Here is a 55904-nt window from a genome sequence, read left to right as displayed (position 1 = left end):
CTCCGGCGGGGGGTACGCGGTCGAGACGGTCGGCACCGGGCGGGTGCTGCGCCGGAAGAAGCGCACCTTCACCGCCGAGCAGGTGATCTTCTCCGCGGCGGCGCTCGGCACCCAGCGGCTGCTGCACAAGCTGCGCGACAGCGGGTCGCTGCCGGACATCTCGCCGCGGCTCGGGTTCCTGGCGCGCACCAACTCCGAGGAGTTGCTCGTCGTGCGCACCCGCAAGGACGACACCGACTTCACCAAGGGCGTCGCGATCACCTCCTCCATCCACCCCGACGCCGACACGCACATCGAACCGGTGCGCTACGGCAAGGGAAGCAACTCCATGGCGCTGATCGGCACCGCCATGGTGGACGAGGTGGACGGCGTCTCCAAGGGCAGGCTGTGGTGGCGGCAGATGGTGCGCAACCGGCGCGACTTCGCGCGCATGCACAGCCCGCGGCGCTGGTCCGAGCAGATGATCGGGCTGCTGGTGATGCAGTCGCTGGACAACTCGATCACCACCTACACCAAGCGCGGGCTGCTCGGCCGCCGGAAGATGCGCACCAAGCAGGGTGAGGGCGCGCCCAACCCGACCTGGATCCCCGCCGGGCACGAGGTGGCGAACCGGATCGGCGAGAAGATCGACGGCTTCCCCTCCGGCGCCATCAGCAGCCTGTTCAACATCCCGATGACCGGGCACTTCATCGGCGGCTGCGTGATCGGCGACTCGCCGGAGAGCGGCGTGGTCGACCCGTACCACCGGCTGTACGGGTACCGGGGGCTGCACGTGATCGACGGCTCGACGATCACCGCGAACCTCGGGGTGAACCCGTCGCTGACCATTACCGCGCAGTCCGAGCGGGCGGTCGCGCTCTGGCCGAACAAGGGCGAGGCCGATCCGCGGCCCGCGCTCGGCTCGGCGTACCGGCGGATCCAGCCGGTGGCGCCGCGCAAGCCGGTGGTGCCGGAGACCGCGCCGGGGGCGCTGCGGCTGCCGCTGGTGGAGATCACCAGCAAGGGCAAGCCGGTTCCCGCGGGGGAGTAGGTCGTAACCGAAGGGGCGTCCGGGTCGGCGGGCGCCCCTTCGGCGTGTCGCGCGGGCCGTGCTCCCGGACAGCAAGTGACCCGTGATTCTGCCCGGATTCGCCCGCGCCCAGGAGATCGATGCTGTTCAGGGGGGCTGTCGATCAGTTCTACCGAAACCGTTCGACGCCGCGCGCGCCGTTGATAGTCTGAATGCGTTCCGACTATCACATTGCGGTGTTCGAGGAGGTCGTGGTGGTCGCATCGATCGCATCGAGCACCCGAACCCTCGGGCGCGGGGTCCGGCTCGGGGTGCGGGCCACCGCGCTCATGGGGTACGACCTGGCGCGCGGGCGTTTTCCGCTGCGCGAGGCGCTGGTCCAGGCCTGGTTCTTCACCTCGGTCTCGATGTTGCCCGCGATTCTGATCTCACTGCCCATGGGCGTCGTCATCGCGGTGCAGGTCGGCAGCATCACCGAGAACATCGGCGCGGGCTCGATGGCGGGGGCGGTCGGCGGCATGGGGGTCATGCAGCAGATCGCGCCGCTGGCGGCGGCGCTGCTGGTCGGCGGGGCCGGTGCCTCGGCCATCGCCTCCGACCTCGGCGCCCGTACGGTGCGCGAGGAGATCGACGCGCTGCGCACCATGGGCATCGACCCGCACCGCAGGCTCGTGGCTCCGCGCATCCTGGCCATGACGGTGGTCGCGCCCATGCTGGCCGTGCTCGTGATTCTGATGAGCATCCTGGCCGGTTTCTTCGTCGCCTCGGTCGGCCAGGGCGTCGCGCCCGGCTCGTACTGGCTCTCCTTCGGCAGCTTCGCCACCGTGACCGACCTGATGATCTGCCTGGGCAAGTCGGCGGTCTTCGGCTACCTGGTCGCGGTGATCGCCGGGCAGCGCGGGCTGGAGGCGGGCGGCGGGCCGAAGGGCGTCGCCGACTGCGTGAACGCCGCGGTGGTGCTCGGCATGCTGGCCTGCCTGGTGGTGAATCTGGTGATCACCCAGCTGGTGCTGCTCTTCCTGCCCATGGGGTTCCTGTGACCGCCGCGGCGCCCGGCGGCGGGCGGGTCAGCAGGCCGTCGGCCTACCGGCCGACCGGGCTGCGCTGGACCAGGCGGCTGCGGCGCGGCTGGGAGCCACTGGAGGAGCTGGGTTTCCAGCTGCGCTTCGGGGTGGCGGCGGTGCTCGGGATCGGGCACGCGCTGCGCAACTACCGGAGGCAGACGGTCGCCGTCTTCACCGACCTGGCCTGGGGTAACGGCCGCTCGGTGATCGTCGGCGGCGGGGTGGCGCCGGTGCTGGTGATCATGGGCGTCGTCGCCGGGGCGATGATCGGCATCCTCGGCTTCACCGCGCTGGACATGCTCGGCATGGGGCCGCTGGCCGGGGCCATGTCGGCGCTGGCCAACCCGCGCGAGCTGGCGCCGCTGGTGGCCGCGGTCGGGTTCGCCGCGCAGGCCGGGTGCCGGATGACCGCCGAGATCGGCGCCATGCGCATCTCCGAGGAGATCGACGCGCTGGAGGCGCAGGCCATCGACCCGATCCCGTACGTCGTCTCCACCCGGCTGATCGCGGCGGTGATCACCGTGGTCCCGGTCTACCTGATCGCGCTCGCGCTCGGCTTCTTCACCACCGACCTGGTGGTGACGGTGGTGCAGGGGCAGGGCTCGGGGGCGTTCGGGCACTACTTCCGGATGTTCGTGAGCGGCCCGGACCTGGCCTTCTCGCTGCTCAAGGTGGTGGTGTTCGTGCTGCTGGTCACCGCGGTCCACGCCTACCAGGGGTTCTACGCCACCGGCGGGCCGGAGGGGGTCGGCATCGCCTCCGGGCGGGCCATCCGGGCCAGCCTGGTGCTGATCGCGATGAGCGACATGGCGCTCACCATCGCGATCTGGGGGTTCGACACCGATATCGGATTCACGGGGTGAGCGGGCGATGAGCCGGGCGAGAAGTTTCGCGGTGCGCGGGCCGGGCCGGGCCGGGCTGCGGCTGCGCGGGCTGGTGCTGCTGGTCGCGCTGGTGCTGCTGACCGGGGCGGTCTGGCGCACGCTGGAGCCGAGCCGGGACGGGCAGGTCGAGTTCGACCTGGTGGTCTCCGGGCTCGGTGACGGCGCCGGGCCCGGCACCCCGATCCGGCTGCGCGGCATGGCGATCGGCGAGGTGGTCGAGGTGCGGCCGGTCGGTGTGCAGCGGCACCGGCTGACCGTCGGGGTGGACGCGGAGCGGCTGCCCGAGCTGAGCACGACCACCCGGCCGCGATTCGTCTCGGCGACGGTCTTCGGCTCCACCGCACTGGAGCTCACGCCCATGCCGGGCGGGGCGCCGCTCGCCGCGGGCGCGGTGCTGGAGCCGGCGGAGCGGGTCGACAACTTCACCGTCACCCGGATCCTGCGCGAGTCGAACCGGGCCGTCGGCGACATCCTCACCGAGCGGCTCGCGGTCTCGCTGGAGAACGCGGCCGGGCTCACCGAGGCGGGCGCGCCGCTGCTCACCTCGGCGCTGCTGCTGGCCCGCAGTTGGCAGCGCGCCCAGCAGGTGCCGCTCGGGCAGGTGCTGAGCACCACCGCCGACGTCACCGAGGGCGTCGCCGCGTTCGGGCCGTCGGCGCTCGGCATCCTCACCGCGCTCGCCTCGGTCGAGGAGCTGGACGACGACGCCGCCACCAAGCAGGCGTCGGCCACCATCTCCGAGGTCTCCAACCTGGTCTTCGCCTTCGCGGGCGAGCTGGTCGGCGCGCTCGGGCCGATGGCGAACGCGGTGGACATGCTGCTGGACATGGTGATCCCGCTGAACCAGGCCATGCGCGGCGTCACCCCCGGCCACGTCGAGGCGCTGCTGGCCGGGTTGGACGGCGCGCTGCAGAACCGGGACGGGCAGATCACGCTGAACACCGAGATCGTGCTCGGGGGGCCGCGATGAGGACGCCGCGCGGCGCCGCCGTGCGCCTGACCCTGCTGCTGCTCGTGGTGATCGGCATCGTCACCCTGGTCGTGCAGGCCATCGAGCGCCCGGTCGGCGGCGAGACCCGCGGCTACGAGGCGGTCTTCGGCGACGTCTTCGGGCTGCGCGCGAACGCCGACGTGCGGCTGCGCGGCGTCCAGGTCGGCAAGATCACCGACGTCGAGCTGACGCCGGAGCACACCGCGCTGGTGCGCTTCACGCTGCTCACCGAGTACCCGCTGCGCAGCACCGACCAGGTTGCCATCCGCTTCCAGAACCTCACCGGCCAGCGCTACCTCGCGATCACCAGGGAGGGCGACGGCGCGGAGCTCGCACCCGGCGAACCGGTCCGCAACACCGTCGACTCCTTCGACATCACCACCGTCTTCAACGGGCTGCGCCCGCTGCTGAACGAGGCCGACCCCGAGGTCTACAACCGCTTCCTCACCAATGTGGTCGCCATGATCGACGGCACCGGCGGCGACCCGGCCCCGCTGCTCCGCGACGTCGCCGCGCTGGCCTCCTACGCCGAGGACCGCACCGCCGTGATCAGCACCATCGTCGCCAACCTCGACCAGCTGTCGCAGCGGCTGCGCGGGCGCTCGGCGAACCTGGAGAACATCCTGCGGGTCTTCCACTCCATCTTCATGCCGGTCGCCGGCCGGATGGAGGAGTTCCTCTCGCTGATGGACAAGGGCTCGGTGGAGATGAGCGAGGTGGTGCGCACCGCCGACGCGCTCGCGCTGCTGCTGCTCGGCGCCCGCGACTCCTCGGACGCGCTCACCGAGCGGATCCGGCTCGCCATCCCGGACACCACCGAGGCGGTGCGCTCGCTCTCCCAGCTGCCCGGGCTGCTGGAGTCGCTGAACGCGCTCATCCCGTCCGAGGAGCCGGACCGGCAGTGCGCGCACGGCGCCTTCCCGATGCCGGTCGACGCCACGGTGCTGCTGCACGGCCGCGCCCTGACCGTCTGTGCGGGTGCGCCGTGATGACCGGCCGCGGCTCGCGGTCCGCGATGGCCGCTCGGGAGGGAGGAGCGCCGTGACCGTCCGTGTGCGGAGGAGCGCCATGACCTTCGGCGCGGAGGAGGCGACGCCGCGCTCCCAGCTGATCTGGGCGCTGCTCAGCGTCGTCGTGCTGACCGTCGGCTTCGCCACCGTCGGGGTGCTGTACCTGCGCCCGCCCGGCTCGGTCACGCACCACCTGTCGCTGCCGGAGAGCGGCGGGCTGAAACCGGGCGACGGGGTGCGGATCGCCGGGGTCGCGGTCGGCCGGGTGCTCTCCGTCGAGCTGGCCGACGCGCACGTCGACGTCGCCTTCGAGGTCGACGCGGCGCACCGGCTCGGCGACGCCACCGCCGTCGACGTCCGCATGCTCACCCCCGTCGGCGGGCTCTACCTGGCCCTGCTGCCCGCGGGCGACGGGGTGCTGCACGGTGCCATCCCGGCCGAGCGGGCCCGGCTCCCGTTCGTGGTGAACGACCTGCTGCCGGAGACGGTCCGGGTGACCGACCGCGCCGACACCGCCGCGCTGCGCGCCACCCTGGAGGGCTCGGCGGCCGCGCTCACCGGCGCGCCCGGCGCGGTGCGGGAGTCGGTCACCGCGCTGAGCACGGTGATCGGGGCGCTGGCCGAGCAGCGCACCCAGGTGCAGGACCTGCTGTCGCTCTCCAACGAGTACCTGGCCACCGTGCACGACAACGAGCAGCTCGCCACCGAGGTGATCCGCGCCTACGCCATCCTCGGCCCGCAGATCGTGGCCGCCCGGTCCAAGGTGGAGATCTTCGCCGACAAGGTGACCGCGGTGGTCGGGCTGCTCTTCGACTTCCTCAGCGGCCCCTACGCCGAGAAGCTGGAGCCGCTGTTCTTCCCGCTGGAGGAGAGCCGCGACCTGAGCGTCCGGCTGCTCGCCGACACCGACCGCATGATCGACGCGCTCACCGGCACGCTCGGGCAGCTGGCCGCGGTGGCCGGGCCAGAGGGGACCGCGCTGATCGACCAGAGCGGGCTGACCGTCCAGCGGCCGGACGTGTGCCTGCCGGTCCCGGGAGCGGGGTGCTGAGATGAGCGTTCGGGTCGGGCTCGGGATCGTGCTGGTCGCCGCGGTGGCCGCGACCGGCGCCGCGGTCGGGGTGGACTGGGGGGCGGGGGAGACCCGTGCGGTCTGCGCCGAGTTCGACACCACCTACGGGCTGTACGAGGACGCCGCGGTGACCATCCGCGGGGTGCCGGTGGGGTCGGTCTCGGCGCTGGAGCCGGAGGGCGATCGGGTCCGGGTGCGGATGCGCATCGGCGCCCGGCCGCTCCCCGCCGACGTGCGCGCGGTGGTGGTGAACTCCTCGCTGCTCACCGACCGGCGGGTCGAGCTGGTGAACGCCGACTACCCGGGCGGGGCGCTGCTGCCGGAGGACCGCTGCATCGCGAAGGAGCGCACCGAGACCCCGCTCAGCGTCTCCACCGCGCTGCGCTCGTTCACCGGGCTGCTCGACGAGATGACCAGGCCGGGGCCGGACGGGGTTCCGCCGCTGCAGGCGGTGCTGGCCGGGGCGGACCGGGAGCTCGGCGGGCTCGGCCCGCAGCTGCGCGAACAGCTGCGCGCGCTGGCCGAGCTCACCTCGTCCCCGGACATCTTCATGGGCGAGCTGGGCGCGGTGCTGGACAACTCCGCCGCGCTTACCACCTTCCTGACCAGGGAGTGGGGCGACATCACCACCACGCTCACCACCTTCGGGCCCGGGCTGGAGCTGCTGGAGAGCAGCCTGGTGATCGTCAAGACCATGGTCGGGAAGCTGGCGGCCGCGGTCGAGCCGATGGATCGGCTGTTCAACCAGCACTTCCCGTACCTGATGGACATGCTGGAGTCGTCGATCCCGGCGGTGACGCTGGCCCGGGTGCGCGCCGAGGAATCGCAGGACGTGCTGAACACGGTGCCGGGGGTCATGGCGATGCTGCGGGCCATGATCGGGCAGGCGGGGGTCGAGGTCGGGTACCGGGGGCCGGAGGTCGTCCTCGCCGGTGATCCGGCCGCGCTCTGCGCCGGGGTCCCGGAGTGCGCGCCGCTCTCCGGGGCGGCGGCGCAGATGCCGTTGCCGCAGGCGGTGTTCGCGATCGCGGGAGGTGCGCGATGAGCGTGCGAGCGGGCGGAGGCGAGGTGCCGCCGCGGCCGGAGGGGATCGCGGCGACCGGGCCCCGCTCCGGTGACAGCGCCTGCGGGTGGCTCCGCTCGATGCGAGTCTCCGCGCACGGGTTCCCGGCCGTGGGGCGGGTGCGGCGGAGGACGGCGAGCCGGATCGGTGCGCGGGTCGTGGTGCTGGTCGCCGTGGTCGCGGCGGTTCTGGCGGGCTGTGGCTTCGACCCCTCCGACCACGCGCTGCCCGGCACCGGCGTCGACGGCCCCACCTACCGGCTGGAGCTGGAGTTCGACTCGCTGCTGAGCCTGCCCGCCGGGGCGGCGGTGCGCAGCGACGGCGCCGAGGTCGGGACGCTGCGCGGGATCGAGCTCGCCCCGCACGCGGCGATCGCGCGCATCGAGGTGCGCGCGGACGCCCGCTTCCCGCGCGGCACCCGCGCCGAGCTGCGGCAGACCACCGTGCTCGGCGACATCTACCTGGCGCTGCTTCCCCCGCTCGACGGCGGCGCCGACCTGCTGCGCGACGGCGACACCATCCCGCTGCGCGACACCGACCCCGGCCCGCAGCTGGAGCAGATCCTGGACCGGATGGCCATGTTCGTCAACGGCGGCAGCCTCACCCGCATGCAGGACGCGATCGAGCAGCTCAATGCCGCGCTCCCCGCCGACCCGGCCGAGACCGCCGAGCTCAGCGGCAGGCTCGCCGCCGACCTCGGCACCACCGCCGACCACATCCCGGACCTGGACCGCATGCTCACCGCCACCGACGCCACCACGGCGCGGCTGCACGAGATGCGCGACGAGGTCGGCTTCCTGTTCTCCGAGACCGCGAAGCGCAGGCTCGGCCGGGTGCCCGAGTTCATGACCGCGGTGCTCAATGTCGTCATCGACGTCAGCACCCTGACTACCGGCCTGGACTGGACGATTCCCCGGCTGCCGCACCTCAACGTCTCCCTGGAGCAGTCCGCCGCGCTGCTCCGCGAGCCCTCCGCCGACCCGCGGGTCTGGGTGGGCAGCGGGGCGCGGATCCCGGAGCTGATGTCGGGCAAGACCATCCCGTTCCTCACCGACCCCGCGATCGACGTGCGCACCGTGCGGGTCGAGGGCCGGCCAGAGGTCGATGCCGCGGTGCTGCTGCGGTTGATCGGAGCTGCGCCGTGACCCGCATTCCTGCTTGGCTCTCCGGACTCGTCCTGACCGTGGTGACCGCGCTCGGCGGCGGTTACCTCGCCGTCGGCGTGCTCGGCAACGACCCGACCGTCGAGCGCCGCAGCGCCGAGGTGCTGATGGCGCACGCCGCCGGGCTGCGGGCCGGGTCCGAGGTGGTGTACCGCGGGGTCGACATCGGGACCGTGCAATTCGTGCGGAGCGTGCGCGACGGGGTCCGGGTGGGGATCGAGTACGACGCCGCCTACCGCATCCCCGCCGACAGCGCGCTCGCCGTCGAGAACCTCTCGGCGCTCGGCGAACCCGTCTTCGCCTTCCTGCCCGGCGCCGACACCGGCAGCCACCTGCCGGACGGCGCGCAGCTCACCGGCACCGTCGAGGCGCCGACCGCGGTGCCGGAGCTGCTCGCGGGCACCTCGACGCTGCTCGACCAGGTCGACTCGGCCGCGGTGAGCAGGCTGGTCGAGACCTTCGCGACCGCGGTGGACGGCGCGGGCGCGGTGACGCCCGCGCTCGCCCGCGCCGCCGACCTGCTCGCGCAGACGCTCGCCAGGCACCAGCCCTCGCTCGACATCGTGCTGCGCGACCTCATGCGGCTGATGCCCGAGCTCGGCTGGGTCAAGCCGGTGCTGACCGCGGCGCCGCCGCAGCTGGACAAGTTCGGCGACACGCTCGGCGTCTCCTACGAGTACCTGTTCGAGGGGTCGGTGCTGCTCCGCGGCGAGGAGGTGCTCGGCTCGTGGCGCGCCGAGGAGGCGCAGCTCGTCGACTTCCTGCGCCGCTTCGCCCCCGAGCTCGGCGCGCTCGGCGTCGCGCTGCGCCCCGTCACCACCGCCACCGGCCCCGTCCTCGGCGCCGTCGACATGGCCACCCTGCTCGACCAGGCCCTCACCTCCCTCCCCGGCGACCGCCTCCGCATCACCCTCGCCCCGCCCGCCCCCGAAGGACCCCGATGAGCCCGCACCCGCCCGCCCCCGACGGCCCCGACCCCGCCCCCACCGCCCCGCACCGTGCGGGTGCGGCCACTGAGTCCTCGGACCCGGAGCCGGCAGAGCGCGGGGATGGCGAGAAGGCCGGTGTGGTCGGCAAGGAGACCGGTGTGGTCGGCACGAAGACCGGTGTGGTCGGCACGAAGACTGACGCGGACAGCAACGAGACCGACGCGGACAGCGCGAATACCGACGCGGGCAGCAAGGACACCGACGCGGTCGGTACCCGCACAGACAAGTCGAGCGGCGCTACAGCGCCAGGCGATATGGGCGGCACGGTGAACGCACCCTTGCTCAGAGCAGCCCTGAACCGCACGTTCCTGACAGCGACCACAGCCATCGCCACCGCAGCAGCCATCGTCTTCGGAACCCTCTGGGCAACAGACAATTCCGCCGAAGAACTCGACACCCTGCGAACAAACCTCGCCACGGACGAAGCAGCCGAAAAAGCCGCCTCGACCTACGCCCTGAACGTCTCCCAGGTCGACCCCACCGACATCGAAGGCTGGCGAAAACAGCTGCAAACCGAGGTCACCCCCGACCTCGCCCCCAAACTCTCGGCAGCGGTGGACGTCGTCGGCCCCTGGCTCACCCAGATGGAGTACACCTCCACCGCCGAGGTCCTGGCGGCAGACGTGAGCGCCCGCGAGGGCGACCTCTACACCGTCCAGGTCTTCGTCGACATGAAGTCCCGCAGCCGCCAGACCCCCGACGGCGTCACCGCGACCGCCGCCTACACCGTCACCCTCGACCGCGCCGCGAACTGGACCATCACCGACGTCGGCGGCGTCACCCCCGACCTCCCCGGCCCAGCACCCCGCTGATCGCGGCCCCCGTCCCGACCCCAGGAGAACCCCATGACCACAGCAAGCCGCAAGCCCCCCGTCGCCTCGGTCACCCCCATCCACGACGACGACGAGATCGAACTGATCTCCCCGGACTCGCTGACCGCGGAGATGGTCGGCCACTGGACCTACCTCATGATGGAGGCCGCCGCCTTCGCCATGCAGGGCCTGCACCCGGTCATCCGCGACGTCACCGACAAGTACTCGGTCGCCCGCACCGACCCGATGGGCCGCGCCATCCGCTCGGTCGACTCGGTGCTGCGCTGGACCTACGGCGGCCCCGAGGCCATCGCCGAGGGCAGGCGGCTGCGCTCCCTGCACGAACCGCTGAAGATGCGCAATGCCGAGGGCAAGCAGATCAGCGCGCTGAACCCGGCCGCCTACCAGTGGGTCATCGCGACCGCCTACATCACCACCGCCAAGGCGGGCCCGCTGCTGCTCGGCCGCGAGTTCACCACGGACGAGCTGGACGGCCTGCTCGCCGACAACATCAAGATCGCGCGCATCCTGCAGGTGCCGATGAAGGGCTACCCGCAGACCCGCGCCGAGTTCGACACCTACTACGAGCACATGGTCACCGAGGTGCTGAACGCCACCGACCTGCAGCGCCGCGAGTACGCCGAGCTCCGCACCGGCGACCTGGAGCAGCTGCGCAAGCTGCCCTTCCCGCTGAACCGGGTGGCCAGGGCCGCGCTCATGCCGATGCTGCGCTTCAACTACCTCTCCCTGGCCGGGCTGCTCGACCCCCGGCTGCGCGACATGATGGGGCTGACCTGGAGCGACGAGGAGCAGCGCACGCTGGAGCGGATCTACGCGGTGATCCGCTTCGCCTACCGGGTGCTGCCGGAGCGGCTCACCTACTTCCCGATCGCCTACCACGCGCGCCAGCACCACCGGGCCATCCAGAAGATGAAGGTGCGCGAGCTGAAGTCCGCCGCCTACAAGGTGCGGCCGAAGCAGGTCTAGCTGTCCGGGAGATTCCCGCACCCGGTGCGGGAATCTCCCGGCGCTACCCGCCCTCGCCGGGGTGCGGGAAGAGCAGCGGCGCGAGGTGCCGTCTCGCGAACTCCCGCGCCGCGTCGGCGTCGGTGAGCGGCAGCGCGCCGTGCGGGTTGGAGATGATCGACATGACGAGCCGGACGAAGAGCTCGGCCACCACGTGCGCGTCGAACCGGCCCAGCTCGCCGCGCGCCTGCCAGTACTCGATGTACTGCGCGAAGAGCAGCCGCCCCTGCTCGATGAACTCGTCGCCGGTGAGGAAGTCGGCGAGCTCGGTCGCCGCCGAGGAGACCCGCAGGCTGCGGGTGAGCAGCCGCGGCGCCGTCGCCTCGGTGACGTAGGCGGCGAAGATCTCGGCCAGCCCGCTCACCGGGCCCGCGGAGTCGCGCAGCGCCTGCACCACGACCACCCCGACCCGCTGCGACTCCGCCATGAGCGCGTACCGCACCAGCGCCGACTTGGTCCCGAAGCGCCGGTAGACGGTGGCGACCCCGACGCCCGCCCCCTCGGCGATCCGCACCATCGTGGTCTCCTCGAAGCCGACCTCGGCGAAGCAGTCGCGCGCCGCGTCCACGATGCGCCGCGACTTCGGCTCCAGCGCGGTGAGCGCGGCCCAGGAGCGGGCCACCGCGGCGAGCGCCGCCATGGCCGCCTCGTCCTCGTCGGCGGTCGGGGCGTCCGGGCTGGCCTTCATCGCCGGAAGCCTACCGGCCCGGCGCGCTCCCGCGGCGCGCCGACGGTGAGAAGGTATGCCCGCCAGCTTCTCAAAGTGATAGTCTGGAGGCGTTGAACTATCACACGGTGCCGCTCGGTGCGGCCCAGGATCGCCGACGGGGGCTTCCCATGACGACGAACGCAACGGTGCCCGTTGTCCCGCACGGCAGCAGCGCCCCACCGGCGGCCGGATCGCGGGTCCGCCCCGAGATGCTGACGGAGTTCCGTAAGCACACCGGCAGCGCGCTCGGCGGTGTCTTCGGCGGCGCCGCCTTCGACCAGGTCGCCCTGGTTCCGGTCGCGGCCGCGGTGGACCGCACCGGCCGCTTCGCCGAGAACTTCGCCGATCGCGGGATGCGCAGCGGCCTCTCGGCGCTGCTCTCCTTCTGGGGCGACCCGGTGGACCGGCAGGCCGAGGCCGACTGGCTCAAGGAGCGGCACCGAGAGGTGCGCGGCCTCGGGCAGGGCGAGTACGCCGACGTCCGGTACAGCGCGCTCAACCCGCAGACCTGGATCTGGGTCGCGATCAGCGGAGTGTTCCTCTCGCTCAACACCTTCACCCCGAGCACCGGGCACGTGCTGCGGGCGGAGGAGAAGGAGGCCGCCTACCAGCTCATCCGGGAGAGCTTCCGCGGGCTCGAGCTGGCTTCGCGCGGCGGCAAGCTCCCGCCCGACCTGGCCTCGGCCGAGCAGTACTACGAGCACATGGTGGAGCACGAGCTGAAGGCGAGCCCGTTCCTGGTCGAGCAGTTCGCCGGGCTGACCAGGCTGCCGCTGCCGACGCTCGGCATCTCGCCCGCCGCCAGGGCCGCCTTCACCCCGCTCTGGCTGCTGGTGCGCCCGCTGGTCGGGCACGTCATCCAGGTCTGCTCGGCGCAGGTCATGCACCCCGCGGTGCGGCGCATGGCCGGGTTCGAGCTGCTGCCACGGCACGACCGCGAGTTCGCGCTCTACCGCTGGGTGCTGCGCACCGCGTGGCGGCTCCTGCCGGACCGCTCGAAGCTGGTGCCGCTGGCGCACAACCGATTGCAGTACGAGAAGCTCGTCGCCGTGCACAAGCGGTACGCCCTCGATTCCTTCGCGCCGCCGGAGCGCTCCGGCGGGTGCCCGATGTAGCGATAGCGGAGCCGATCGTGTCTATCAAGTCTGCCGACGAGCCCGCGGGAGCGCAGCCCGGTATTGCCGTGCCGCCGACCGGGGTCGAGCCCGTGACCACGCCGGACCCGGTCCTCGCCGGGCCGTCCGCCAGTCTCGCGCCGCCCGCGAGCGCGGCGCCGGACGCGAGTTCGGCGCCGGACGCGAGCCGGCGGGTGCAACCGCGCCCCTGGGGCCCGGACTCCATGAGCTGGAAGCGCGGCATCGCCTGGCGCACGGCGCTGGCGAGCCGCGCCACCCTGCTCATGCAGGTCGCGCACCCCGTCGTCGGCGCGGGCGTCGCCGACCACTCCGAGTTCCTGAAGGACCGCTGGGGCCGCATCACCTCCACCGCCGCCGCGGCCCGCCGCTTCAGCGGCCTCGACGGCGAACAGGCCGCGCTCGACGAGGGCGCCCGCCTGCGCCGCCTGCACCGCGACATCGGCGGCACCGACGCCAAGGGCCGCGCCTACCACGCCCTCGACCCCGAGGCCTACCTCTGGGTCGCCGCCACCGGCTACTGGGCGGGCAGCGCCATCCGCCGCCTGCACGGCGCCGAATTCGACGCCGCCACCGAGGACCAGCTCTACCGCGAGTGGACCGACCAGGCCCGCGTCCTGCGCATCCCCGAGCGCGTCATCCCCGCGGGGCGTCCCGAGTTCTGGACCTGGTTCGACCACATCGTGAACGACGTCCTGGAGCGCAACTGGACCACCGACCTCCTCATCGAGCTCGACCGCCAGCCCATGCCCCCGCACCCGAATTTCCGCCTACCGAAACCGATCTGGAACATCCCCGCCCTCCCGATGGCCGCCCTCCTCCGCCTCACCACCGTCGGCTACCTCCCCCCGGTCCTCCGCGAGCGCCTCGGCCTCACCTGGGACTACCCCCGCGCCGCCCGCTTCGCCGCCGTCGTCGCCGTCACCGACGGGCTGGATCGCGTTCTCCCCGAACGCATCCGCTACCCCCTCTCGGCCCGCACGGGGTGATGCGGAGGGTCAGCTGCTCGCCGCCCCGGCGAACGGAGTGCCGCCCGCGACGCGAACCGGCCGATTCGGGTGCCGCCACAACCCCTTCCGCTCGAGCACGGGCAACACCCCCTCGCCGAACCAGTACGCCTCCTCGAGGTGCGGATACCCGGAGAGGATGAAGTGGTCGATGCCGAGCGCGGCGTACTCCGCGAGCCGTTCGGCCACCTCCTCGTGCGACCCGACGAGCGCGGTTCCCGCACCACCGCGGACCAGGCCGACGCCTGCCCAGAGGTTGGGCGCGATCTCCAGCCGGTCGCTGCTGCCGCCGTGCAGTTCGAGCATGCGCCGCTGGCCTTCGGATTCGCTGCGGCGCAGGTTGGCCTGGATGCGTTCGATGTCGGCGGGGTCGATCCCGGCGAGCAGCCGGTCCGCCTCGGCCCAGGCGGCTTCGCTGGTGTCGCGGCTGATGACGTGAATGCGGAGGCCGAAGTCGACGACCCGGTTCTCGGCGGCGGCCAAGCCGCGGATCCAGTCGAGTTTGGCGGCGACGGCGGCCGGCGGCTCGCCCCAGGTCAGGTAGGTGTCGGCGAAGCGGGCGGCGATCGGGCCCGCGGGTTGCGAGGAGCCGCCGAAGAAGACGGGTGGGAGGGGGTCGGGGCGGTTGGCGAGCAGGGCGCCCTCGACGCGGAGGTGTTCGCCGACGAAGGTGAACGGGTCGGTGGCGGTCCACAGCGAGCGCACGATGTGCAGGAACTCGCCGGTGCGGGCGTAGCGCTGCTCCTTGTCCAGGAAGTCGCCGTAGGCGCGCTGCTCGTGCTGCTCGCCGCCGGTGACGACATTGAGCAGCAGCCGCCCCGCGGAGTGCCGCTGGAAGGTGGCAGACATCTGCGCGGCCAGCGTCGGGCTGACCAGGCCGGGGCGGAAGGCGACCAGGAACTTCATCGTGCGCGTGGTCTCCACGAGCATGGCGGTGGTGAGCCAGGCGTCCTCGCACCAGGCGCCGGTGGGGGTGAGCACCGCCTCGAAGCCGTTGTCCTCGGCGGCGGCGCCGATCTGGTTCAGGTAGCGCAGGCTCGCGGGGCGGTCACCGGACATGAAGGTGCCGTGGCCGCCCGCGACCAGGCCGCGGGAGTCGCCGTAGGTCGGCAGGAACCAGTGGAAGGACAGGCTCATGGACGCAGTGTCGCCGGGGGCGCGACCGGGGCGCACGGGTTGCGCTCAGCGGGGTTTTTTCGAGGTAACTAGACGTAACTAGAGATAACACGTACCCTTCGTCACCATGACTCACGTCGATGTCCTGATCGTCGGCGCCGGGCTCTCCGGCATCGGGGTGGCGAGCCACCTGGTGCGCGAGGGCGCGGGCCGCAGCTTCCTGATCCTGGAGCGGCGCGCCGCCATCGGCGGCACCTGGGACCTCTTCCGCTACCCCGGCATCCGCTCGGACTCGGACATGTACACCTTCGGCTACGGCTTCCGGCCCTGGAACGGCACCAAGGTGCTGGCCGACGGGCCGAACATCCGCCGCTACATCTCCGACACCGCGCGCGAGCACGGCATCACCGAGCACATCCGGTTCGGCCGAAAGATGACGGCGGCGCGCTGGTCGAGCGCGGAGGCGCGGTGGACGGTGGAGGCCGTCGACGAGGCGACCGGCGCGGTCGAGACCGTCACCGCGAACTTCCTCGCCGGCGCCACCGGCTATTACGACTACGACCGCGGCTACCGCCCGCAGCTCCCCGGCGAGGAGCGGTTCACCGGCCGCTTCGTGCACCCGCAGCACTGGCCGGAGGACCTGGACGTGCGGGGCAAGCGGGTCGTGGTGCTCGGCAGCGGCGCCACCGCCATCACGCTGGTCCCCGCGCTGGCCGCGCGCGGCGCCGAGGTGACCATGCTGCAGCGCTCGCCCACCTACATCACCGCGCTGCCCGCCGACGACCCGGTCGCGGTGGCGCTGAAGAAGGCGCGCGTCCCGGACCGGGTCGCCTTCAAGGCCGGACGGACCCGCAATATCGCGCTGCAGCGCGCCAGCTACCGGCTCTCCCGGCGCAGCCCGGCGCTGGCGAAGAAGCTGCTGCTCGCCGCGGTGCGCGCACAGGTCGGCGACCTGGACATGCGGCACTTCACGCCCAGCTACGACCCGTGGGACCAGCGGCTCTGCGTGGTCCCGAACGGCGACCTGTTCCGCGTGCTGCGCAGCGGCGCGGCGCGGATCGCCACCGACCGGATCGACACCTTCACCCCGGGCGGCATCCGGCTCGCCTCCGGCGCGGAGCTCGAGGCCGACATCGTGGTCACCGCGACCGGGCTCACGGTCCAGATGCTCGGCGGCGCCGAACTCGAGGTGGACGGCGAGCCGGTGGTCGTGCGCGACCGGGTGGTCTACAAGGGCGCCATGCTGGACGGGGTGCCGAACTTCGTCATGGTGCTCGGCTACACCAATGCCTCCTGGACGCTCAAGGCCGACCTGGCCGCCGAGTACTTCTGCCGGCTCCTCGCGCACCTGGACGAGCACGGCTACCAGACCGTGGTGCCGGTGGCGCGCGACGGCGACCGCTCGCCGCACTCGATCATGGGCGCCGCGCTGACCTCGGGGTACATCGCCCGCGGCGACGCGGTGATGCCCCGGCAGGGGACGCGGGGGCCGTGGAAGGTGATCAACGACTACTTCCGCGACCGGGCATTCCTGCGCACCGGGCCGGTGGACGACGGGGTGCTGGAGTTCAGCCGGGTGCCCGCGGTGCGCCGCGCCACGGCGCCGGTGAGCTGAGCCCGGCCCCGCGCCGGCGAGGGGTCGGTGCGGGCGCCGGAGCGGCGCGGGACACACTGTCCCCATGCGCGTGGTGGTGGCGAACAGGGGCGAGGTGGCGGTCCGGATCCTGCGGACCGCCAGGGACCGGGGGTACGAGACCGCGGTGCTGCACACAGCGGCCGAGCGCGGCGGGCTGCCGGTGCGGCTGGCGGACCGGGCGGTCGAGCTGCCGGGGAGCGGGGCCGCGGGGTACCTGGACATCGCGGCGGTGGTCGCCGCCGCCGGTTCGGGGGCGCTGGTGCACCCCGGGTACGGATTCCTGAGTGAGAACGCCGAGTTCGCGGCCGCCTGCGCGGCGGCGGGGCTGACCTTTGTCGGTCCGTCGCCCGCTTCGCTGCGCACCTTCGGCGCCAAACCCGCCGCGCGCGCGGCGGCCGCCGCGGCGGGGGTTCCGGTGCTGCCCGCCACCGAGGCCGGGGCCGATCCCGACGCGGTGGCGCGGTTCCTGGCCGGGCATCCCGGCGGCGTCATGATCAAGGCAGTCGCGGGCGGCGGCGGGCGCGGGATGCGGGTGGTGCGCACCGCGGACGAGATCCCCGCGGCGTACGCGCGGTGCGCGGCCGAGGCGGCGGCCGGGTTCGGCGACGACACGCTGTACGCGGAGGCGCTGCTGCCCGCGGTGCGGCACATCGAGGTGCAGGTGGTGGCGGATGGGGCGCGGGCCGTCGCGCTGGGCGAGCGGGACTGCTCGGTGCAGCGGCACCGGCAGAAGCTGGTCGAGATGGCGCCCGCGGTGCTGCCCGACGGGCTGCGCGCCCGGCTGCACGCCGACGCGGTGCGGGTGGCGGCGGGGAGTCTCGGGGTGCTCACCGTCGAGTTCCTGGTGGCGGGGGCGGAGCACTACTTCCTCGAGGTGAATCCGCGGTTGCAGGTGGAGCACACGGTGACCGAGGAGGTGTTCGGGGTCGACCTGGTCGGGGTGCAGTTCGACCTGGCGCTCGGGGCGACGCTGACCGAGTTGGCGCTGCCGGAGCGGGGGCGCGGGTTCGCGGTGCAGGCGCGGGTCAATGCCGAGCGGATCACCGCCGAGGGGGCGGTGCTGCCCGGGACCGGCGTGCTCGGCCAGTTCGCGCCGCCGACCGGCGCCGGGGTTCGGGTGGACACCGCCGCCGGGCCGGGGCAGCGGGTGGACGCCGCCTTCGATCCGCTGCTCGCGAAGGTGATCGCGCGCGGCGGTACCCGGGAGGCGGCGCTGCTGCGCTGCGCCGACGCGCTCGGCGAGACGGTGATCGCCGGGCCGGACACGAACCTCGCGCTGCTGCGCGCCGTCCTCGCCCGGCTCGGCGGGGAGGAGCCGGTGGACACCGGGTGGTTCGAGCGGAACCTCGGTGAACTGCTCGCCGAGGCAGGAGAACTCGCGGAGCGCGCGGAATTCGACGCCGCCGAGACGGGGAGTGCCGCAATCGGCGGTGCCGCGCTCGAGGGCGTCGCGACCGGCGGTGCCGCGCTTGAGGGCGCCGCGACCGGCGGTGCCGCGCCGGGTGGTGTCGCGCCCGGCGGTGCCGCGCTCGAGGGCGCCGCGACCAGCCACGGCGCGAGCAGTGGTGCCGCGCCCGGCGATGCCGCGACCGAGCACGGCGCGTTCGGCGGAGCTGCGAGTGGCTCGGGTGGCGCACCCGCCCCGGGGCAGGCGCCCGGCGCCGAGACCCCGACCCTCCGCTCCCCGATGGGCGGCACCGTCGTCTCCCTCCCGACCCCGGGCACCCTCGTCCCGCCCGGCGCCGAACTCGCGGTGCTCGAGGCCATGAAGATGCAGCACGTCCTGACCGCCGAGACCGCGCTCCGCGTCACCGAGGTGCTGACCACACCGGGCACGGTTGTCGACCAGGGCACCCCGCTCCTCACCTGGACCCCCGAGTCCGATCTCGACCGGCACGCCGAGACCACCGACATCGACCTGGACCACATCCGCCCCGACCTCGCCGAGGTGCACGCCAGGCAGCACCGCACCACCGACGCCGCCCGTCCGGAGGCCGTCGCCAAACGCAGGCGGCTGAACCGCCGCACCGCCAGGGAGAACATCGCCGACCTCGTCGACGAGGACAGCTTCGTCGAGTACGGCGCGCTCGCCGTCGCCGCCCAGCGCCTGCGCCGCAGCGCCGAGGAGCTGATCGCCACCACCCCGGCCGACGGCCTGATCGCCGGACTCGCCACCGTCAACGCCGACCGCTACGGCCGGGAGCGCACCGCCGCCGTCGTGCTCTCCTACGACTACACCGTGTTCGCGGGCACCCAGGGCATGCGCAACCACGCCAAGACCGACCGCATGCTGCACCTGGCCGCCGAGCGGAACCTGCCGGTGGTCTTCTTCACCGAGGGCGGGGGAGGCAGGCCGGGCGACACCGACCACGGCGGCATCTCCGGCCTCGACGTCACCACCTTCCACGCCATGGGCGCGCTCGCAGGCAAGGTGCCGCTGATCGGCATCGTCTCCGGCCGCTGCTTCGCGGGCAATGCCGCGCTGCTCGGCATGTGCGACGTGGTGATCGCGACCCCGGACGCCAATATCGGCATGGGCGGCCCGGCCATGATCGAGGGCGGCGGGCTCGGCGTGGTGACGCCGGAGGAGATCGGCCCGGTCGCGGTGCAGCGCCGCAACGGGGTGGTGCACCTGGTCGCCGCGGACGAGGCCGACGCGGTCCGGCTGGCCCGCCGCTACCTGGCCTACTTCCAGGGCGCCGACCCCGAGTGGGAGGCGCCGGACCCGCGGCTGGCCAGGCACGTGGTGCCGGAGAACCGGCTGCGCGCCTTCGACATCCGCGCGGCGCTGACGGCGGTGGCCGATGTCGGCTCGGTGCTGGAGCTGCGCCGGGACTGGGCGCCCGGCGTGCTCACCGCGCTGGCCCGATTCGAGGGCGTCCCGTTCGGCGTGATCGCCAACGACTGCACGCACCTCGGCGGCGCCATCGACGCGCCCGAGGCGGACAAGCTCTCGATGTTCCTGCGGCTCTGCCAGGCGCACCGGCTGCCGATCGTCTCGCTCTGCGACACGCCCGGCTTCATGGTCGGGCCGGAGGCGGAGAAGCAGGCGACGGTCACCCGGTTCAGCAGGCTGTTCGTCGACGCCGCCGCGCTCACCGTCCCGTTCGGCACCGTCATCGTGCGCAAGGGGTACGGGCTGGGGGCGCAGGCCATGGCGGCGGGGTCGTTCCGCGCGCCGCGGTTCGTGATCGCCTGGCCGACCGGCGAGATCGGCGGGATGGGGCTGGAGGGCGCCGTGCGGCTCGGCTTCGCCAAGGAGCTGGCCGCGCTCACCGACCCGGAGCAGCGGCGGCAGGCCTACGAGAACCTGGTCGCCGCGGCCTACGAGCACGGGAAGGCGCTCACCGCCGCCACGGTCCTGGAGCTGGACGACGTCATCGACCCGGCCGACACCCGCCGCTGGATCCGCACGCTGCGCTGACCGGCGGGCGGTCCGGCTCCGCGTCCCGCCGGAGCGCGCCGCCCGTGCTCGTCCGCCCGGCTGATCCGCGGTCGGCGAGCGATCATGGCCCGGACACGGTAGGGGGCCGTCCGCACGCGCCGCGCGGCCGGGCCCGCCGCCGCCTCCCGCCGGGCGACCGCGCCCGCCCGTGTCGGACACCGTGGACGATACCCGCTGGCCCGGGCCGCGCGGCCGGCCGAATCGGGCGAATGGGACCGCGAAGGGCCGGAAATCCGGGACCCCGTACCTATCGGCATCCGCTGCGGTTATGGCCTGTCACAGAGATGGCTCCGACGTCTATCGGGGCCCTTCGAGCCGTTGATACATTGCGCCAACCCATCGACCACACGGCATCATCGAGGACGCAGCTTATGCTCGAACCGGTTAATTTCCGCGGCACCACCAGCGTGCAGGTGCTCATCCGGTTGGCCGAGGAACGCGGTATGCCCGCGACCGAGACCCTGGAAGGCACCGGCCTGCGCCCGCTCGCGGCGCTGGAGGCCGCGACGCCGGTCTCGGTCGCGCACGAACTGCGGATCGTCGCCAACGTCGTCTCCCGCTTCGGCCGCGAGCCGGGGCTCGGCATCGAGGCCGCGCGGCGCCGCCGGGTGCCGCTCTTCGGGCCGTGGGGGCTCGCGCTGCTCGGCAGCCGGTCGCTGCGCGAGATCGTCGCGGTCACCCGGTACCTGGACCGCACGGTCAGCTCCACCGCGCTCAGCCTGGAGACCGACGAGCGCGAGGCGCGGATCGTCTTCGACCCGTCGATCACCTCGCCCGCGGTCCGCGCCTTCCTGGCCGAGCGCTACCTGGCCGGGGTGCCCGCGGTGAGCCGGGCGCTCTTCGACCACGTCATTCCGGTGCGCCGGGTGACCTTCCGACACCCCGGCCCGCGCGACACCGTGCGCTACCGCCGCACCTTCGGCGTCGAGCCGGTCTTCGGGGCGGGCGCCGACTCGCTGGTCTTCGACCGCGCGCACCTGGACATGCCGCTGCCGCGCCCGCACGACTGGGCCCGCGGGCTCTGCGAGCAGCTCTGCCGCGAGCTGCTGAACCGGCGCCGGGTGCGCACCGGCGTCGCGGGCACCGTGCGCGACCTGCTCATCCGCGACCCCGCGCGGCTGCCCGACCAGACCGCCGTCGCCGGTGCGCTCTTCATGAGCCCGCGCACCCTCTCGCGCAGGCTCAACGAGGAGGGCACCTCGTTCCGCGCGCTGCTCGACGAGGTCCGCGAGGTGGTGGCGGATGAACTGCTCGCGCACACCCCGATGACCACCGAGCACCTCGCCACCCGGCTCGGCTACTCCGAGGCCGCCTCCTTCATCCGGGCCTTCCGCCGGTGGAAGGGGTGCCCTCCCCAGGAGTTCCGGGCCCGCCTCGAGCGCCCGTCCCCACGCCTCGCCGCCGCGGGCTGACCCGCGCGCGCGGAACCGGGTTGTCTCTCGCCCTGCGCGGCGCGCGGCATCTACTGCCGTACTATCGCGAGCGACCGGCCGGGGAGACGAAGGAGGACGGTGTGGACCCTCGTCCACTGCCAGTGGAGGCAGCCGCGGATGGCGCGGGCACACCACCCGCCCCGCCCGCCCGCCGCAGGGTCGCGCTGCCCCCGGAGAACGCACCCGTGGGCGAGGTGCACGAGTTCGACGCCGACGGTAACCCGGCGCGCAGCGAATCCGACCGGTTCGCCGCCGATCTCGGCGCCGTCGCGGTGATCACCGACCGCGGCATCACGCACGCCAGGAACGACGACGCCGTCTCCGCCGCGGTGGTGGAGGACCCCGCCACCGGCCGCCCGCTGGCCACCGTGATCGTGGTGAGCGACGGCGTCTCCAGCTCCGACGATCCGCAGGCCGCCTCCGGCGCCGCCGTGCGGGCCGGGCTGGAGGCCACCGTCGCGGTGCTGGAGGCGGGCGGGACCGCCGCCGACGCGGTGCCCGCCGGGCTGGAGGCCGCCGCGGCCGCGGTGCGCGCGGTCGGCGCGGACGTGGAGAACGCGCCGTCCTGCACCTTCGTCTCCGCGGTGGTGCACGCCGACGGGCCGGACGGGGTGCTGATCACCGTCGCGAACGTGGGCGACAGCCGGGCGTACTGGCTGCGGGCGGGGGCCGCGCCGGACAGCGCGTCGGTCGCCACCCAGCCGGAGTTCTCGGTCGTCACCGATGTCGCGGTGCCGTCGCAGCGGCTCACCGTCGACGATTCCTGGGCCCAGGCCCTGGTCGACGCGGGCGCCATGGACGAGCAGGCCGCCATGCGCGACCCGCGCGCGCACACCCTGCTGCGCTGGCTCGGCGCCGACACCTCGGCGAAGCCGTGGTCCGACGACTGCGTGCGCACGCTGCGCACCCGCGGCCCCGGTGTACTGCTGCTCTGCAGCGACGGGCTCTGGAACTACCTCTCCGACCCGGAGGCGCTGGCCGCGCCCGCCACCGGAGCCGCGCCCGCCGACGCGGCCCGCGACCTGGTGGAGTTCGCGCTGCGCTGCGGCGGCAACGACAACATCACCGTCGCCCTCGCACCCGTCGCGGGCTGACGCACCGCCACGCTCCCCACGGCGGGAACGACGACGTCACCGCCGCCCTGGCGCCGGTCGCGGGCTGACGCACCGCCGCGCTGCCCCAGGCGGGATCCGCCGCGTCCGGGGTAGGCGGGCTGCGCGGCGGCGGGAGTGCGCCCCCTCGCTTCCGCTCGACCAGCGGTCAGATGTGCTCTGCCGGTTCGCGGTCGGGGCTGGGGAGCGGGGCCAGGTCGCTGGTGGCGGGGCCCTCGATGAGGGTTCCGTCGGCGGCGAAGCGGGAGCCGTGCAGCGGGCAGTCCCAGGACTTCTCCGCATCGTTCCAGCGCACGATCCCGTACAGGTGCGGGCAGACCGCCGAGACCTCGTGGGTCGCACCGCCGCTGGTGCAGACCGCGGCGGGCCGCACGCCCCGGTGCTCCACCCGCCCCTCGCCCTCGGCGGGCGGCTGCGCCGAGCCGCCGCGCAGCGTGCGCAGCCACCCGGTGGTCATCTGCGCCCCGACCTCGGCGTTCGCCTTGGCCGCCGCGGGCAGCGCCTTGACCTCGTCGCGCCGCCAACTGTCCAGCGCTCCCGCCCATTCCGGCACACCACCGGCGATCCGGCCCGCGAGCGCCAGCGCGGCGGCGACCCCGTTGGTCAGCCCCCACTTGGCGTAGCCGGTGCCGGTCAGGATGCGGTGCTCGCCGGGGAGCAGCGGCCCGGCGTAGGGCAGTTCGCCGATCGGCATGTAGTCCTGCGCCGACCAGGTGTTCAGCGGCACCGCGCCGGGGAACCAGCGCCGGGTCCAGTCGACCAGGTCGTCCACCGCGGCCTGCTCGGACTCGGTCCGCCCGACGGGGTGGCCGTTCCCGCCCACCAGCAGCAGCTCACCGCGTGCGCTCGGGGTGGAGCGCAGTGATCGGCTCGGCTGCCCGGCGCTGAGGAACATGTCCTCGGTGATCGGGCCCGGCACCTGGAAGGCCGCCAGGTAGGAGCGCTGCGCGGTGAGCCGGGCGAAGAAGCCGCCGCGGTCCAGGATCGGAATGCCGGTGGCGAGCACGACGGTGCCCGCCGCCACCGGGCCGTGCTCGGTCTCGACCACCAGCCCGCCGTCGGCCCGGTGCACCCCGCGCACCCTGGTGTTCTCGAAGATCGGCGCGGCGGCCGCCTCCACGTCCACCGCGAGCGCGGCCAGCAGCTCCATCGGGTCGAGCTGCACCTGCCCGGCCAACCGGACGGCGGCGCGCGCCGGGAACGGGACATCCGGGTCGTCCACCAGCTCGGTGGGCAGCCCCGCCGCCCTGGCCACGGCGTGCTCGGCGGTCACCGTGTCCAGCTCGGCGGCGCTCGGGGCGTAGGTGTGCGCGGTGCGGCGCTCGATCCCGACCTCGGCGCCCGCGCAGTACGCGGTGACCCAGTCCAGCGCCGCGGTATTGGCGGCGACGTACTGCCGCACCGTCTCCGGCGGGTGCTTGCGCGCGATCTGCTGCAGCCGGGTGCCCTGCAGCAGGCTCACCTTGCCGGTGGTGCCGCCGGTGGTGCCCGCGCCGACCCGGCCCGCCTCCACCACCGCGACATTCGCCCCGGCGCGGGCCAGCACCAGCGCGGTGACCAGGCCGGTGAGCCCGGCGCCGACCACCACCGTGTCGAAGCGCAGCCCCGGGGTCAGCCGGAGCCGGGCGGGCGTACGGGTTTCCTGCAACCACAAGGACGTCATAGGCGCGAAGTAGCCGATGCGCGCGAATCCAATCTCGGAGATTCGGCGCGCTACCCACGGGTATGTCGTCGGTGTCCGCCGAAGAAATTCGATATGTCGGAGGTTGAGTTCCATGACCGAACACAGGAGTGGACCCCGCGAGGGAATCGAAGGTGCCGTCGAGGGTGCGAAGGGCGCGGTGAAGGAAGCCGCGGGCTCCGTCCTCGGGCACGACAACCTGCGCGACGAGGGCCGGGCCCAGCAGGACAAGGCCGCGTCGCAGCGGGATGCCGCGGAGAAGGAGGCCGCCGCCGAGAAGCAGCGCGCGGAGGCCGATCTCGACGAGCAGCGGCAGAAGGCGTATCAGCGGGGGCAGTAGTTCTCCTGGACGTTTCGACGGGCGCCGGGTGTATCCCGGCGCCCGTTCGCGTCAGCGGGTGAGGGTGGACAGGTGAGCCTCGACCGCCGCGCGGACGTTGCCGACCGTGATGGCGAGGAGGCCGGGGGTGGGGGTCGAGCCGTGCGGGTCGCCGAGCTCGCCGGACCACAGCGCGGTGTGCTGCGGGCGGTCGGCGGGCGGGCCCCACCAGGCCGGGGGGTTGGGGCCGAAGATCAGGACCGAGCGGGTGCCGTAGGCGGTGGCCAGGTGGCCGACGCCGGTGTCGTTGGTGACGACGAGCGCGGCCTCCGCCACGAGTGCGGCGAGTGCCGCGAGGTCGTCGCGGCCCGCGCGGATTGCCGAGGGCGGCAAAGTGGTGCCGACTTTTTCGGCCAGTGCCCGTTCGTCGGCGCTGCCGGTGACCACGACCTCCGCCCCGTGCGCGGACAGGGCGCGGACCACCGCCGCGAAGCGCTCGGGCGGCCAGCGGCGCGCGCCGGAGCTGCCGCCGGGATGCACGACGACGCAGCCCGGTGCGGGGGAGGGGCCCGGCCGTTCCAGGGCGAGCGCTGTCGGGTCGCACGGGATTCCGGCCTGTTCGAGGAGCAGGCACCAGCGGCGCACCTCGTGCTCGCCCGCATCCCACGCCGGGCCTTCGACCGTGGGTCGAGATGGATTGCTGTGCGTGACAAGCCTTTCCGGCTCGAGTGCGAGCAGGTCATCGATGCTCTGCGGCCCACTGCCGTGCAGATTCACCGCCAGCGCCGGTGCGGGCCGTGGCCAGTGCAGCGCGCCGAGCCCCGAGGTCGGGTGCACCGCGTCCACGCACCCGGTGAGCGCGGCGAGCGGTGTCAGCCAGGCGGGCGCGGCGAGCACCAGCCGGTCCTCGGGGTGGGCGGCGCGCAACCCGCGCAGCGCGGGCACGGCGGTGAGCAGATCCCCGAGCCCGAGCGCGCGCAGCGCGAGCACGACGCCCACGTCAGCCCGCTGCCGATTCCGCCGCCGCGCGGACCGTGGTGCCCACGGTGGTCGCTGCTCCGGCCCGGACGAACTCGGCCGCCGCCGCCACCGCGTGACGCACGGCCGCCGCCGGGTCCGCGCCGGAGGCGAGTGCGACGGTGGTCGCCGCGGCGAAGCGGTCACCGGCGCCGCAGGTGTCGGCGCCCGCCGCCGCTCGGTCCGCGGCGGGCAGCGGGACGGGATGCGTTCCCGCCGCGTCACCGAGCAGCGCTCCCTCGGGGCCGAGCGTCACCGCGACGGCTCGCGCCGCCCACAGCCGCAGGAGCTCGGTGGCCATGGCCGTGGGCTGCGCGGCACCGGTGCGTGCGGCCGCCTCGGCCCGGTTCGGCGTCGCCAGGGTGACCCCGGCGACCGGCGCGGGCCCGCGCGGGTGCGGGTCCCAGACGATCGGAATCCGCCCGGTCAGCGAGGCGAGGAGCGACCGGATCTCCGGGTGCGCGGCCACCCCGCGCCCGTAGTCCGCCACCAGCACGGCACCCGCCCCGCGCAGCGCCGCACGGGCCTCGGCGGTGAGCGGCGAGCCGGGCACCCGACCGTCGCCGTGGTCGAGGCGGGTGATGGGGACCGGGGCGGCGCCGCCCCGCCCGCGCCCGTCGGCCCACGGCCCGGTGGCCCGCACCCGCTCCTTGCACGCGGTCCCGCCGCGCAGCGGGAGCGGCAGCACCTGGACCGCACCGCTGAGCAGCGCGAGCAGCCGCGCCCCGCCCTCGTCGGCGCCGATCCCGCCGAGCAGCAGCACCTCCCCGACGTCCCTGGCGGCGAGCAGGGCGGCCAGCCCGGCGCCGCCGGCGCGGTAGCTGCGCGAGACGACGTCGACCACCGGCACCGGCGCGTCCGGGGCCCGCCGGTCGGCGCGGCCGTCCACATCGATGTCGAGCAGGATGTCGCCGACCACCACCACCGGGCCGCTCACCCGAGCGCCGCTTCCAGGGCCCGGCACAGCGAGTGGACGAGTACGAGGTGCATCTCCTGCACCGTGGAGACGGTCTCCGCCTCGACCGTGAGCGCGTCGTCGCAGAGCGCGGCCAGCGGGTTCGGCGGCGGCCCGGTCAGCGCCCAGGTCACCATCCCGACCTCCTTCGCCGCCTTGGCCGCCGCCACCACGTTCGCGCTCGACCCGCTGGTGGAGAGCACCAGCAGGACGTCACCGGCCCGGCCGTGCGCGCGCACCTGCCTGGCGAACATCTCGTCGATGCCGTAGTCGTTGACGATCGCGGTGACGCTGGAGGTCTCGGCGTGCAGCGCCAGCGCGGAGAGCGGCCTGCGCTCGCCCTCGAACCGGCCGACCAGCTCCGCGGTGAGGTGCTGCGCCTCCGCCGCGCTGCCACCGTTGCCGCAGGCCAGCAGCCTGCCGTCCCGGCGGTAGAGCTCGGCGAGCTGCTCGCCCCAGCGCCGCAGCCGCTCCGCGGCCTGCCCGCCGTTGCGGTGCAGCGCCGCGCCGAGCGCGTCGAAGTGCCGCAGCAGAACGGCGCTCGATGCGGCGCTGTCGGTGTCCGTGCGGAGTTCGCTCACGGCTCGTCCCTTCCGGATCGGTCGGCGGGCCGCCCGCCGTGCAGCGCGACGGCGACGGCTTCGGTGATGTCGGCGGCCACCGCGGCGTGCTCGTGCGCCATGGCGATCTCGGCGGGCCGGGTGGCGGCGGTGGGGACCAGGACCGCGCGGGCCCCGGCGGCCAGCGCGGCGTGCACGTCGGCGCCGATGTCGCCGATCACCACGCAGCGCTCGGGGGTGGTGTCGAGCGCCGCCGCGGCGGCCAGGACCATCCCCGGTCGCGGTTTACGGCACGGACAGCCGTCGTCCGGGCCGTGCGGGCAGATCTGCCAGGTGTCGAAGGGGCCGAGCAGCTCCTCCACCCTGGCGACGACGGCGGCGAGCTGTCCCGCGGTGATCAGCCCGCGCGCCACCCCCGACTGGTTCGAGACGACGCCGACCCGGACACCGGCCGCGCGCAGCGCCAGGAGCTGCTCGGCGGCGCCGGGCATCGGGCGCACCAGCGCGGGGTCGGCGAGGTAGGGCACGTCGACGATGAGCGTGTCGTCGCGGTCGAAGAGCACCGCGTCCGGCGGACGTCGCTGTCCGACCCGGTCAACCGTGGTCATCGCCGCTCCCTCCTGTCGGCCCGGAACGGAACACCGCCCGGGTCCGACCCGCCTGCGGCGTCGTTGCCGCAGGTCCCGGCGGTGCCGCGGGAGGTGTTCCGACCGCGTTGTGCCCGCGCGCCCGGCACCGAAACTTCTTCTTCTCCGGCCCGCGCCGCACGTCGTTTGGCCCTCCGGCGAGCGGGCAGAGCGCAGGGGACGCCGACCCCGAGGAGAGCGATATGGCCGAGACCGTCGGAGACCTGATCCTGCGCCGCCTGGGGGAGTGGGGTGTGCGCCAGGTCTTCGCCTACCCCGGCGACGGCATCAACGGCCTGCTCGCCGCGTGGGAGCGGGCCGCCGACCCGCCCGCCTTCGTGCAGACCAGGCACGAGGAGATGGCGGCCTTCGCCGCCGTCGGCTACGCCAAGTTCGCCGACCGGGTCGGGGTCTGCGCGGCCACCGGCGGGCCGGGCGCGATCCACCTGCTGAACGGGCTCTACGACGCGAAACTCGACCACGTGCCGGTGGTGGCGCTGGTCGGGCACACCGACCGCACCGCGCTCGGCGGCGCGCACCAGCAGGAGGTCGACCTGCCCGCCGCCTTCGCCGACGTCTGCGCCTACGCCCCGCTCTGCACCGTGCCGGAGCAGCTACCCGCGCTGCTCGACCGCGCGGTGCGGACCGCGATCGGGCAGCGCGCGCCGACCGCGGTGATCGTGCCCGGCGACCTCTTCGGCACGGAGTATGCGCCGCCCGAGCACGCGCCGAAGCACGTGCCGTCCAGCCTCGGGCTCGGCACCGCGGTGCTCGTGCCCGACCAGGACGACCTGCGCCGCGCCGCCGACATCCTGAACAGCGGCGAGAAGGTGGCGATCCTGGTGGGCCAGGGCGCGCGGGGGTGCGCGGCCGAGCTGGAGCAGATCGCCGACCTGCTCGGCGCCGGAGTCGCCAAGGCGCTGCTCGGCAAGGACGTGGTCGCCGATACCGAGCCGTGGGTCACCGGGTCGCTCGGGCTGCTCGGCACCACCGCGAGCCACCACCTCATGCGCGGCGCCGACACACTGCTGACCATCGGCTCCAGCTTCCCGTACGCGGAGTACCTGCCGGAGTTCGGCGCGGCCCGCGGCATCCAGATCGACCGGAATCCCGGCATGATCGGGCTGCGCTACCCCTACGAGCTCAATGTCGTCGGCGATGCCGGAGCTACGCTGCGCGCGCTCATTCCGCTGCTGGAGCGCAAGACCAACCGGTCCTGGCGGGAGCACGTCGAGGGCGAGGTGGCGCACTGGTGGCAGCTCGCCGGTGAGCTCGCCGAGCTGGACGCCGACCCGGTGAACCCCATGCGGATCGTGCACGAGCTCTCCGAGCAGCTGCCCGCCGACGCCGTCGTGACGGCGGACTCCGGGACCGCCACCGACTGGTACGCGCGGCACCTGCGCTTCCACGGGGAGGTGCGCGGCTCGGTCTCCGGGACGCTGGCCAGCATGGGGTGCGCGGTGCCGTACGCCGTCGGGGCCAAGTGGGCGTTCCCGGACCGGCCGGTCATCGCGCTGGTCGGGGACGGTGCCATGCAGATGAACGGGCTGGCGGAGCTGATCACCGTCGCGCGGTACTTCGAGCGCTGGACCGATCGGCGGATGGTGATCGCGGTGCTGCACAACAACGATCTGGCGCAGGTCACCTGGGAGCTGCGCGCGATGCACGGGTCACCGCGGTTTCCCGATTCGCAGGCACTGCCCGACGTCGACTACGCCGCGTTCGCCCGCGGGCTCGGGTTGGGCGGGATCTCCGTCGACGCACCCGACGGGTTGGCGCCCGCCTGGAGCGCGGGGTTGCGGGCCGACCGGCCGGTGCTGCTGGACATCCGCTGTGATCCGAATGTGGCGCCGATCCCGCCGCGCGCCGGGGCGGACCAGGTCCGCTCGCTGGCGTCGGCGCTGCTGCGCGGGGACGAGGACGCGCGCGCCGTCGTCACCCACGGGGTGAAACAGAAAGCGCGGCAGTACGTCTCGAAGCTGACACCGGACAGATAACGGCGCGCGCCGGGAAGAAATGCGATGGGCGGACGCAAAGCGTCCGCCCATCGCTCAGATGACACCCTACTTGGGCGCGATGATTCCGCTGAGATCCGCGTCCCGGATCGGGGTGGCGGCATTCGCCTGCGCCCTGCACATCAGGTCGATGGCGCCGATGGCGGCATCGACGCTGGTGGCGTCGGGTGTCGAGCCGCGATCGTCCTCCAGGTACTTGGTGACGGTGACCCGCTTGTCCTCGGTGGACTGCGCGATGTACTCGTTGCAGGGCGTGTCCCCGCCGCGGTTCACCGCCTCCTCGACCTGGTCGCAGCCTGCGCTGCCGAGCGCCGCCGCGGCGGCGACGAGCGCGATCCCCGCGACCCGGGGCAGCCGGTGCCGAAAACTGTTGTGCCGCATGATGTCCTCGCCGATGAGTCAGTTGCCGAAGCCGACCAGGCCGGATGCCAGGTCGGAGATGCCGAGCGCGGCCAGCGCCTGCTGCCTGACCTCGGGGCAGGTCTTGGCGGTGATGGTGTCGACCACCGCGTTGTCCCGCACCACGATGTCGTTGAGCCCGCCGTTGCGGGCCGCCCAGCCCTGCACGGTGGTGTTGAAGGAGACCTTGGCGGCGGTGCCGCCCTGCTCCTGCCACCCCGCGATCTCGCCCGCGAGCGTGTCGCAGAGGTCGCGCTCGGCGCTCGCGGTGATGGTGTCGGTGTCCGGCACCTCCGCGGTCGTGCCGTCGGCGGGCGGCGGGAAGGTGAGCGTGATGGAGCCGCCGCCGGTGGCGGTGGCGGGCGCCGGGTCGATGTCGGGGCCGTCGCCGGAGCAGCCTGCCAGCAGCAGGGCGGCTGCCAGCGCTGTCGCGCACAGGGGGAGCGAACGCACGGGTCGTCCGTCAGTGCCCGGCGGGATCGGTCAGGCTGCGCCCCTCCAGGGCCTTGACCCGGCGATGCTCCAGCACGATCAGCCCCGCGCCCGCCAGCAGGCAGACACCGCAGGCGATGCCGGAGATGATGGCCCAGCCCTCGAAGCCGTAGCCCGCGGCGGCCAGGGTCGAGCCGACCAGCACGATGCCGATGGCGACCAGGATCATGCCCGGCCAGTTGCGGACATCCTCCAGCGATTCCCCGGCGTGCGACCGGGTGGTGCGCGAGTCGTCCGGGAAGCTGTGACCGGAGACCGGGACTTCCCGCCTCTCGCCGGGTGTGTTCGGGGCGCTCATGGTGAGGTCCTTTCTGCCACGTCGAACGGGGGCGTTGCGGTGATACCCGGCGACACGGCGGTCAATCGTCGGGGCGCCCCGCCGAGCTGCTCGACCGCCGCGACGACGGCGCCGGCCGGGATGCCGTCCAGGCAGGGGTGCCCCGGAACCGGGCACTCGCGCGCCCTGGTGTCGCGGCAGCCCGCGTACTGGTCGCCGAGCAGCACCGTCGGCACGCCGTGCGGCGCCCAGCGCCGGGCCGGGACCACCGGCGCGAAGAGCGAGACCACCGGGGTGCCGACCGCGGCCGCGAGGTGCGCGGGCCCGGTGTTCGGCGCCACCACCACCGCGGCACCACGCAGCACCGCGGCCAGCCCGCGCAGGTCGGTGGCGCCGCCGAGGTCGGTGCCGCCGCCCGCGGCCGCCGCCGCGGTGAGCTCGCGCTCGCCCGGCCCGCCGGTCACCAGTACCCGGTACCCGGCGGCGGTCAGCGCGGCGACGATCGCGGCGCCGCGTTCCGCGGACGGCCTGCGGGCCGGGACCGCCGCGCCGGGGTGGTAGACGACGTAGCCGGGGTCGCCGGTGAGCGCGGTGACGTCCGGCAGGTCGGCACGCACCCGCAGCCGGTCGTCGGCGACCGGGAACCCCGCCGCGGCCGCCAGCGAGAGCGCGCGCAGCGGCTCCGGCACGTCGGTGCGCACCCGGTGCCGCAGGTCGAGCAGCGAGCCGGGGTAGTCGTCGCTGATCGCGCCGATCCGCGGCACCCCGGCCAGCCGCAGCAGCAGCGCCAGCGGCAGCGGCGACTGGTGGAACGAGGTGAAGATCAGCGCCTCGTCGATCCGGGCCGCGCGCACCCGCTCGATCAGCTCGTGCACGTCCGGCGCGGAGAGCGGCGGCGGGTCGAAGTCCACCCAGACCGCCCGGAACCGCAGCACGTGGTCCACGCCGGGCAGCAGCTCGGCCGCGGCGGCGCCGTTCGGCCCGGCCAGGAAGGTGACCGCGCGCGCCGCGCTCGCCACCGCGCGGACCGCGGGGCCGGTCAGCAGCACGTCGCCCGCGCTGTCCAGCCGGGCGAGCAGCACGTGGCCGGTCACCGGGCGGCCTGCGCGAGCAGCGTCGCCCAGCGGCGGACGAAGCCGTCGATGCCGAAGTTGGTCCCGGCCCAGTGCCTGGCCGCCTTGCCGGAGAGCTCGGCGAAGACCGGCTCCGCGACGAACTGCCTGATGCCCTCGGCCAGGATCTCCGGGTCGGTGGAGACCACCCCCGCCTCCGGCGGGATGGCGGCGGAGGCCTCGGTGGTGCCGACCGCGACCACCGGCATCCCCAGGTACATGGCCTCCAGCACGGAGAGCCCGAGCGAGGTCCAGCGCGGGGTGTGCAGGAAGACCCGGCGCTCGGCGAGCGCGGCGTGCAGCTGCTCGGTGCGGTGGTCGCCGTGGCCGCGGAGCCGCTCCGGCGGGCAGCCGAGCGCGGTGTGCAGCCCGTCGGTGCCCATGCCGTAGACGTCGATCGGCGCCGCCGCGGAGAGCGGGGCGAGCAGGTCGGTGCCGGTGATCCTGTTCCGCCGCAGCGGTTCGTTGATGCAGGTGGCGGCGTGCGGGACAGCGCCGGTGTAGCGGTGGCCGGGGTCCGGGATGCCGTGCGGCACAACGGCGGTGAGGGCGCGGCCGCTGTCCCACATGAGCCGGTTGAAGTCGGTGACGTGCACGATCGGGATGTCGGAGCGCTCGGCCAGCGGGTGGCGGCTGGTGGCGGCGTGCTCGCGCGGGGTGTTGTGCTCGACGTAGAGCGCGGGCAGTTCGCGGCCCGGAGCCCGGCCGGTCCACTCGGCGGTCAGCCCGATCTCCTCGGGGCGCTGCAGCACGACCACGTCGATCGGGTGGTCGCGCAGGTCGGCGGGGGCCATCTCGACCGCGCGCGCCGGCCACGGCCGCTCGCAGCGGCCGAGTGCCCAGTGCCCGAGCGCGGGGTCGGTGGGCAGCAGCGAGGTGTGCGGTCCCTGGACGAAGGAGGTCGTCCAGGAGCCGTGCACGTGCCAGACGAGCACGTTCAGCGGGGTGGGGGTACCGCGCCGGTCCGGCGTTCCGCCGGGGTGATCCGTTGTGGCAGCGTCCATGCCGCCGATGTGCCCGGCGTCACGTCGTCGAAACCGCCGCCGCCGGATCGCCGCCGCGGCGGACCGGCATGAACTCGCCCTGCCGCCGCGGCGGACCGGCATGAGCTCGCCCTGCCGCCGCGGCGGACCGGCATGAACTCGCCCTGTCGCCGCGGCCCGAGAGCGGTCTCAGCGCGGCGCGGCGGTAGATCCGGCCTCGGCCCGGCTGCCGCGGCGGAATCGCAACCGGCTCAGCCCGCGGCTGCGGCGGAGCCCGCGCCCGCGGCGGCGGGTTCGCGCAGGTCGTAGACGGCGTAGGCGGTGCGGATGACCGGCTGGGCGACATTGCGCACCCGGATCCCGCCGGGCGTGGTGCCGCGCTCGGTGCCCGCGTGCGCGTGGCCGTGCAGCGCCAGCGCCACCCCCGCCTCGTCGATCACCTCGCCGAGCAGGTACGAGCCGAGGAAGGGGTAGATCTCCCGCGGCTCGCCGTGCAGGGTGTCGCTGACCGGGGAGTAGTGCGTGAGCGCCACCGTGGTGTCGGCCTCCAGCCCGGCCAGCGCGCTGCGCAGCGTCTCCGCCAGGTGCACGGTGTGGCCTGCGAAGGCGCGCATCTCGCGCTCGCCGAAGGCGCTGGCGCACTTGCCCGCGAAGCCGCCGCCGAAGCCCTTGGTGCCCGCGACGCCGAGCGTGCGGCCCGCCACCTCGACCGTGGTCGCGGTGCCCTCCAGCACGGTGATGCCGTGCTCGGTGAGCACCGCGGTGATCTCCCGCTCCTGGTCGCTGTGGTGGTCGTGGTTGCCGAGCACGGCGATCACCGGGATGCCGAGGTCGGCGAACTCGGCGGCCACTACCCGCCCCTCCTCGACGGTGCCGTGCCTGGTGAGGTCGCCCGCGAGCAGCAGCACGTCGGCTTTCTCCGGCAGCCCGGCCAGCACCGGGCGCAGCGTCCCGCCCGACTCGACCCCGAGGTGCACGTCTCCCACGGCCGCGATCCGCATGCCGCTCACCCCTTCTCGGCGGGCTCGAGCGTCTCGGCGCCGTCCGGGGCCACCGGCAGCACCACCCTGATGTCGTTGTGCACGGTGGCCGCCGGGAGCTGCTCCCTGACCACCGCCTCGATCTGGTCGCGGCACTCCGCGCTGCTCACCTCGCCGCCGAGCACCACCACCTCGCCGCGGATCGTCACGCCGATGCCGAGCTCCGCGGTGCGCGGATCCTCGGCGAGCGCCTGGCGCAGGTGCGCCACCGTGTACTGCGGGAGCTCCATGTCAGCTCACCTTCCTGGTCGCGGTGATTCCGAGGTCGTCGATCAGCCCGAGGAAGGCCCTGGCGTACGGCGAGTGCTCGGTCTGCTCCCGCACCGCCGCCCAATCGACCTGCTCGCGCAGGTCGCGGGCGATGTGCAGGAGCGGGCTGAGATCCAGCCGGTGCGCGTCGAAGACCAGCAGCTTGTCCACCATGAGGTCGGTCGCGGCGATGACAGGGGCGAGCGTCGGACCGATCCGCATCGGGGTGGCGCGGTCCAGCATCTCGTCGGTGACATCCCGGCAGTTCGGCCGGAAGATCAGGTCGATCAGGGTGTCGCCGTCGTACACCTTCTTGAGCCAGTCCTCGGCGGGGTCGCAGGCGCGCAGCCCGCTCTGCACCAGCGTGGTCATCGCCCGGCCGACATCCTCCGGCTTGAGGAAGAGGTCGACATCGTGGTCCGATGCCGGGCCGCCGCGCGCGTACACCGCGCACCCGCCCGCCACCGCGAACCGGATGTCGGTGGCCGAGAGCGCGCTGACCGCGCGGGTGAGCGCGTGCAGCAGTTGGTCGATCGTCGGGGCCATGCAGCGGCACTACCCGGGCCCGCACCGGTTAACCGCGTGGGCAACCCGGGTATCCCCGGCCCAGCGGAAGGAGGCATCGTGCCGAAGACCAATGCCAGGGGCGAGGTGCGCAAGTCCGAGCTGCCGAGCACCGTGCGGCGCTCCCCGGCGAAGGCGCAGCGCACCTTCGCCGAGGCGCACGACTCCGCGCTGGAGACCTACGACGGCGACGAATCGCGCGCCTACCGGGTCGGCTACAGCGCGCTCAAGCACAGCTACGAGAAGGTGGGCGACCACTGGGAGGCCAAGGAGCAGCGCGGGCCGTCGGACGAGCACGCCGAGCGCCGCGGACTGCACACCGGCGGCGAGACCGCCGAGGGCGTGAACGCCAACGCCACCAAGAAGCACCTGCTGGAGCTGGCGGGCAGGCTGCAGATCACCGGCCGCTGGCGGATGCGCAAGGACGAGCTGGTGGACGCCATCCAGCGGGCGAACCGCAGGGCGACCGCCGCGGCGCGGAAGAAGTAGCCCCTCCGCGCCGGCGGGGTCAGGGCCAGGAGGTCTCGGTGGAGGCGCAGACCACCAGTTCGCGCAGTTCGCTGCCCTCCGGCCGGGTCATGGCGTAGAGGATGCTGTCCGCCACGTTCGCCGGATCGTTGAGCTTCGCGTCCGGGCCCGGCCGGTACTGCTCCGGCCGGTCGTCGAAGAATGCGGTCTGCATGCCGCCCGGGATCAGCAGCGTCACCCCGATCTCGCCCGCCGTCTCGGCGGCCAGCGCCCTGGTGAAGCCGACGACGCCGAACTTGGAGGCGCAGTAGGCGGTGGCGTCGGAGAGCGCCCGCAGCCCGAGCGTCGAGGCCACCGTCACCACCCGGCCGCGCGCGGCGCGCAGCGCGGGGAGCGCTGCCCTGACCACGGCCGCGCTGCCGAGCAGGTTCACCTTCACCACCCGCTCCCAGACCTCGGTGTCCAGCTCGGCGAGCGTGCCGCAGGCGTCGGTGCCCGCCGCGGTGACCACGCCGTCCAGCCTGCCGCCCGCCCGCCGGACCAGCGCCGCCACCGCGCTCGCCGCGTCCCCGCTGTCCGCGAGGTCGGCGTACTCCCAGGCCAGCTCGGTGTCGTCTGGCTTGTCCCGGTCGATGATCAGCGGGGTGCCGCCCGCGGCGAGCACGGCCCGCGCGGTCGCCGCGCCGAGCCCGGAGGCTCCTCCGGTGATCAGGACGGTGCCGGGCGAACGCGGGGTGGACTCGGTCATGAGTTCTCCTCTCGAGGGGCGGATCAACCGGTGGGGGAGGCGACGACGTCGGCCCGCGCCGGCACGGCGGCGCGGTAGGCGGCGGTGGTGTCGGCGGCGACCCGGTCCCAGGAGTAGCCGTCGCGGGCGCGCCGCAGCCCGGCCGCGCCGTACCGCTCGCGCAGCAGTGGGTCGGCGAGCAGGGCGCGCACCGCGCTCGCCAGCGCGAGCGGGTCGCGCGGGGGGACCAGCCGCCCGGTGACGCCGTCGACGACGGTGTCGAGCAGCCCGCCGACCGCGCAGGCCACCACCGGCCTGCCGCAGGCCATGGCCTCCACCGGGACGATGCCGAACGGCTCGTACCAGGGCGTGCAGAGCACCGCGTCGGCGGAGCGCAGCAGCGCGGGCATCTCGGCGCGGTCGACGGTGCCCGCGAACCGCACCCGATCGGTGACGCCGTAGTCGGCGGCCACCTCGCGCAGCCGGGCGAGCTCCGCCTCGCCCGCGTCGCCCGGTGCGCCGCCCGCGATCACCAGCTCGGTCTCGGGCAGCTCCTGCAGCGCCATGACCGCGGTGTCGAAGCCCTTGCGCCGGACCATGCGGCCCACCGCGACCAGCCGGTGTCGCGCGGTGCGCGGCGCCACCGGGCCGTCCGGGCCGAAGGCACCGAGATCCACCCCGCACGGCACCACCGAGGTGCGGAACCGCGGCACCCCCATCCTGGCCAGCTCGGCCACCTCGTCGGTGCAGGTGGCGATGATCCGCACGGCCCTGGCCGCGACCCGGCGCTCCAGCCGGATCCGGGTGCGCGGGCTGGTGTCGGCCAGCCCCTGGTAGCGGCGCTTGACGGTGCCGAGCGCGTGGAAGGTGAGCAGGACCGGCAGGTCCAGCGGGCGGGCCGCGGAGTCCGCCGCGATGCCCGACATCCAGAAGTGCGCGTGCACCAGGTCGGGGCGGTGCACCGACCAGTGCGCGCCGAGGAACCGGGCGAAGTCGCCGAGGTGCGGCAGGATGTCGTCCTTGGGGATCCGCTCCGCCGGGCCCGCGGGCACGTGCACCACCCGGTACCCCGCCCCCGCGACCACGCACTCCGGCAGCTCCGGGTCGTCCCTGCGGGTGTAGACGGTCACCGCGTGCCCCTGCCGGGTCAGCGCCGCCGACAGCTCCGCGACGTGCACGTTCTGCCCCCCGGCGTCCACCCCGCCGAGCGCGGCGAGCGGGCTGGCGTGCTCGGAAACCATCGCGATCTTCATGCGTGCTCCGTCTCTGCTGACCGAACTCGGGGCCGGATGATCCGGCGCCGTACTGCCCGGGCTGCGCGGAGCGAAACCGCTAGAACTGCAGGACCACCACGGTCACCGCGGCGATCACGAAGACCGCGACCAGCACGGCCCCGACGACGATGGCGGCGACGCCGGTGAACGGGAAGTGGTTCCTGGTCGCGGGCTCCGGCGCGGAGAGCCCGGAGGTCTGCGGGGTGTCGGGCGGGGTGTCGCCGGGCCGCACCCCGCCGCCGGGCTCCAGGTCGGGGACGCGGGCCGGGTCGGGATCCATCGAGGCCATGGCTGCTCCTACTCGGGGTTGCCGGTATTGCGCGCGGCGCCGGGGCGGGGGCCGCGGCGCTTGCGCACCAGCAGCACCGCGCCGACGATCAGGACGATCGCGAGTATCACCAGAAGTTCCATGCCGCGCGGCTACCCGGCACCGCCGCGCCGGAAACAGCAGGTAACGAGCGGCTACGTTCCGCGGACACGGGCGCGGAGCACGTGCCAGACTGGCGCCACTGGTTGAGTTCACAGCCGTGACCACCGCTCCCACCGGGAGGTCGCTCATGTCCGCAGTAGGTGTTCCGCCCCGCAGGCGCCGCTGGGAACCTCGGGTCCACCGGATGGCCGACTGCGTGGTGGTGCGGGTCGAGGGCGAGCTCGACGCCGCCGGGTACCCCGAGTTCAGCTCGGTGCTGGAGCGCGCGGTGCGCACCGGTGGGCGCTGCGTCGTCGTCGACCTGCGGCCGACCCGGTTCCTCAGCATCCGCGCGGCGAGCATGCTCGGCTCGGTCAAGCAGCGCACCTCGGGCAGCGGCTCGGAGCTGCGGCTGGTGGCGGGCCGCGCGGACGTGGAGCGAGCGCTCGAGGTCACCGGGGTGCGGCCGCTGTTCCGCTCCTACGCCTCCATGCGGGACGCGCTGGCGGGGTGAACCGCGCCGGTCCGCGCTGGCTCCGCCGATAATCGTGGAGTGACGGAGTGCAGGCCGGTACCGCCCGCGGAGGCGGCGGCGGATCGGGTGATCGGCGGGGGAGCGCGACAGCACGTCGGCTCCTTCCGGTTCTGGTTCGAGACCCAGACCTGGGAGTGGTCCGACGAGGTCGCGGTAATGCACGGCTACGAGCCGGGCACCCCGGCGCCGGACACCGAGCGGCTGCTCGCGCACAAGCACTCCGACGACCGCGACCGGGTCGCCGACCGGCTGGCCCGCTCCATCGCGCACGGTGAGCCCTTCTGCAGCAGCCACCGCATCGTCGACACCCGGGGTGAGGTGCACCACGTCATCGTGGTCGCCGACCGGATGACCGCCGCCGACGGCACCGTGATCGGCACCACCGGCTACTACATCGATGTCACCTCCACCCTCGCCGTGCACCGCAGGGAGACGCTGGACGAGCAGCTGCCCGAGCTGTACGCCGCCCGCGCGGTGATCGAGCAGGCCAAGGGCGCGCTCATGCTGGTCTACGGCGTGAGCCCGGAGCAGGCGTTCCGGGTGCTGAGCTGGCGGTCCCAGGAGACCAACGTCAAGCTGCGCGCCCTGGCGACCCGGTTGATCGCGGATTTCGGCACGCTCTCCCCGTTCACCGCGGGCGCGCGCAGCCGCTTCGACCACCTGCTGCTCACCGCGCACGAGCGCGTCGAGGGGGAGTGAGGCGCCGGTTTCGCCGGGGCGGCACCGGGTAAGCGATCGGTGATCACCGGGTGGCAGCGTGTGGGCGGTGTGCGGCCCGCAGCGCCCTTCGGTGCCCCTCAGACGTGAACGTGGACCGAGGCCGGAGCGGGATGCCGGGGCCGGTCGGGTAGCGTGGCCGCTCGGTCGGCCTCGAGAACAAGGTGGTGGTGGGCAATGGGGGAAAAGACTCCCCGATCCTCGACGGACACGACGACGATCGGGGTGCGGGTCCCAGCGTCGCTCGAGCAGCTGACCATGCTGCGCGCGCTCGCCGAGACCGTGGCCCTCATCGCTGATTTCGCCATCGACGAGGTCACCGACATCCGGCTCGCGCTGGACGAGGTGGCCACCTCGCTGATCATGGACGCCGTCCCCGGCTCCGACCTGGACTGCGAGTTCAGCTACGAGGCGGGCCGGATGTTCGTCCGGGTGCGGGCCGTTGCCGCCGCCGAGGGCGGCATCGGCGAGTCCGGCTTCGGCTGGCACATCGTGCGCACCCTCACCGAATCCATCTCGTCGGCGCAGGCGCCGCTCGACCCCGCGCTCTCCGGCTACCCAACCGAGGTCGACTTCACCTGGGTCCGGAGCGCCGATGGCGGGTGAGCCGGGCTCCGGTACCAGGAGGTCCGGCGGCGGCTACGAGAACACCGAGCCGCTCTTCGAGGAGATCGCGGCGCTCGGCCCCGAAGCGGAGCCGCGCCGCCAAGCGCTGCGCGCGGAGCTGATCGCCACCTGCCTGCCGCTGGCCGAGCACATCGCGCGCAAGTTCTCCGGCCGCGGCGAGAACTTCGACGACCTGCTGCAGGTGGCCCGGCTCGGGCTGGTGCAGGCGGTCGACCGCTACGACGTGAGCCGCGGCTCCTCCTTCCTCTCCTTCGCCGTGCCGACCGTCATGGGCGAGGTGCGCAGGCACTTCCGGGACAACACCTGGTCGGTGCGGGTGCCGCGGCGCACCAAGGAGATCCAGCTGACCATCGGCAGCACCGTGGAGGGGCTGTCGCAGAAGCTCGGGCGGATGCCGCGGGCGCGGGAGATCGCCGATGCGCTCGGGGTCGACGTCGTCGAGGTCACCCAGGCGCTGATCGCGGGCAACGCCTACCAATCGTCGTCGCTGGATGCCGTTGCGGCCGAAGGGGATTCGGACAACGCGCCGCTGCCGCTGCTGGCCAAGCTCGGGGCCGAGGAGGCCTCGTACCACCTCATCGAGGACTTCATGGCGGTGCGGCCGCTGATCGAGAAGCTGCCCGAGCGGGAGCGCCGGGTGCTGGTCATGCGGTTCTTCGAGAACCGGACGCAGTCGCAGATCGCCGACGAGTTGGGGGTCTCGCAGATGCACGTCTCGCGGATTCTCGCCAAGACGCTGGCCGGGCTGCGGGACGAGGCGCTCAAGGACTGAGGCTCGCGTCCCGCGGCGGGGCCGGGGCCGGGCGGCGCAGGGTCGGTGCCCGCCGCGCGAGCCGCACGCCGGTGCGGGCCGCGGGAACCGCACGGCGGTGCCGGGCCGCGTGAGCCGCATGGCGGTGCCGGGCTGTGGGAGCCGCATGGCGGTGCCGGGCTGTGGGAGCCGCATGGCGGTGCCGGGCTGTGGGAGCCGCATGGCGGTGCCGGGCTGTGGGAACCGCACCGCAGCGCCGGGCCGCATTATCTACCGGCCGCGGGCTCAGATCGGGTTCGGCGGTACCGGAGACGGGGCCGGGCCGGGGACCGGGGGGAGAGGGCTCGGACTGGGGGCCGGGCCGGGTGGCGCGGGGGCCGGGATCGGGTCGGGGCCGGGAACCGGGTCAGGGGACGGGACCGGCGGGACCGGGGCGGGGTCGGGTGCAGGCGGCGCCGGGACCGGCGCGGGGTCGGGGACCGGGTCGGGCGCGGGAACCGGCGGGACGGGGTCCCGGCCGGGGCCGGGCGGAGCGGGGTCGGGGCTGGGTGCGGGCGGCACCGGGTCGGTGCCTGCGGGGGCTTGCGGGAACGAGCTCACGGCGACGTCCTCCTCACTGACCGGGCGCGCGGCCCGGACTCGAATGCACCGGGTGGGCTACCCCGTCCGGATCGGCCGAATCGGCCCGTGCGGGCGCATCGCCGGTTTGCTGCCCCTGCGGCTCGGGTACCGGCACTACTAGGGAGCGCGTCCCCGCGCCCGCAGGCCGCGCACACAGCGAGGAGGTCGCCATGGACCGACGACGATCACCGGGAGTCCGCACCGCGACCCCGGCCCGGAGCCCGGCCGACCGCCCGCAGCAGATCACCTCCCCCGAGCAGCGCCCCGAGCGGCCCGGCCGCACCATGGTCACCACCGACCACCGGGTGATCCGGTCCTGGGCCGAGCGCCGCGGCGCCCGCCCGGCCACCATGCCGGGCAGCGTGCTCGACGGCGTGCTCGGCGTGCTGCGCTTCGACTTCCCCGGCTACGGCGGCGCGGTGCTGCAGCGCGTCGGCTGGGAGGAGTGGTTCGCCACCTTCGACGCCCGCAGGCTGAACTTCCTCTTCCAGGAGCAGCGCCCGGACGGCAGCACGAGCAACTTCAACCGGCTCGAGCACCCCGCACCCGGCCTGCGGTGACGCCGGTCCGCGGCCTCGGCCCGGTCCTCCCGGCATTCGACGACGTCCGGCGGATCGCCGTGCTGCGCGGCGGCGGCCTCGGCGACCTCCTCTTCGCGGTGCCCGCCGTGCACGCCCTGCGCGCCGCCTACCCGGCGGCCCGGCTGCTGCTGCTCGGCACTCCGCTGCACGCCGCGCTGCTGCGCGACCGGCCGAGCCCGTTCGACGAGGTGGTCACGCTCCCGCCGCACCCGCGCGCGCAGCCCGACCCCGACCCGGAGTTCCTGGCCCGCGCCTGCCGGGAACCGATCGACCTCGCCGTCCAGCTGCACGGCGGCGGCGCCTGGTCCAACCCGTTCCTGCTCGCGCTGCGCCCGCGGTACTCGGTCGGCCCGCGCACACCCGAGGCGGCGGCGCTCACCCGCTGCCTCCCCTTCCGCTACCACCAGCACGAGGTGCTGCGCGCGCTGGAGGTCGCCGGGCTGGCAGGCGCGCCGCCGGTCCTGCTGCAGCCGGAGGTCGCCGTCACCGACGCCGACCGCGGGGCCGCCGACGCGGTACTCGGCGAGCCGGACGGCCCGGTGCTCGCCGTCCACCCCGGCGCCACCGACCCGCGCCGGTGCTGGCCTGCGGAGCGGTTCGCCGAGGTCGCCGCGCGGTGCGTCGCGGGCGGCGCCACCGTCGTCCTGCTCGGCACCGAGGAGGAGCGGCCGCTGCTCACCGGCATCGAGCGCGCCGCGGGCCCCGGCCCCCGCCTGCACGTTCTTGCCGGACACCCGCTCCGCACCGTCGTCGGCGTGCTCGCCCGCAGCGCGGTGCTGCTCGGCAACGACAGCGGGATCCGGCACCTGGCCCAGGCGGTCGGCACGCCGACCGTCGGCATCTACTGGATGGTCAACGTCATCAACGCGAGCCCGCTCGGCCGCACCACCGACCGCATCCTCATCTCCTTCCGCACCCACTGCCCGGCCTGCGGCGCCGACTGCACCGACGAGAAGCTCCCGCGCTGCCCGCACGACGATTCCCTCGTCGACACCGTCGGCGTCGACGCCGTCCTCGGCGAGGTCGAGAGCCTGCTGCCCTGACGCGGTGCGGGCGCTGCCTGCCCCGGGTCAGCCCAGGTGTGCGGCGATCGCCGGGACGGCCTCGACCGGATGTCTGGCCTGCAGCGCGAGTTCGACCCCGCGGTACTCCCAGGCGGGCTCGCGCCGGTACAGCACCCCCATGAGCAGGCCGGGTGCGGCTCCGGCGGCCGCGAGGTCGTAGCGGGCGAGTTCGCGGTCGGTACCGCCGTCGACCAGCCGGCAGAAGGCATTCTCGACCTCGGCGAAGGTCTGGCCGGTGTAGCAGGTGACGAGGAAAGTGATGGCGTCGACGTGCGCGGCGAGACGGGTCAGGTCGACGGTGATGACCTCGTTGTCGCCCTTGCCCTCTCCGGTGGTGCTGTCGCCGTGGTGGCGCACCGCGCCGTCGGTGGAGCTGAGCTGTTCGTGGTAGACCGCGTCCACGAGGCTCCCGCCCGCGTACAGCAGCGCCGCGGCGTTGAGGTCGATGTCCCGGGCCCGCGAGCCGAACCGGGCGCGCCGCACCGGATCCCAGCCCACGGCCATCTTCACGTACTGCACCGCGCCACCGCTGCCCGACAACACCATCATGCGGACTCTCCCCTCCAGCAACCTCCGCGCACGCGAATCCGCCGTGCGCCATCACATCCTGGCCCCACCCTAACCCGCTGCGCGCCGATGCCCGCCGTCGCCGATTCCGGGTACGCGCACGCCACGGAGGGTATCTTTCTGCTCCAGGTGCGCCGGGAAGTCTGGTCGGCAATGTCGTGTCCGCCGACCCCGAAGGCCCTGCCATGACCTCCGCCTCCGCGCTCGTTCCTGAGCCCCGCTCCGGTGCCGCCGTCGCGATCGAGCACCTGTCCAAGCGCTTCGGCTCCATCCTCGCCGTCGACGACCTCACCCTCGAAGTGGCGCGCGGGGAGGTATTCGGGTTCCTCGGACCGAACGGCGCAGGCAAGTCGACCACGATCCGGCTGCTGCTCGGGCTGATCCGCCCCAGCGCAGGCAGCGTGCGGGTCTTCGGCGACGCCGCCGCCGACGTGCGCCGCGCGCACCGCCACCTGGCCTACGTCCCGGCCGACGTCGCGCTGTGGCCCGCGTTGACCGGCGCGGAGATCCTGCATCTGATCGCGGCCACCGGCCCCGGCGCCGACCCGGGCTACCGGGACGAGCTCATCGAGCTCTTCGCCCTCGACACCGGCAAACCGGCCAAGACCTACTCGACCGGCAATCGGCAGAAGGTCGCGCTGGTCGCCGCTTTCGCCTCCCGGGCACCGCTGCTGGTGCTCGATGAGCCGACCAGCGGCCTGGACCCGCTGATGGAGCACCGGTTCCGCGCCTGTGTCGAGCAGGCCCGCGAGCGCGGGCAGACGGTGTTCCTCAGCTCGCACCAACTCGGCGAGGTCGAGGCGCTGTGCGACCGGGTCGCGATCCTGCGCGCCGGGCGGCTGGTGCAGATCGCCACTCTGGCCGAGCTGCGCCGGCTGCGTCGCACCGTTGTCGAGATCACCCACCGCGGCAGGCCACCTGCGCTCGACGGTGTCGACGGCGTGGAATCGGTCGAGGTCCTCGACGAGCACCGGCTGCGCTTCACCCTGTCCGGGACCGCCGCCCCGGCCCTGCGCGCCATGGCCGCCGCCGAGGTGACCGGCCTGACCTCGCGCGAGCCGAGCCTGGAGGAGATCTTCCTCGACTACTACGGGCAGGGTGCGCGGTGACCACCACGATGGCCGTGCCCCTTACCGCCGCGCCGGGGCGGGTGTTGACCCGGCTGATCGCGCGGCAGACCTGGCGTGGTGCGTTGGTCGTCACCGGCGCGGCCACCGCGCTCTCGGCGCTGGTCGCGGTGCAGTTCCGCAGCACCTTCGCCGGGCAACTCGGCGCCGACAGCATCCGCGCGCTGGCGGAGAACCCTGCCGTACGGATGCTGTTCGGGCCCGCGCGAGCGCTCGACGACCCCGGCGGGTTCACCGTCTGGCGCACCGGCATCCCGGTGCTGGTGCTGTGCGGGGTATGGGCCCTGTTGACCGCGACCCGCCTGACCCGGGGCCAGGAAGAAGCCGGGCAGACCGAACTGCTGCTCGCCGGGCGGCTGCGCCCGCTCGATCTGTTGACCCGAACAACTGGCGTATCCGCGGCGCTCGGCGCGGTGATCGCCGCGAGCGTCGGCGCCGGACTGATCGCCGCGGGCACCGACCCGGTCGGCGCGGTGCTGCATGCGCTGTGCGTGCTCGGCGTGGCCGCCACCTTCGCTGCGGTCGGCATGCTGGCCGCGCAGCTCGCGCCGACCAGGGCCGGTGCGAGCGGGTCGGCGGCCGCGGTGCTCGCGGCGAGCCTGTTGGCGCGGATGATCGCCGACGGCGTGCCCGCCCTGGCGTGGGCCGCGTGGCTGACCCCGTTCGGGACGGCCGCGCGCGTCGCCCCCTACGCCGAGAACAACCCGGCCCCGCTGCTCGTGCTCGCCGGGCTCGCCGTCGTACCCGCCATGGCGGCCTTCGTGGTGGCGGGGGCTCGCGATCTCGGCGCCGCACCGCTCGCCCGCGCCCGCGGCCGCGCCCCCCGCACCCGGCTGCTCGGCTCCCCGGGCGGGTTCGCGCTGCGCCGCGCGATCGCGCCGACAGCAGCGTGGGCCGCCGGGATCGGCGCCTACTTTCTGCTCATCGGCGCCATGACCGCCTCGATCCTGGAGTTCTTCGCCACCAACATCCGCTTCGCCGAACTGGCCGCCGCCGCGGGCTTCGGCGGGCTGTCCTCCGCCCCCGGCTTCGCCGCCGCCCTGCTGGCCATCCTGGCCGTCCCCGCCGGGCTCTACGCCGCCGCGCGCATCGCGGACATGGCCGCCGCGGAGCAGGCGCGCCGCTGCACCGCCCTGCACGCAGGCACCGCGGGCCGGACCCGGCTGGCAGGCGCCGAAATCGCGGTCACCACCGCCGGTCTGGCGGTTCTCCTGCTCACCGCCGCGGTGAGCATGGCGGCAGGCGCCAGGCTCACCGGCGCACCCCTGACCCTGACCGACACCCTCACCGGCGCCGCCAACGTCGCACCCGTCGCCCTGCTCGGGCTCGGCGCGGCCACCCTCGCCCTCGGCTGGTACCCGCGCGCGGTCACGGCCGTGGGCGCCGTGCCCGTCGCGGGCGGGTTCCTGCTCGATGTCACCGCGCAGAGCGTCGGCGCGCCCGCGTGGGTCACCCGGGTCTCGCCCTTCGCCCACCTCGCCCCCGTCCCCGATGCCCCGCCGAACTGGGCGGCGACCCTCGTCTTCCTCGCCGTCGCCACGGTGCTTGCCCTGCTCGGGCTGTACGGCTACCAGCGCCGCGACCTCACCGGCTGAGCGCCGCACCGGCCGCGCCGCCGAGCGTTCACGGTGTTCCGGCGTTGGCCCGGATGCGCTCGATGAGCGCGGTGGTGGAGCGGTCGGCCAGGTAGCCGAGCACCCGGACCTCGCCGCCGTAGCTGTGCACCACCGGCGTCTCCGGCAGCATGTCGGGGCGGTAGTCGCCGCCCTTGACGTACAGGTCGGGGCGGAGCGCGCGGATCAGCTCGGCGGGGGTGTCCTCCTCGAACACCACCACGTGGTCGACGCAGGAGAGCGCGGCCAGGACTGCGGCGCGGTCGGGGGCGGTGTTCACCGGGCGCTCGGGGCCCTTGAGCTTGCGGACGCTGGCGTCCGAGTTCACCGCGACGACGAGCACGTCGCCGAGGCGCTTGGCCTCGTTCAGGTAGGAGACGTGGCCCGCGTGCAGCACGTCGAAGCAGCCGTTGGTGAAGACGATGCAGCGCCCGGCGCCGCGGTGCGCCTCGACCGCGCGGGCCAGCTCGGCGCGGCCGAGCACCGCGGTGCCGGTGCGGCCGAGGCGGTCGCGGAGCTGCGCGGTGGAGCAGACGGCGGTGCCGGTGCGGTGCACGACCACGTCGGCGGCGGCCTGCGCCACCTCGGCCGCGGCAGTGAGCGGGAGGCCGTCGACCAGCGCGAGGGTGAGCGCGGCGACGAAGGTGTCGCCCGCGCCCGCCGACTGGCTCTCGGCGACCGGCTCGGCCCAGGTGCGGTGCGCGGGCCTGGCGCCGTCGAGCAGGACTGCGCCGTCCCGGTCCAGGGTGACGACGGCGGCGCCCGCGCCGGTCATCGCGAAGAGCCGGTCGCGGTGCTCGGTGAAGACCTCGACCCGGTCGGCGCCGTCCGGCGGGGTGAGGCCGAGCGCCTCGGCGGCCTCGCCCGCGTTCGGGGTCACGACGTCCGGGCGCAGTTCGCGCCAGCGCGCCGGGTGGTGGGTGTCGACGACCAGCAGCGGCAGGGTGTGGCGGAGCGCGGCGAGTTCGGCGCGGACCCGGTCGGCGACGGCGCCGTCGTAGTCGCAGACCACCACCGCGTCCGCCCCGGCGAGCAGGTCGGGGAGCGGGCGGACCAGGGCGGCGATCTCCTCGACGGTGGCGGGGGTGCGGTCGCCGTCGTCGAAGCGGACCAGGATCTGGTCGCCGGAGACCACGCGGCACTTCGCCACGGTGCTGCGGCCTTCGCAGGCGAGCAGGTGGTCGGTGCCGACCCCGGCGGCGGCCAGGGTGGTGCGCAGGGTGGCGCCGCGGTCGTCGGCGCCGGTGAGGCTGACGAGGTCGACGGTGGCGCCGAGCGCCGCCAGGTTCGCGGCGGTATTGGCGGCGCCGCCGGGCACCGGGGTGCTGCGGTCGATGTCGACGACCGGGACCGGGGCCTCGCGGCAGAGCCGGTCGGAGCGGCCCCAGAGCCACAGGTCGAGTACGGAGTCGCCGAGTACCACCACGCGGGCCTCGGTGCCCGCGAGGCGGTCGGCCACCTCGGGGGTGAGGCCGCCCGCCATCGCGGACCGCGTGTCGTCGCTTGGATTCGAGCTCACGGGCACATCCCTCCACTCGTCCTTCGTCCTGGCCGCGCGGTTCCACCGGGGGAGGAAATGAAACCGCGAAGACCCGCCACCCTGACGGGCGGCAGGTCTTCGCAGGGACCGCGTGCCGCGGGAGGCCCGGCGGCGGTGCGCCCCGCCGCGGCAATAGGCGGGCTGTCCTCGCGGCGGTGAGCGGGCCGCGGCAGCAGCGCGGTGGCTCGCAGCCCCGGATGAGCGCGCGTACTTCGCGCCGGTCCCCGGCTACGCGGCGACGGCGGGGAGGAGCCGGGGGAGGACGGCCGCGCCCGCGGTGGCGGCGACGGCGGACCCGGTGGCGATGGTCCAGCCGACCGGCCCCAGCGGGCTGCAGCCGAAGTAGTGGCAGAGCCCCGGCGTCATGACGATGGCGCCGAGCACCGCGCCGCTGGCCGCGGTGGTCACCCAGACCATCGGGCTGCGCCGCCCGGAGATCAGCGTCTGCCCCAGCTGGGTGCCGATCAGCGCGACCAGCCCGATGGTCGCCGCGCGCTGCTCGGTGGCGAGCACCCGCCCGGTCGTCCAAGCCACCGCCGCCCCGGTCGCGGTGACCGCGCCGCGCAGCGCCAGCGTGCGCAGCAGGTCGTCGCCGAGGTCGGCGGGCGGGATCTCGGCCAGCTGCGCCGCCCGCTTCGCGACGACGGCGGCCGGGTCGGCGCCTTCGTCCGGCCCGGCCTCCGCGCTGCTCGGGGAGAGCGCGAGCGCGAGCGCCGGGAACATGTCGGTGAGCATGTTGACCAGCAGGAACTGTCTGGTCCCGAGCGGCGCGCGGCCGTTCACCGCGGTGCCGTATGCGGTGAACGCCACCTCGCCCGCGTTCCCGCCGACCAGCACCCCGACCGCGTCGGTGACCCGCTGCCACATCCCGCGCCCCTCCACCAGCGCGTGCAGCAGCGCGGTCGGATCCGGGTCGGTGAGCACCAGGTCGGCGGCGTTGCGCGCGGCCGCGGAGCCGTGCGCGGCGAGCCCGATCCCGACATCGGCGGTGCGGATGGCGGCCGCGTCGTTGGCGCCGTCCCCGGTCATCCCGACCACGTGCCCGCCGCGCCGCAGCGCCGCCACGATCCGCACCTTCTGCTCCGGGTTGACCCGCGCGAACACCGTGCTGCGCTCGATCAGCTCGTTCTGCTCGCGCTCGGCCAGCCGGTCCAGGTCGGCGCCGGTCGCCACCTCGTGCACGGCGATGCCGAGCTGCTCGGCCACCGCGACCGCGGTCACCGGGTGGTCGCCGGTGATCATCCGGACGCTGATCCCGTTGTCCTGCAACGCCTTCACCAGGGGAACGGTCTGCGGCCGCGGCGTGTCCGCGAGCCCGACGAAGCCGAGCAGGGTGAGCTCGCCGATCGCCCGCTCCACGTCCTCCGGCCGATCCGCGAGGTCGCGCCTGGCCACCACCAGCACCCGCAGCCCCTGCTCGGCGAGTTCGTGCACCGCGCGCTGGGCCCGCTCGCGCACCTCGTCGGTGAGCTCGGCGGCGCCGTCCGCGGTGCGCACCTTGGCGCAGCGCGGCAGCACCACCTCGGGCGCCCCCTTCACCACCAGCCGCAGCCGCTTGGTGGTCTTGCCGAGCGCGGCGGCGTAGCCGCGGTTGGACTCGAACGGGATCTCGTCGATCGGGTCCCAGCGGTGCGCTTCGTCGCCGAGCACCTCGGCGGCGGCGTCCAGGACCGCGCGGTCGGTGGCGTGCAGCACCGGGCCGTCGGCCGGGTCGGGGCAGGCGCGGGAGGCGGCGCGCAGGAGCCTTCGGGCGTCGTCGGAGTCGGCGTCCGAATCCCACTGCGCATCCAGATCGGCCAGCATGACCAGCCGCAGCCGGCCCTCGGTGAGGGTCCCGGTCTTGTCGAAGCAGAGCGTGTCCACCCGGCCCAGCGCCTCCACGGTCCGGCTGGCCCGCACCAGCACGCCGTAGCGGGAGAGCCTGCGCGCCGCCGCCAGCTGCGCGACCGTCGCGACCAGCGGCAGCCCCTCGGGCACCGCGGAGACCGCCACCGCGACCCCGTCCGAGACCGCCGCGCGCAGCGTGTTGCCGCGCACCCCGCCGAGCAGCGCGACCAGCCCGCCGCCCGCCAGGGTGAAGGGCAGCGCCCGGTCGGTGAGCTTGCGCAGCTGCGCCTGCACCCCGGCCTTGTCCGGCGGCACCGCGCCCGCGGTGGCCCGGCCCGCCTGGGTGTCGTCGCCGACCGCGACCACCACCGCCAGCGCCGAGCCGTTCACCACGGTGGTCCCCTCGAAGACCATGCAGGAGCGGTCGGCGGGCGCGGCGCCCGGCGTCGGCGCCACCCGCTTCTCCACCGTCACCGACTCGCCGGTCAGCCCGGACTCGTCCAGCTCCAGGTCCTCGGTCCAGAGCAGCCTGGCGTCGGCGGGCACCACCTCGCCCGCGCAGACCAGGATCAGGTCGCCGACGGTGAGCAGCTCGGCGCTCACCTCCTCGGTCGCCGGGTCGCGCTCCTCCCGCGCCTCCCGCGCCACCAGGCGGCCGGTGAGCTGCTGGTTCTCCATGAGGTGGTGCAGCGCGCGCTCGGCCCGCTGCCGCTGCCGCGCGGAGATCACCGCGTTCACCGCGAGCACCGAGGAGAGCAGCACCGCGTCGCCGGGCGAGCCGAGGATGGCGGTGGCGATGGCGCCGACGCCGAGGATCGGGGTCAGCGGGTCGTCCAGCTCGCGGCGCAGGTGGCCCGCGAAGGCCAGCGCGGGCGCCAGCCGGGCGCGCAGCGCGCCGTCGGACGGCGTCAGCGCCTCGCGGTCGGCCACCGCGGCAGGTTCCGGGAGCCTGCGCAGCGCCTCGTCGGGCTGCAGCGCGTGCCAGGGCAGCAGCGGCGCGGGCGCGGTGCGCGGCTCGACCCGCACCGCCCGCCAGCCGGTGACCGCGCCGTTCAGCAGCCCGGCGCAGTGCGCGGCGAGCATCGGGGTGCCGTGCGCGCCGCGACCGGGGGAGACGGCGAGCACCAGCCCGCCGAGCGTGGCCGCCGACAGCGCCAGCGCGCGGCCGCGCTCGCTGACCTCGCGGGCGGGCGCGACGGTGGCGAGCACCCGCTGCACCTGGTCCAGATCCCGGCACACCAGGTCCGCGCCCCACGGCACCTGCGGCGTTCCGACGTCGGCGCCGAGCAGCCCGATGCCGATATCGGCCCAGGCGAGCCCCTTGTGCGCGCGCGGGCTGAGCACCGCGACGGTGCGGCCGTCGGCCTGCAGGTCGTGCACCTGCGCGCTGAACGAGACCGTGCCCGGCACGAACTCGTCCACCAGCGACCGCAGCTCGGCGGCGTCCTCGCCCGCGGCGAGCACCACCCGCAGCCCGGCCGCGCGGGCCGCGGTGAGCACGCCGTGCGCCCGCCGGTCGATCTCCCGGCCGACCAGCACCGTGCCGAGCACCCGCTCGCCGTCGCGCAGCTCGCGCCGGACCGGGCGCATGGTCGGGCCGCGGTCGGCGGTGCCGGTGTCCGGGTGCACCAGCCGCAGCCTGCCCTTCGGCGCCGGGCGGCCGTGCTCGGCGGGGGAGTCCCAGAGCAGCTTCTGGGCCGCGCTCCACACCTGCTCGGCCGAGTCCTCCGCGCCCGGCTCGGCGTCGAGGACGACGCGGCGATCGGTGAGCAGCGCCTCGCCGTCGATCAGCAGGGTGTCGAGCCGGTCCAGCCTGCGCAGCGCGCCCGGGTGCAGGGTGAGCACCCCGGCCCTGGCCAGCAGGGTGGAGACGGTGGTGCTGAAGGCCTCGCGGCTGGCCCGCGCCGCCTTGGGGGCGCCGAGCGCGAGCGCGTCGGCGGTGTCGCCGAACCGGCCGCCGACCACCAGCGCGGCCGCGCCCGCCAGCGAGCCGCTCGCGGTCTCGTCGGCCACCCGCTCCACCGGCCCGTTCGGCAGCGGCACCGGGCGGTCGTGGCCGGGCAGCGGGTCGGTGACGCCGTCCGACTCGTGGTGCAGCTCGGCCTCCCAGGCCCGCCAGCGCTGGTGCCTTGCCACCGCCTCGGTCAGCATGAGCGCCCGCTGCGCGGTGTCGACCAGCAGGTTCGGCACCCCGTCGGTGCCGCTCTCGCCGATCGCGGTGCCCATCGCGTTGGCCAGCGTGAGCAGCAGGTCGGCGCGCGGGCGGCCCAGCCGCTCCTCCAGCACCCGGCGCACCCGGGGCTGGGTGTCGGCCAGCGCGGTCAGCGAGCGCACCGCGCGCAGCGGCGCCTGCACCGGCAGCAGCGCGGTGGTGCCGGAGGCGGCCAGCGCGGCCAGGTCGCCGAGCACGCCGATGGCGGCGGCGAGCAGCGGCTCCCGGTCCCCTGGGTGCTCGTCGCTGCGGCTCCAGTCCAGCTCGGCGACCTCGGTGAACTCCTCCACCCGCTCGATCGCCGCGATCAACTCGGGCAGGTCGCCCGCGCCGTCGGCGAGCGCGACGACCACCCGCCCGGTCACCGCGTTCACCCGGTACCAGTCGACCCCCTCCAGCCTGCCCAGCTGCTTCTGCAGTGCGCGCAGCACCGCGGGGTGCTTGCCGCTGCCGAGCCCGCGCACCTCCACCGTCGCGCGATCCCCGGTCACCGCCACCCGGCGCTGGTGCCGGTCCGGGCGCGGGTCGACCAGCGCCGCGAGATCGGTGCGCAGGGCGTGCTCCGGCCCGCCGTCCAACAGCTCACCGGCCGCCCGCGCGCCGCTCTCCAGCGCGTTCATCGGCGCCTCCGCGATCCTGGTGCTCGCCGCCGCCGCGAACAGCACCCCCGTCCGCGCCACTCCCACCAGCACCGAGGCCGGAGCCTCCACCCACCACGACGACAGCACTCCGCGCACAGATAAAGCCATGGGGGGCGGCTACCCGAGGTGTTTTGTCCGAAACGGAGCAGAATGCGGCCCCGACCGGGTGGTCTCCGTCACGAAATCGTAGTGGCGCCGGTCACACTTTCGTGTCGGCGGCGGCCGCGGTGTCACTCGGCGCGGGCGTGCTCACGCCCGGCCGCGCGCGTCGCCGCCGGGTTCGGCGTTACCCCAGTGAGTCGGCGGTTTTCGCAGGTCGCCCGCGGGGGTGTGTCAGCCCCCTGAACGGCAGTGTGCAACCCGCATATCTACTACCGGGCTCAGTAGATGTGCGCCCGTCCCAGTGTTACGAACTGTTTACTGTCGGAGAGGGCAGGGTAACCGAAAAACAGCCGGGCGGACCGATGCTCCAGCTCCGGCGGCAATGCTCGGAGCGTGGGTAGCACGCCGGGGCGGGATGCGATTCTCCTCGTCACGGCCTGTCCGCGCCTGTCGGCAGAGGAATGGTAGTGAGCGCGAACTTGATGATCGTCGAGGACGACACCCGGGTGCGGGACGCACTGCGCCTGGCCATGGAGGACGAGGGCTACGCCGTCGCCGAGGCCGGGGAAGTGGCGCACGCGCTCGACCAACTGCGTACCAACGGCGTACCAGATGTGATGATCGTCGACCTGATGATCGACGAGACCGATGGTTTCGACTGCATCCGCGAGATCCGCAGGGACCACGATGTCCCGATCATCGTGGTCAGCGCCCGCGACGACACCCACGACGTGGTGGCGGCGCTGGAGGCCGGTGCGGACGACTTCCTGGCCAAGCCGTTCGAGATCAAGGAGATGACGGCCCGGATGCGGGCCCTGCGCCGCCGGGCGGGCTTCGCCGCGGAGCGCTCCGAGCACCGCGAGCAGGTGCTCGACGCCGACCCCGAGCGGCCGCTGGTGCTCGTGCCCGCCGCGGGCGCGGTGCGCAGGGGCGACGAGGAGCTGCACCTGACGCTCACCGAGTTCCGGCTGCTGTGCGAGCTCGCCGAGACCCCCGGCCGCGTGCTGAGCAGACAGACCCTGCTGGAGAACGTCTGGGAGAAGGGATTCTTCGGCGACGAGCGGATCGTCGACGTGCACATGCGGAGGCTGCGCACCAAGATCGAGCGCGACCCCTCCGACCCCAGGATCGTGGTCACCGTACGGGGCCTCGGCTACCGGCTGGACATCCGCCGCTGACCGACGAAGCCCTCCATCATCCACCGAGAAGAGACGCGTGTCACGCCGTCACCGGCATTGTCACGCGACCGTCAACAACTCGACCGGTTCAGCTCAAAGTTCCTTCGCAAGCCTGGACGAGTACACGAACCCGACGAGGGAGATGTATGTCAACGCCAACCCTGTCCCCGCCCACCGCGCGCGAGACCGACCGCGGCAGAACCGTGTTGCGGGCGCCCCGCGTCGGTGACGCCGCGCAGATCTGGCAGATCGCCAAGGACTCGCAGGTCCTCGACGCCAACTCGAGCTACGCCTACCTGCTCTGGTGCCGTGACTTCCCGGCCACCTCGGTGGTCGCCGAGGTCGACGGCGAGGTCGTCGGGTTCGTGATCGGCTTCATCCGCCCCAAGGCGCCGGACACCGTCTTCGTCTGGCAGGTGGCGGTCGACCCCTCGCAGCGCGGCAAGGGCACCGGAACCGCGCTGCTGCACAAGCTGCTGGACGACACGGCCGCCGCGGGCGTCTCGATCCTGGAGACCACGGTCTCCCCGGACAACGAGGCGTCGATCGCGATGTTCGGCTCGGTCGCCCGCAAGCGCGGCGCCGACATGATCAAGCGCCCCCTGTTCGATCCCTCGGCCTTCCCCGACAACCACGAGGCCGAAGACCTGTACACCATCGCCCCTATCACCCCGGAGGAGCACCGATGATCACCGCCGAGACCACCGTGTTCGAGAGCCTCGAGTCGAACGTCCGGGGCTACTGCCGCTCCTGGCCGACGATCTTCACCACCGCCAAGGGCGCCTGGCTGAAGGACGAGGAGGGCAAGGACTTCCTCGACTTCTTCGCGGGCGCGGGCGCGCTGAACTACGGCCACAACAACGACCTGCTGAAGAAGCCGCTGCTCGATTACATCGCGAGCGACGGAATCACGCACGGCCTGGACATGTCCACCGTGGCCAAGCGGGAGCTGCTGACCACGGTCCGCGACACCCTGCTCGCCCCGCGCGGGCTGGACTACAAGGTGCAGTTCCCCGGCCCGACCGGTGCCAACGCCGTCGAGGCCGCGCTCAAGCTGGCCCGCAAGATCACCGGCCGCAAGACCATCCTGAGCTTCACCAACGCCTTCCACGGCATGACGCTCGGCGCGCTCTCGGTCACCGGCAACGCGGCCAAGCGCGCGGGCGCGGGCGTCCCGCTGGTGCACGCCACCCCGATGCCCTACGACGGCTACTTCGACAACACCACCGCCGACTTCCAGTGGATGGAGCGGGTGCTGGACGACACCTCGTCCGGCTTCGACCGCCCGGCCGCGGTGATCGTGGAGACCGTGCAGGGCGAGGGCGGCGTGAACCTGGCCCGCCCGGAGTGGTTGCGGCACCTGGCCGAGCTCTGCTCCGCGCGCGGCATCCTGCTCATCGTCGACGACGTGCAGATGGGCTGCGGCCGCACCGGCCCGTTCTTCTCCTTCGAGATCGCGGGCATCACCCCGGACATCGTGACGCTCTCCAAGTCGATCGGCGGCTACGGCCTGCCGATGGCGCTGGTGCTCTTCAAGCCGGAGCACGACCAGTGGAACCCGGGCGAGCACAACGGCACCTTCCGCGGCAACAACCCGGCCTTCGTCACCGCCACCGCGGCGCTGAAGCACTACTGGAGCGACGACGAGCTGGAGAAGGCGACGCTCGCGAACGGCGAGAAGGTCGCCACCGAGCTGGGCAAGCTCGCCGAGACCTTCCCTGGCCTGTCCACCCGCGGCCGCGGTATGGTGCACGGCCTGGTGTTCGACGACCCGGGCCAGGCCGGGAAGGTCGGTCAGGCGGCGTTCGAGCGCGGTCTGCTGGTGGAGACCTCCGGCTCCATGGACGAGGTCGTCAAGCTGCTGCCGCCGCTGACCCTGACCGACGACGAACTCACCGAGGGCCTCGCCCGGCTCGGCGCGGCCGTCGACAACGTGATGGGAGGATGAGCATGATCGTCAGAACCACCGAGGAGATCACCGGCACCGAGCGCGACGTGGCCGGTAAGGGCTGGCGCAGCAAGCGCATCGTGCTCGGCGGTGACGGCGTGGGCTTCAGTTTCCACGAGACCACCATCGAGGCGGGCTCCACCCACGTCTTCCACTACCAGAACCACATCGAGGCGGTCTGGCTGACGGAGGGCGAGGGCTCGCTGCACGACCTCGACAACGACGTCACCTATGAGCTCGGCCCCGGCTCGATGTACCTGCTGAACGGGCACGAGAAGCACCGCCTGGAGGCGCGCACGCAGATGCGCATGCTGTGCGTGTTCAATCCGCCGGTCACCGGGCAGGAGGTACACGACGAGAACGGCGTCTACCCGCTCGTCGAGGTGAACAGCTGAGCGAACCGGCGTTCCCT

53 protein-coding genes (1 of these 53 running past the window's edge) are annotated in these 55904 nt (G+C 74.1%); 32 read left to right on the top strand and 21 right to left on the bottom strand.

Annotation, left to right across the window (positions count from 1 at the left end; genetic code table 11):
- The 11 genes from ACFUUZ_RS21935 to ACFUUZ_RS21885 form a co-directional block, all read left to right on the top strand.
- Nucleotides 1-1030 carry the 3' portion of a GMC family oxidoreductase N-terminal domain-containing protein gene (locus tag ACFUUZ_RS21935; protein WP_378699022.1) on the top strand. The gene continues 704 nt to the left of window position 1, outside the view, so the window shows 1030 of its 1734 coding nt (coding positions 705-1734); its start codon lies beyond the left edge, outside the window; the stop codon is at nucleotides 1028-1030.
- A 233-nt stretch (nucleotides 1031-1263) separates the two neighbouring features.
- Nucleotides 1264-2049 carry an MlaE family ABC transporter permease gene (locus ACFUUZ_RS21930; RefSeq protein ID WP_378699020.1) on the top strand — a complete coding sequence of 262 codons (786 nt, stop codon included), beginning with the start codon at nucleotides 1264-1266 and terminating at the stop codon, nucleotides 2047-2049.
- Nucleotides 2046-2936: an ABC transporter permease gene (locus ACFUUZ_RS21925; protein WP_378699018.1), complete on the top strand. Its 891-nt coding sequence runs from the start codon at nucleotides 2046-2048 to the stop codon at nucleotides 2934-2936. Before ACFUUZ_RS21930 ends, ACFUUZ_RS21925 begins: the two co-directional genes overlap by 4 nt.
- Before the next feature lie 7 nt (nucleotides 2937-2943).
- On the top strand, nucleotides 2944-3927 hold the full coding sequence (locus ACFUUZ_RS21920) for an Mce family protein (protein ID WP_378699016.1): 984 nt from the start codon (nucleotides 2944-2946) through the stop codon (nucleotides 3925-3927).
- Entirely contained in the window at nucleotides 3924-4937 is a 1014-nt protein-coding gene (locus ACFUUZ_RS21915) for an MlaD family protein (RefSeq protein ID WP_378699013.1), read from the top strand. The genes ACFUUZ_RS21920 and ACFUUZ_RS21915 overlap by 4 nt, the downstream gene beginning before the upstream one ends.
- Before the next feature lie 52 nt (nucleotides 4938-4989).
- On the top strand, nucleotides 4990-6009 hold the full coding sequence (locus ACFUUZ_RS21910) for an MlaD family protein (RefSeq protein ID WP_378699011.1): 1020 nt from the start codon (nucleotides 4990-4992) through the stop codon (nucleotides 6007-6009).
- A gap of 1 nt (nucleotide 6010) precedes the next feature.
- Nucleotides 6011-7075 (top strand): MlaD family protein, encoded by a 1065-nt coding sequence (locus ACFUUZ_RS21905; RefSeq protein WP_378699009.1) that lies wholly within the window; start codon nucleotides 6011-6013, stop codon nucleotides 7073-7075.
- A complete protein-coding gene (locus ACFUUZ_RS21900; RefSeq protein ID WP_378699007.1) occupies nucleotides 7072-8238 on the top strand; it encodes an MlaD family protein in 1167 nt (388 codons plus the stop codon). Before ACFUUZ_RS21905 ends, ACFUUZ_RS21900 begins: the two co-directional genes overlap by 4 nt.
- Nucleotides 8235-9200 carry an MlaD family protein gene (locus ACFUUZ_RS21895; RefSeq protein ID WP_378699005.1) on the top strand — a complete coding sequence of 322 codons (966 nt, stop codon included), beginning with the start codon at nucleotides 8235-8237 and terminating at the stop codon, nucleotides 9198-9200. Before ACFUUZ_RS21900 ends, ACFUUZ_RS21895 begins: the two co-directional genes overlap by 4 nt.
- 122 nt (nucleotides 9201-9322) lie before the next feature.
- Complete coding sequence (locus ACFUUZ_RS21890; protein WP_378699003.1) at nucleotides 9323-10057, top strand: hypothetical protein; 735 nt, start codon at nucleotides 9323-9325, stop codon at nucleotides 10055-10057.
- A gap of 33 nt (nucleotides 10058-10090) precedes the next feature.
- Nucleotides 10091-11044, top strand: coding sequence for an oxygenase MpaB family protein (locus ACFUUZ_RS21885; protein WP_378699001.1), 954 nt, complete (start codon nucleotides 10091-10093; stop codon nucleotides 11042-11044).
- Nucleotides 11045-11087: 43 nt separating this feature from the next.
- Here ACFUUZ_RS21885 and ACFUUZ_RS21880 read toward each other — a convergent pair whose 3' ends face one another.
- Nucleotides 11088-11771 carry a TetR/AcrR family transcriptional regulator gene (locus ACFUUZ_RS21880; protein WP_378698999.1) on the bottom strand — a complete coding sequence of 228 codons (684 nt, stop codon included), beginning with the start codon at nucleotides 11769-11771 and terminating at the stop codon, nucleotides 11088-11090.
- 149 nt (nucleotides 11772-11920) lie between these two features.
- Here ACFUUZ_RS21880 and ACFUUZ_RS21875 point away from each other — a divergent pair, with 149 nt between their 5' ends.
- Both ACFUUZ_RS21875 and ACFUUZ_RS21870 read left to right on the top strand, forming a co-directional pair.
- Entirely contained in the window at nucleotides 11921-12907 is a 987-nt protein-coding gene (locus ACFUUZ_RS21875) for an oxygenase MpaB family protein (protein WP_378698997.1), read from the top strand.
- 17 nt (nucleotides 12908-12924) lie between these two features.
- Complete coding sequence (locus ACFUUZ_RS21870; protein WP_378698996.1) at nucleotides 12925-13914, top strand: oxygenase MpaB family protein; 990 nt, start codon at nucleotides 12925-12927, stop codon at nucleotides 13912-13914.
- 9 nt (nucleotides 13915-13923) lie between these two features.
- On the opposite strand, the gene ACFUUZ_RS21865 is transcribed toward ACFUUZ_RS21870, so the two are convergent.
- Nucleotides 13924-15069, bottom strand: coding sequence for an LLM class flavin-dependent oxidoreductase (locus ACFUUZ_RS21865; RefSeq protein ID WP_378698993.1), 1146 nt, complete (start codon nucleotides 15067-15069; stop codon nucleotides 13924-13926).
- Nucleotides 15070-15175: 106 nt separating this feature from the next.
- Here ACFUUZ_RS21865 and ACFUUZ_RS21860 point away from each other — a divergent pair, with 106 nt between their 5' ends.
- The 4 genes from ACFUUZ_RS21860 to ACFUUZ_RS21845 all read left to right on the top strand — a co-directional run bounded on the left by ACFUUZ_RS21860 (nucleotide 15176) and on the right by ACFUUZ_RS21845 (nucleotide 22656).
- On the top strand, nucleotides 15176-16663 hold the full coding sequence (locus tag ACFUUZ_RS21860) for a flavin-containing monooxygenase (RefSeq protein WP_378698991.1): 1488 nt from the start codon (nucleotides 15176-15178) through the stop codon (nucleotides 16661-16663).
- Nucleotides 16664-16727: 64 nt separating this feature from the next.
- A complete protein-coding gene (locus tag ACFUUZ_RS21855) occupies nucleotides 16728-20108 on the top strand; it encodes a carboxyl transferase domain-containing protein (RefSeq protein WP_378698989.1) in 3381 nt (1126 codons plus the stop codon).
- A 392-nt stretch (nucleotides 20109-20500) separates the two neighbouring features.
- Nucleotides 20501-21541: an AraC family transcriptional regulator gene (locus ACFUUZ_RS21850; protein WP_357029156.1), complete on the top strand. Its 1041-nt coding sequence runs from the start codon at nucleotides 20501-20503 to the stop codon at nucleotides 21539-21541.
- A 101-nt stretch (nucleotides 21542-21642) separates the two neighbouring features.
- A complete protein-coding gene (locus ACFUUZ_RS21845) occupies nucleotides 21643-22656 on the top strand; it encodes a PP2C family protein-serine/threonine phosphatase (RefSeq protein WP_378698986.1) in 1014 nt (337 codons plus the stop codon).
- Between the two features lie 166 nt (nucleotides 22657-22822).
- Here the strand turns inward: ACFUUZ_RS21845 and ACFUUZ_RS21840 are convergent, their stop codons facing one another.
- On the bottom strand, nucleotides 22823-24337 hold the full coding sequence (locus tag ACFUUZ_RS21840) for an FAD-dependent oxidoreductase (RefSeq protein ID WP_378698984.1): 1515 nt from the start codon (nucleotides 24335-24337) through the stop codon (nucleotides 22823-22825).
- 112 nt (nucleotides 24338-24449) lie between these two features.
- Between ACFUUZ_RS21840 and ACFUUZ_RS21835 the strand changes: the two genes are divergently transcribed.
- Nucleotides 24450-24695, top strand: coding sequence for a CsbD family protein (locus ACFUUZ_RS21835; RefSeq protein WP_378698982.1), 246 nt, complete (start codon nucleotides 24450-24452; stop codon nucleotides 24693-24695).
- Nucleotides 24696-24746: 51 nt separating this feature from the next.
- Here the strand turns inward: ACFUUZ_RS21835 and ACFUUZ_RS21830 are convergent, their stop codons facing one another.
- Genes ACFUUZ_RS21830 through ACFUUZ_RS21815 form a run of 4 tightly spaced genes read right to left on the bottom strand, consistent with a single transcriptional unit; the run spans nucleotide 24747 to nucleotide 27814 of the window.
- Complete coding sequence (locus tag ACFUUZ_RS21830; protein WP_378698980.1) at nucleotides 24747-25673, bottom strand: glycosyltransferase family 9 protein; 927 nt, start codon at nucleotides 25671-25673, stop codon at nucleotides 24747-24749.
- A gap of 1 nt (nucleotide 25674) precedes the next feature.
- Entirely contained in the window at nucleotides 25675-26628 is a 954-nt protein-coding gene (locus ACFUUZ_RS21825; protein ID WP_378698978.1) for a PfkB family carbohydrate kinase, read from the bottom strand.
- Nucleotides 26625-27179, bottom strand: coding sequence for an SIS domain-containing protein (locus ACFUUZ_RS21820; RefSeq protein ID WP_378699033.1), 555 nt, complete (start codon nucleotides 27177-27179; stop codon nucleotides 26625-26627). Before ACFUUZ_RS21820 ends, ACFUUZ_RS21825 begins: the two co-directional genes overlap by 4 nt.
- Before the next feature lie 44 nt (nucleotides 27180-27223).
- On the bottom strand, nucleotides 27224-27814 hold the full coding sequence (locus ACFUUZ_RS21815) for a D-glycero-alpha-D-manno-heptose-1,7-bisphosphate 7-phosphatase (protein WP_378698976.1): 591 nt from the start codon (nucleotides 27812-27814) through the stop codon (nucleotides 27224-27226).
- 221 nt (nucleotides 27815-28035) lie between these two features.
- On the opposite strand from ACFUUZ_RS21815, the gene ACFUUZ_RS21810 reads away from it, so the two are divergent.
- Nucleotides 28036-29829 carry a thiamine pyrophosphate-requiring protein gene (locus tag ACFUUZ_RS21810; protein ID WP_378698974.1) on the top strand — a complete coding sequence of 598 codons (1794 nt, stop codon included), beginning with the start codon at nucleotides 28036-28038 and terminating at the stop codon, nucleotides 29827-29829.
- Between the two features lie 66 nt (nucleotides 29830-29895).
- Here the strand turns inward: ACFUUZ_RS21810 and ACFUUZ_RS21805 are convergent, their stop codons facing one another.
- From ACFUUZ_RS21805 to ACFUUZ_RS21770, 8 genes are all read right to left on the bottom strand, one after another.
- Nucleotides 29896-30228 carry a hypothetical protein gene (locus ACFUUZ_RS21805; RefSeq protein WP_378698972.1) on the bottom strand — a complete coding sequence of 111 codons (333 nt, stop codon included), beginning with the start codon at nucleotides 30226-30228 and terminating at the stop codon, nucleotides 29896-29898.
- A gap of 18 nt (nucleotides 30229-30246) precedes the next feature.
- Nucleotides 30247-30699 carry a hypothetical protein gene (locus tag ACFUUZ_RS21800; RefSeq protein ID WP_378698969.1) on the bottom strand — a complete coding sequence of 151 codons (453 nt, stop codon included), beginning with the start codon at nucleotides 30697-30699 and terminating at the stop codon, nucleotides 30247-30249.
- Nucleotides 30700-30709: 10 nt separating this feature from the next.
- Nucleotides 30710-31036 carry a hypothetical protein gene (locus tag ACFUUZ_RS21795; RefSeq protein WP_378698968.1) on the bottom strand — a complete coding sequence of 109 codons (327 nt, stop codon included), beginning with the start codon at nucleotides 31034-31036 and terminating at the stop codon, nucleotides 30710-30712.
- Complete coding sequence (locus ACFUUZ_RS21790; protein ID WP_378698966.1) at nucleotides 31033-32109, bottom strand: glycosyltransferase family 9 protein; 1077 nt, start codon at nucleotides 32107-32109, stop codon at nucleotides 31033-31035. The genes ACFUUZ_RS21795 and ACFUUZ_RS21790 overlap by 4 nt, the downstream gene beginning before the upstream one ends.
- Entirely contained in the window at nucleotides 32106-33047 is a 942-nt protein-coding gene (locus tag ACFUUZ_RS21785; RefSeq protein ID WP_378699031.1) for a glycosyltransferase, read from the bottom strand. Before ACFUUZ_RS21785 ends, ACFUUZ_RS21790 begins: the two co-directional genes overlap by 4 nt.
- A 314-nt stretch (nucleotides 33048-33361) precedes the next feature.
- A complete protein-coding gene (locus tag ACFUUZ_RS21780; RefSeq protein ID WP_378698964.1) occupies nucleotides 33362-34111 on the bottom strand; it encodes a metallophosphoesterase in 750 nt (249 codons plus the stop codon).
- 5 nt (nucleotides 34112-34116) lie between these two features.
- Nucleotides 34117-34380 (bottom strand): BON domain-containing protein, encoded by a 264-nt coding sequence (locus ACFUUZ_RS21775; protein ID WP_378698962.1) that lies wholly within the window; start codon nucleotides 34378-34380, stop codon nucleotides 34117-34119.
- Between the two features lies 1 nt (nucleotide 34381).
- Nucleotides 34382-34945, bottom strand: a complete 564-nt coding sequence (locus ACFUUZ_RS21770; RefSeq protein WP_378698960.1) for a hypothetical protein — start codon at nucleotides 34943-34945, stop codon at nucleotides 34382-34384.
- A 78-nt stretch (nucleotides 34946-35023) separates the two neighbouring features.
- Here ACFUUZ_RS21770 and ACFUUZ_RS21765 point away from each other — a divergent pair, with 78 nt between their 5' ends.
- Nucleotides 35024-35452 (top strand): ChaB family protein, encoded by a 429-nt coding sequence (locus ACFUUZ_RS21765; protein WP_378698959.1) that lies wholly within the window; start codon nucleotides 35024-35026, stop codon nucleotides 35450-35452.
- Nucleotides 35453-35471: 19 nt separating this feature from the next.
- Here the strand turns inward: ACFUUZ_RS21765 and ACFUUZ_RS21760 are convergent, their stop codons facing one another.
- From ACFUUZ_RS21760 to ACFUUZ_RS21750, 3 genes are all read right to left on the bottom strand, one after another.
- The gene (locus ACFUUZ_RS21760) at nucleotides 35472-36179 is read right to left on the bottom strand and encodes an SDR family oxidoreductase (RefSeq protein WP_378698957.1); all 708 of its coding nucleotides are present in this window, start codon (nucleotides 36177-36179) and stop codon (nucleotides 35472-35474) included.
- A gap of 23 nt (nucleotides 36180-36202) precedes the next feature.
- A complete protein-coding gene (locus ACFUUZ_RS21755; RefSeq protein ID WP_378698955.1) occupies nucleotides 36203-37411 on the bottom strand; it encodes a glycosyltransferase in 1209 nt (402 codons plus the stop codon).
- Nucleotides 37412-37490: 79 nt separating this feature from the next.
- Nucleotides 37491-37721 carry a DUF6480 family protein gene (locus tag ACFUUZ_RS21750; RefSeq protein ID WP_378698953.1) on the bottom strand — a complete coding sequence of 77 codons (231 nt, stop codon included), beginning with the start codon at nucleotides 37719-37721 and terminating at the stop codon, nucleotides 37491-37493.
- 325 nt (nucleotides 37722-38046) lie between these two features.
- Here ACFUUZ_RS21750 and ACFUUZ_RS21745 point away from each other — a divergent pair, with 325 nt between their 5' ends.
- The 6 genes from ACFUUZ_RS21745 to ACFUUZ_RS21720 all read left to right on the top strand — a co-directional run bounded on the left by ACFUUZ_RS21745 (nucleotide 38047) and on the right by ACFUUZ_RS21720 (nucleotide 42716).
- A complete protein-coding gene (locus tag ACFUUZ_RS21745; protein WP_378698951.1) occupies nucleotides 38047-38355 on the top strand; it encodes an STAS domain-containing protein in 309 nt (102 codons plus the stop codon).
- 39 nt (nucleotides 38356-38394) lie between these two features.
- Nucleotides 38395-39075, top strand: a complete 681-nt coding sequence (locus ACFUUZ_RS21740; protein ID WP_378698949.1) for a PAS and ANTAR domain-containing protein — start codon at nucleotides 38395-38397, stop codon at nucleotides 39073-39075.
- Between the two features lie 243 nt (nucleotides 39076-39318).
- Nucleotides 39319-39699 (top strand): ATP-binding protein, encoded by a 381-nt coding sequence (locus tag ACFUUZ_RS21735; RefSeq protein ID WP_378698947.1) that lies wholly within the window; start codon nucleotides 39319-39321, stop codon nucleotides 39697-39699.
- A complete protein-coding gene (locus ACFUUZ_RS21730) occupies nucleotides 39689-40492 on the top strand; it encodes an RNA polymerase sigma factor SigF (protein ID WP_378698945.1) in 804 nt (267 codons plus the stop codon). Before ACFUUZ_RS21735 ends, ACFUUZ_RS21730 begins: the two co-directional genes overlap by 11 nt.
- Nucleotides 40493-41262: 770 nt before the next feature.
- Nucleotides 41263-41652: a hypothetical protein gene (locus ACFUUZ_RS21725; protein WP_378698943.1), complete on the top strand. Its 390-nt coding sequence runs from the start codon at nucleotides 41263-41265 to the stop codon at nucleotides 41650-41652.
- Entirely contained in the window at nucleotides 41649-42716 is a 1068-nt protein-coding gene (locus tag ACFUUZ_RS21720) for a glycosyltransferase family 9 protein (RefSeq protein WP_378698941.1), read from the top strand. The genes ACFUUZ_RS21725 and ACFUUZ_RS21720 overlap by 4 nt, the downstream gene beginning before the upstream one ends.
- 27 nt (nucleotides 42717-42743) lie before the next feature.
- On the opposite strand, the gene ACFUUZ_RS21715 is transcribed toward ACFUUZ_RS21720, so the two are convergent.
- On the bottom strand, nucleotides 42744-43286 hold the full coding sequence (locus ACFUUZ_RS21715) for a TerD family protein (RefSeq protein WP_378698939.1): 543 nt from the start codon (nucleotides 43284-43286) through the stop codon (nucleotides 42744-42746).
- Nucleotides 43287-43489: 203 nt separating this feature from the next.
- On the opposite strand from ACFUUZ_RS21715, the gene ACFUUZ_RS21710 reads away from it, so the two are divergent.
- Together ACFUUZ_RS21710 and ACFUUZ_RS21705 are read left to right on the top strand one after the other, a co-directional pair.
- Complete coding sequence (locus tag ACFUUZ_RS21710; protein ID WP_378698937.1) at nucleotides 43490-44413, top strand: ATP-binding cassette domain-containing protein; 924 nt, start codon at nucleotides 43490-43492, stop codon at nucleotides 44411-44413.
- On the top strand, nucleotides 44410-46026 hold the full coding sequence (locus ACFUUZ_RS21705; protein ID WP_378698935.1) for a polyketide antibiotic transporter: 1617 nt from the start codon (nucleotides 44410-44412) through the stop codon (nucleotides 46024-46026). Before ACFUUZ_RS21710 ends, ACFUUZ_RS21705 begins: the two co-directional genes overlap by 4 nt.
- Nucleotides 46027-46054: 28 nt before the next feature.
- On the opposite strand, the gene rfaE2 is transcribed toward ACFUUZ_RS21705, so the two are convergent.
- Nucleotides 46055-47563: a D-glycero-beta-D-manno-heptose 1-phosphate adenylyltransferase gene (gene rfaE2 / locus ACFUUZ_RS21700; RefSeq protein WP_378698933.1), complete on the bottom strand. Its 1509-nt coding sequence runs from the start codon at nucleotides 47561-47563 to the stop codon at nucleotides 46055-46057.
- 249 nt (nucleotides 47564-47812) lie between these two features.
- Nucleotides 47813-52372 carry an HAD-IC family P-type ATPase gene (locus tag ACFUUZ_RS21695; RefSeq protein WP_378698931.1) on the bottom strand — a complete coding sequence of 1520 codons (4560 nt, stop codon included), beginning with the start codon at nucleotides 52370-52372 and terminating at the stop codon, nucleotides 47813-47815.
- A gap of 461 nt (nucleotides 52373-52833) precedes the next feature.
- Here ACFUUZ_RS21695 and ACFUUZ_RS21690 point away from each other — a divergent pair, with 461 nt between their 5' ends.
- From ACFUUZ_RS21690 to ACFUUZ_RS21675, 4 genes are all read left to right on the top strand, one after another.
- Nucleotides 52834-53544, top strand: coding sequence for a response regulator transcription factor (locus tag ACFUUZ_RS21690; RefSeq protein ID WP_378698929.1), 711 nt, complete (start codon nucleotides 52834-52836; stop codon nucleotides 53542-53544).
- Nucleotides 53545-53690: 146 nt separating this feature from the next.
- Nucleotides 53691-54233 (top strand): diaminobutyrate acetyltransferase, encoded by a 543-nt coding sequence (ectA, locus tag ACFUUZ_RS21685; protein ID WP_378698927.1) that lies wholly within the window; start codon nucleotides 53691-53693, stop codon nucleotides 54231-54233.
- A complete protein-coding gene (ectB, locus tag ACFUUZ_RS21680) occupies nucleotides 54230-55492 on the top strand; it encodes a diaminobutyrate--2-oxoglutarate transaminase (RefSeq protein WP_378698926.1) in 1263 nt (420 codons plus the stop codon). The genes ectA and ectB overlap by 4 nt, the downstream gene beginning before the upstream one ends.
- A 2-nt stretch (nucleotides 55493-55494) precedes the next feature.
- Nucleotides 55495-55887 (top strand): ectoine synthase, encoded by a 393-nt coding sequence (locus ACFUUZ_RS21675; RefSeq protein ID WP_378698925.1) that lies wholly within the window; start codon nucleotides 55495-55497, stop codon nucleotides 55885-55887.
- The last annotated feature ends 17 nt before the right edge of the window (nucleotides 55888-55904 follow it).

Source organism: Nocardia sp. NPDC057353 (assembly GCF_042667085.1).
GTDB lineage: Bacteria > Actinomycetota > Actinomycetes > Mycobacteriales > Mycobacteriaceae > Nocardia.
This window is presented reverse-complemented; position numbering and strand designations above follow the sequence as displayed.

What these genes read in the sequence shown, in the direction of transcription:
- ACFUUZ_RS21920 (WP_378699016.1), top strand. Translation starts at nt 2,944, where the DNA reads ATGAGCCGGGCGAGAAGTTTCGCGGTGCGCGGGCCGGGCCGGGCCGGG.
- ACFUUZ_RS21915 (WP_378699013.1), top strand. Translation starts at nt 3,924, where the DNA reads ATGAGGACGCCGCGCGGCGCCGCCGTGCGCCTGACCCTGCTGCTGCTC.
- ACFUUZ_RS21905 (WP_378699009.1), top strand. Translation starts at nt 6,011, where the DNA reads ATGAGCGTTCGGGTCGGGCTCGGGATCGTGCTGGTCGCCGCGGTGGCC.
- ACFUUZ_RS21900 (WP_378699007.1), top strand. Translation starts at nt 7,072, where the DNA reads ATGAGCGTGCGAGCGGGCGGAGGCGAGGTGCCGCCGCGGCCGGAGGGG.
- ACFUUZ_RS21885 (WP_378699001.1), top strand. Translation starts at nt 10,091, where the DNA reads ATGACCACAGCAAGCCGCAAGCCCCCCGTCGCCTCGGTCACCCCCATC.
- ACFUUZ_RS21880 (WP_378698999.1), bottom strand. Translation starts at nt 11,771, where the DNA reads ATGAAGGCCAGCCCGGACGCCCCGACCGCCGACGAGGACGAGGCGGCC.
- ACFUUZ_RS21875 (WP_378698997.1), top strand. Translation starts at nt 11,921, where the DNA reads ATGACGACGAACGCAACGGTGCCCGTTGTCCCGCACGGCAGCAGCGCC.
- ACFUUZ_RS21865 (WP_378698993.1), bottom strand. Translation starts at nt 15,069, where the DNA reads ATGAGCCTGTCCTTCCACTGGTTCCTGCCGACCTACGGCGACTCCCGC.
- ACFUUZ_RS21860 (WP_378698991.1), top strand. Translation starts at nt 15,176, where the DNA reads ATGACTCACGTCGATGTCCTGATCGTCGGCGCCGGGCTCTCCGGCATC.
- ACFUUZ_RS21855 (WP_378698989.1), top strand. Translation starts at nt 16,728, where the DNA reads ATGCGCGTGGTGGTGGCGAACAGGGGCGAGGTGGCGGTCCGGATCCTG.
- ACFUUZ_RS21850 (WP_357029156.1), top strand. Translation starts at nt 20,501, where the DNA reads ATGCTCGAACCGGTTAATTTCCGCGGCACCACCAGCGTGCAGGTGCTC.
- ACFUUZ_RS21840 (WP_378698984.1), bottom strand. Translation starts at nt 24,337, where the DNA reads ATGACGTCCTTGTGGTTGCAGGAAACCCGTACGCCCGCCCGGCTCCGG.
- ACFUUZ_RS21835 (WP_378698982.1), top strand. Translation starts at nt 24,450, where the DNA reads ATGACCGAACACAGGAGTGGACCCCGCGAGGGAATCGAAGGTGCCGTC.
- ACFUUZ_RS21815 (WP_378698976.1), bottom strand. Translation starts at nt 27,814, where the DNA reads ATGACCACGGTTGACCGGGTCGGACAGCGACGTCCGCCGGACGCGGTG.
- ACFUUZ_RS21810 (WP_378698974.1), top strand. Translation starts at nt 28,036, where the DNA reads ATGGCCGAGACCGTCGGAGACCTGATCCTGCGCCGCCTGGGGGAGTGG.
- ACFUUZ_RS21805 (WP_378698972.1), bottom strand. Translation starts at nt 30,228, where the DNA reads ATGCGGCACAACAGTTTTCGGCACCGGCTGCCCCGGGTCGCGGGGATC.
- ACFUUZ_RS21795 (WP_378698968.1), bottom strand. Translation starts at nt 31,036, where the DNA reads ATGAGCGCCCCGAACACACCCGGCGAGAGGCGGGAAGTCCCGGTCTCC.
- ACFUUZ_RS21780 (WP_378698964.1), bottom strand. Translation starts at nt 34,111, where the DNA reads ATGCGGATCGCGGCCGTGGGAGACGTGCACCTCGGGGTCGAGTCGGGC.
- ACFUUZ_RS21775 (WP_378698962.1), bottom strand. Translation starts at nt 34,380, where the DNA reads ATGGAGCTCCCGCAGTACACGGTGGCGCACCTGCGCCAGGCGCTCGCC.
- ACFUUZ_RS21770 (WP_378698960.1), bottom strand. Translation starts at nt 34,945, where the DNA reads ATGGCCCCGACGATCGACCAACTGCTGCACGCGCTCACCCGCGCGGTC.
- ACFUUZ_RS21760 (WP_378698957.1), bottom strand. Translation starts at nt 36,179, where the DNA reads ATGACCGAGTCCACCCCGCGTTCGCCCGGCACCGTCCTGATCACCGGA.
- ACFUUZ_RS21755 (WP_378698955.1), bottom strand. Translation starts at nt 37,411, where the DNA reads ATGAAGATCGCGATGGTTTCCGAGCACGCCAGCCCGCTCGCCGCGCTC.
- ACFUUZ_RS21750 (WP_378698953.1), bottom strand. Translation starts at nt 37,721, where the DNA reads ATGGCCTCGATGGATCCCGACCCGGCCCGCGTCCCCGACCTGGAGCCC.
- ACFUUZ_RS21745 (WP_378698951.1), top strand. Translation starts at nt 38,047, where the DNA reads ATGGCCGACTGCGTGGTGGTGCGGGTCGAGGGCGAGCTCGACGCCGCC.
- ACFUUZ_RS21730 (WP_378698945.1), top strand. Translation starts at nt 39,689, where the DNA reads ATGGCGGGTGAGCCGGGCTCCGGTACCAGGAGGTCCGGCGGCGGCTAC.
- ACFUUZ_RS21725 (WP_378698943.1), top strand. Translation starts at nt 41,263, where the DNA reads ATGGACCGACGACGATCACCGGGAGTCCGCACCGCGACCCCGGCCCGG.
- ACFUUZ_RS21715 (WP_378698939.1), bottom strand. Translation starts at nt 43,286, where the DNA reads ATGATGGTGTTGTCGGGCAGCGGTGGCGCGGTGCAGTACGTGAAGATG.
- ACFUUZ_RS21710 (WP_378698937.1), top strand. Translation starts at nt 43,490, where the DNA reads ATGACCTCCGCCTCCGCGCTCGTTCCTGAGCCCCGCTCCGGTGCCGCC.
- ACFUUZ_RS21695 (WP_378698931.1), bottom strand. Translation starts at nt 52,372, where the DNA reads ATGGCTTTATCTGTGCGCGGAGTGCTGTCGTCGTGGTGGGTGGAGGCT.
- ectA (WP_378698927.1), top strand. Translation starts at nt 53,691, where the DNA reads ATGTCAACGCCAACCCTGTCCCCGCCCACCGCGCGCGAGACCGACCGC.
- ectB (WP_378698926.1), top strand. Translation starts at nt 54,230, where the DNA reads ATGATCACCGCCGAGACCACCGTGTTCGAGAGCCTCGAGTCGAACGTC.
- ACFUUZ_RS21675 (WP_378698925.1), top strand. Translation starts at nt 55,495, where the DNA reads ATGATCGTCAGAACCACCGAGGAGATCACCGGCACCGAGCGCGACGTG.